This is a genomic window from Providencia sp., assembly GCF_052096715.1.
In the GTDB taxonomy this organism is placed as follows: Bacteria; Pseudomonadota; Gammaproteobacteria; order Enterobacterales; family Enterobacteriaceae; genus Providencia.
Genome location: NZ_JBQDNB010000005.1, coordinates 1 through 57,671, shown reverse-complemented (window position 1 = coordinate 57,671; position 57,671 = coordinate 1). Strand labels below are relative to the sequence as shown.

General features: G+C 39.9%; 48 protein-coding genes and 1 tRNA gene (1 of these 49 running past the window's edge). 29 read left to right on the top strand and 20 right to left on the bottom strand.

Going from position 1 to position 57,671, the window contains the following annotated elements; genetic code table 11:
- Nucleotides 1-1,558 carry the 5' portion of an AsmA family protein gene (locus ACTH6U_RS05930; RefSeq protein ID WP_441831807.1) on the bottom strand. It extends 233 nt beyond the left edge of the window, so only the first 1,558 of its 1,791 coding nucleotides appear in the window; its start codon is at nucleotides 1,556-1,558; the stop codon falls past the left edge of the window.
- A gap of 149 nt (nucleotides 1,559-1,707) precedes the next feature.
- The gene (locus ACTH6U_RS05925; protein WP_441831806.1) at nucleotides 1,708-3,096 is read right to left on the bottom strand and encodes a uracil-xanthine permease family protein; all 1,389 of its coding nucleotides are present in this window, start codon (nucleotides 3,094-3,096) and stop codon (nucleotides 1,708-1,710) included.
- Between the two features lie 234 nt (nucleotides 3,097-3,330).
- On the opposite strand from ACTH6U_RS05925, the gene gltS reads away from it, so the two are divergent.
- Nucleotides 3,331-4,545 carry a sodium/glutamate symporter gene (gene gltS / locus ACTH6U_RS05920; RefSeq protein ID WP_294107136.1) on the top strand — a complete coding sequence of 405 codons (1,215 nt, stop codon included), beginning with the start codon at nucleotides 3,331-3,333 and terminating at the stop codon, nucleotides 4,543-4,545.
- 93 nt (nucleotides 4,546-4,638) lie between these two features.
- Here gltS and recG read toward each other — a convergent pair whose 3' ends face one another.
- From recG to gmk, 5 genes are all read right to left on the bottom strand, one after another.
- Nucleotides 4,639-6,720, bottom strand: coding sequence for an ATP-dependent DNA helicase RecG (gene recG / locus ACTH6U_RS05915; RefSeq protein ID WP_434720294.1), 2,082 nt, complete (start codon nucleotides 6,718-6,720; stop codon nucleotides 4,639-4,641).
- 90 nt (nucleotides 6,721-6,810) lie between these two features.
- The gene (trmH, locus tag ACTH6U_RS05910; RefSeq protein ID WP_294107138.1) at nucleotides 6,811-7,521 is read right to left on the bottom strand and encodes a tRNA (guanosine(18)-2'-O)-methyltransferase TrmH; all 711 of its coding nucleotides are present in this window, start codon (nucleotides 7,519-7,521) and stop codon (nucleotides 6,811-6,813) included.
- Nucleotides 7,522-7,555: 34 nt separating this feature from the next.
- Entirely contained in the window at nucleotides 7,556-9,673 is a 2,118-nt protein-coding gene (spoT, locus tag ACTH6U_RS05905) for a bifunctional GTP diphosphokinase/guanosine-3',5'-bis pyrophosphate 3'-pyrophosphohydrolase (protein ID WP_294107139.1), read from the bottom strand.
- 19 nt (nucleotides 9,674-9,692) lie between these two features.
- Nucleotides 9,693-9,968 carry a DNA-directed RNA polymerase subunit omega gene (rpoZ, locus tag ACTH6U_RS05900; RefSeq protein ID WP_294107140.1) on the bottom strand — a complete coding sequence of 92 codons (276 nt, stop codon included), beginning with the start codon at nucleotides 9,966-9,968 and terminating at the stop codon, nucleotides 9,693-9,695.
- A gap of 55 nt (nucleotides 9,969-10,023) precedes the next feature.
- Nucleotides 10,024-10,647 carry a guanylate kinase gene (gene gmk / locus ACTH6U_RS05895; RefSeq protein WP_441831805.1) on the bottom strand — a complete coding sequence of 208 codons (624 nt, stop codon included), beginning with the start codon at nucleotides 10,645-10,647 and terminating at the stop codon, nucleotides 10,024-10,026.
- 386 nt (nucleotides 10,648-11,033) lie between these two features.
- Between gmk and ligB the strand changes: the two genes are divergently transcribed.
- Nucleotides 11,034-12,668 (top strand): NAD-dependent DNA ligase LigB, encoded by a 1,635-nt coding sequence (ligB, locus tag ACTH6U_RS05890; protein ID WP_441831804.1) that lies wholly within the window; start codon nucleotides 11,034-11,036, stop codon nucleotides 12,666-12,668.
- 53 nt (nucleotides 12,669-12,721) lie between these two features.
- Here ligB and ACTH6U_RS05885 read toward each other — a convergent pair whose 3' ends face one another.
- Nucleotides 12,722-13,336 (bottom strand): trimeric intracellular cation channel family protein, encoded by a 615-nt coding sequence (locus ACTH6U_RS05885; protein ID WP_294107143.1) that lies wholly within the window; start codon nucleotides 13,334-13,336, stop codon nucleotides 12,722-12,724.
- 123 nt (nucleotides 13,337-13,459) lie between these two features.
- Here ACTH6U_RS05885 and ACTH6U_RS05880 point away from each other — a divergent pair, with 123 nt between their 5' ends.
- Nucleotides 13,460-14,785, top strand: coding sequence for a DUF3748 domain-containing protein (locus ACTH6U_RS05880; protein ID WP_441831803.1), 1,326 nt, complete (start codon nucleotides 13,460-13,462; stop codon nucleotides 14,783-14,785).
- Between the two features lie 388 nt (nucleotides 14,786-15,173).
- Here the strand turns inward: ACTH6U_RS05880 and ACTH6U_RS05875 are convergent, their stop codons facing one another.
- Entirely contained in the window at nucleotides 15,174-15,443 is a 270-nt protein-coding gene (locus ACTH6U_RS05875; protein ID WP_434720289.1) for a YceK/YidQ family lipoprotein, read from the bottom strand.
- Between the two features lie 429 nt (nucleotides 15,444-15,872).
- On the opposite strand from ACTH6U_RS05875, the gene ACTH6U_RS05870 reads away from it, so the two are divergent.
- Complete coding sequence (locus tag ACTH6U_RS05870) at nucleotides 15,873-17,531, top strand: putative transporter (RefSeq protein WP_336430737.1); 1,659 nt, start codon at nucleotides 15,873-15,875, stop codon at nucleotides 17,529-17,531.
- A gap of 460 nt (nucleotides 17,532-17,991) precedes the next feature.
- Here the strand turns inward: ACTH6U_RS05870 and ACTH6U_RS05865 are convergent, their stop codons facing one another.
- Together ACTH6U_RS05865 and ACTH6U_RS05860 are read right to left on the bottom strand one after the other, a co-directional pair.
- Nucleotides 17,992-19,248: a valine--pyruvate transaminase gene (locus ACTH6U_RS05865; protein WP_441831802.1), complete on the bottom strand. Its 1,257-nt coding sequence runs from the start codon at nucleotides 19,246-19,248 to the stop codon at nucleotides 17,992-17,994.
- A gap of 204 nt (nucleotides 19,249-19,452) precedes the next feature.
- Nucleotides 19,453-20,016: a DNA-3-methyladenine glycosylase I gene (locus ACTH6U_RS05860; protein ID WP_294107148.1), complete on the bottom strand. Its 564-nt coding sequence runs from the start codon at nucleotides 20,014-20,016 to the stop codon at nucleotides 19,453-19,455.
- Between the two features lie 200 nt (nucleotides 20,017-20,216).
- Between ACTH6U_RS05860 and glyQ the strand changes: the two genes are divergently transcribed.
- The 11 genes from glyQ to ACTH6U_RS05805 all read left to right on the top strand — a co-directional run bounded on the left by glyQ (nucleotide 20,217) and on the right by ACTH6U_RS05805 (nucleotide 34,465).
- Nucleotides 20,217-21,125 (top strand): glycine--tRNA ligase subunit alpha, encoded by a 909-nt coding sequence (glyQ, locus tag ACTH6U_RS05855; protein ID WP_434720287.1) that lies wholly within the window; start codon nucleotides 20,217-20,219, stop codon nucleotides 21,123-21,125.
- A 9-nt stretch (nucleotides 21,126-21,134) separates the two neighbouring features.
- Nucleotides 21,135-23,204 (top strand): glycine--tRNA ligase subunit beta, encoded by a 2,070-nt coding sequence (glyS, locus tag ACTH6U_RS05850; protein WP_294107150.1) that lies wholly within the window; start codon nucleotides 21,135-21,137, stop codon nucleotides 23,202-23,204.
- Between the two features lie 201 nt (nucleotides 23,205-23,405).
- Nucleotides 23,406-23,482, top strand: a tRNA-Pro gene (locus ACTH6U_RS05845).
- A 246-nt stretch (nucleotides 23,483-23,728) separates the two neighbouring features.
- Entirely contained in the window at nucleotides 23,729-25,351 is a 1,623-nt protein-coding gene (locus ACTH6U_RS05840) for a ShlB/FhaC/HecB family hemolysin secretion/activation protein (protein WP_441831801.1), read from the top strand.
- A gap of 592 nt (nucleotides 25,352-25,943) precedes the next feature.
- Entirely contained in the window at nucleotides 25,944-27,554 is a 1,611-nt protein-coding gene (gene dppA / locus ACTH6U_RS05835; protein WP_441831800.1) for a dipeptide ABC transporter periplasmic-binding protein DppA, read from the top strand.
- 208 nt (nucleotides 27,555-27,762) lie between these two features.
- Entirely contained in the window at nucleotides 27,763-28,782 is a 1,020-nt protein-coding gene (gene dppB, locus ACTH6U_RS05830) for a dipeptide ABC transporter permease DppB (protein ID WP_434720283.1), read from the top strand.
- Between the two features lie 11 nt (nucleotides 28,783-28,793).
- Complete coding sequence (gene dppC, locus ACTH6U_RS05825; RefSeq protein WP_336430748.1) at nucleotides 28,794-29,696, top strand: dipeptide ABC transporter permease DppC; 903 nt, start codon at nucleotides 28,794-28,796, stop codon at nucleotides 29,694-29,696.
- 12 nt (nucleotides 29,697-29,708) lie between these two features.
- On the top strand, nucleotides 29,709-30,689 hold the full coding sequence (gene dppD / locus ACTH6U_RS05820) for a dipeptide ABC transporter ATP-binding protein (protein ID WP_336430750.1): 981 nt from the start codon (nucleotides 29,709-29,711) through the stop codon (nucleotides 30,687-30,689).
- A complete protein-coding gene (dppF, locus tag ACTH6U_RS05815; RefSeq protein WP_294107154.1) occupies nucleotides 30,686-31,711 on the top strand; it encodes a dipeptide ABC transporter ATP-binding subunit DppF in 1,026 nt (341 codons plus the stop codon). Before dppD ends, dppF begins: the two co-directional genes overlap by 4 nt.
- A gap of 200 nt (nucleotides 31,712-31,911) precedes the next feature.
- Nucleotides 31,912-32,610, top strand: a complete 699-nt coding sequence (locus tag ACTH6U_RS05810; RefSeq protein WP_294107155.1) for a HAMP domain-containing protein — start codon at nucleotides 31,912-31,914, stop codon at nucleotides 32,608-32,610.
- A 340-nt stretch (nucleotides 32,611-32,950) separates the two neighbouring features.
- The gene (locus tag ACTH6U_RS05805; protein WP_434720280.1) at nucleotides 32,951-34,465 is read left to right on the top strand and encodes an insulinase family protein; all 1,515 of its coding nucleotides are present in this window, start codon (nucleotides 32,951-32,953) and stop codon (nucleotides 34,463-34,465) included.
- Nucleotides 34,466-34,534: 69 nt separating this feature from the next.
- Here ACTH6U_RS05805 and ACTH6U_RS05800 read toward each other — a convergent pair whose 3' ends face one another.
- Nucleotides 34,535-35,530: a serine hydrolase domain-containing protein gene (locus ACTH6U_RS05800; RefSeq protein WP_441831799.1), complete on the bottom strand. Its 996-nt coding sequence runs from the start codon at nucleotides 35,528-35,530 to the stop codon at nucleotides 34,535-34,537.
- A 443-nt stretch (nucleotides 35,531-35,973) separates the two neighbouring features.
- Nucleotides 35,974-36,408, bottom strand: coding sequence for a DUF3757 domain-containing protein (locus tag ACTH6U_RS05795; RefSeq protein ID WP_294107158.1), 435 nt, complete (start codon nucleotides 36,406-36,408; stop codon nucleotides 35,974-35,976).
- 285 nt (nucleotides 36,409-36,693) lie between these two features.
- On the opposite strand from ACTH6U_RS05795, the gene ACTH6U_RS05790 reads away from it, so the two are divergent.
- The gene (locus ACTH6U_RS05790) at nucleotides 36,694-37,758 is read left to right on the top strand and encodes an NAD(P)H-dependent flavin oxidoreductase (RefSeq protein ID WP_441831798.1); all 1,065 of its coding nucleotides are present in this window, start codon (nucleotides 36,694-36,696) and stop codon (nucleotides 37,756-37,758) included.
- 49 nt (nucleotides 37,759-37,807) lie between these two features.
- On the opposite strand, the gene yhjD is transcribed toward ACTH6U_RS05790, so the two are convergent.
- Together yhjD and ACTH6U_RS05780 are read right to left on the bottom strand one after the other, a co-directional pair.
- On the bottom strand, nucleotides 37,808-38,800 hold the full coding sequence (gene yhjD / locus ACTH6U_RS05785) for an inner membrane protein YhjD (RefSeq protein WP_294107160.1): 993 nt from the start codon (nucleotides 38,798-38,800) through the stop codon (nucleotides 37,808-37,810).
- Nucleotides 38,801-38,975: 175 nt separating this feature from the next.
- Entirely contained in the window at nucleotides 38,976-39,380 is a 405-nt protein-coding gene (locus ACTH6U_RS05780; RefSeq protein ID WP_294107161.1) for a DUF1090 domain-containing protein, read from the bottom strand.
- A 232-nt stretch (nucleotides 39,381-39,612) separates the two neighbouring features.
- Between ACTH6U_RS05780 and ACTH6U_RS05775 the strand changes: the two genes are divergently transcribed.
- Together ACTH6U_RS05775 and gorA are read left to right on the top strand one after the other, a co-directional pair.
- Nucleotides 39,613-40,455, top strand: coding sequence for a 23S rRNA (adenine(2030)-N(6))-methyltransferase RlmJ (locus ACTH6U_RS05775; RefSeq protein WP_294107162.1), 843 nt, complete (start codon nucleotides 39,613-39,615; stop codon nucleotides 40,453-40,455).
- Between the two features lie 134 nt (nucleotides 40,456-40,589).
- Nucleotides 40,590-41,942: a glutathione-disulfide reductase gene (gene gorA, locus ACTH6U_RS05770; RefSeq protein WP_294107163.1), complete on the top strand. Its 1,353-nt coding sequence runs from the start codon at nucleotides 40,590-40,592 to the stop codon at nucleotides 41,940-41,942.
- Between the two features lie 110 nt (nucleotides 41,943-42,052).
- On the opposite strand, the gene ACTH6U_RS05765 is transcribed toward gorA, so the two are convergent.
- Both ACTH6U_RS05765 and ACTH6U_RS05760 read right to left on the bottom strand, forming a co-directional pair.
- Complete coding sequence (locus ACTH6U_RS05765; RefSeq protein WP_441831797.1) at nucleotides 42,053-42,652, bottom strand: glutathione S-transferase family protein; 600 nt, start codon at nucleotides 42,650-42,652, stop codon at nucleotides 42,053-42,055.
- Nucleotides 42,653-42,714: 62 nt separating this feature from the next.
- Complete coding sequence (locus ACTH6U_RS05760) at nucleotides 42,715-43,413, bottom strand: helix-turn-helix transcriptional regulator (protein ID WP_336430759.1); 699 nt, start codon at nucleotides 43,411-43,413, stop codon at nucleotides 42,715-42,717.
- A 301-nt stretch (nucleotides 43,414-43,714) separates the two neighbouring features.
- Between ACTH6U_RS05760 and ACTH6U_RS05755 the strand changes: the two genes are divergently transcribed.
- From ACTH6U_RS05755 to ACTH6U_RS05730, 6 genes are read left to right on the top strand one after another with little or no spacing between them, the layout of a single operon-like run.
- Nucleotides 43,715-44,935 carry an ABC transporter substrate-binding protein gene (locus tag ACTH6U_RS05755; protein WP_441831796.1) on the top strand — a complete coding sequence of 407 codons (1,221 nt, stop codon included), beginning with the start codon at nucleotides 43,715-43,717 and terminating at the stop codon, nucleotides 44,933-44,935.
- Between the two features lie 52 nt (nucleotides 44,936-44,987).
- On the top strand, nucleotides 44,988-45,851 hold the full coding sequence (locus ACTH6U_RS05750) for a carbohydrate ABC transporter permease (protein ID WP_294107167.1): 864 nt from the start codon (nucleotides 44,988-44,990) through the stop codon (nucleotides 45,849-45,851).
- A 2-nt stretch (nucleotides 45,852-45,853) separates the two neighbouring features.
- A complete protein-coding gene (locus tag ACTH6U_RS05745; protein WP_294107168.1) occupies nucleotides 45,854-46,666 on the top strand; it encodes a carbohydrate ABC transporter permease in 813 nt (270 codons plus the stop codon).
- Between the two features lie 12 nt (nucleotides 46,667-46,678).
- Nucleotides 46,679-47,752 (top strand): ABC transporter ATP-binding protein, encoded by a 1,074-nt coding sequence (locus tag ACTH6U_RS05740; protein ID WP_441831795.1) that lies wholly within the window; start codon nucleotides 46,679-46,681, stop codon nucleotides 47,750-47,752.
- Nucleotides 47,742-48,518, top strand: a complete 777-nt coding sequence (locus ACTH6U_RS05735; protein ID WP_294107170.1) for an MBL fold metallo-hydrolase — start codon at nucleotides 47,742-47,744, stop codon at nucleotides 48,516-48,518. The genes ACTH6U_RS05740 and ACTH6U_RS05735 overlap by 11 nt, the downstream gene beginning before the upstream one ends.
- A gap of 15 nt (nucleotides 48,519-48,533) precedes the next feature.
- On the top strand, nucleotides 48,534-49,544 hold the full coding sequence (locus ACTH6U_RS05730) for a LacI family DNA-binding transcriptional regulator (RefSeq protein ID WP_294107171.1): 1,011 nt from the start codon (nucleotides 48,534-48,536) through the stop codon (nucleotides 49,542-49,544).
- Nucleotides 49,545-49,600: 56 nt separating this feature from the next.
- Here the strand turns inward: ACTH6U_RS05730 and mobB are convergent, their stop codons facing one another.
- The gene (gene mobB / locus ACTH6U_RS05725) at nucleotides 49,601-50,125 is read right to left on the bottom strand and encodes a molybdopterin-guanine dinucleotide biosynthesis protein MobB (RefSeq protein WP_441831794.1); all 525 of its coding nucleotides are present in this window, start codon (nucleotides 50,123-50,125) and stop codon (nucleotides 49,601-49,603) included.
- Complete coding sequence (gene mobA / locus ACTH6U_RS05720) at nucleotides 50,122-50,715, bottom strand: molybdenum cofactor guanylyltransferase MobA (RefSeq protein WP_336430766.1); 594 nt, start codon at nucleotides 50,713-50,715, stop codon at nucleotides 50,122-50,124. Before mobA ends, mobB begins: the two co-directional genes overlap by 4 nt.
- Nucleotides 50,716-50,930: 215 nt before the next feature.
- On the opposite strand from mobA, the gene ACTH6U_RS05715 reads away from it, so the two are divergent.
- From ACTH6U_RS05715 to ACTH6U_RS05695, 5 genes are all read left to right on the top strand, one after another.
- Nucleotides 50,931-51,200, top strand: a complete 270-nt coding sequence (locus tag ACTH6U_RS05715; protein ID WP_294107174.1) for a YihD family protein — start codon at nucleotides 50,931-50,933, stop codon at nucleotides 51,198-51,200.
- A 3-nt stretch (nucleotides 51,201-51,203) separates the two neighbouring features.
- A complete protein-coding gene (locus ACTH6U_RS05710; protein ID WP_294107175.1) occupies nucleotides 51,204-52,202 on the top strand; it encodes a serine/threonine protein kinase in 999 nt (332 codons plus the stop codon).
- A 32-nt stretch (nucleotides 52,203-52,234) separates the two neighbouring features.
- Nucleotides 52,235-52,858, top strand: coding sequence for a thiol:disulfide interchange protein DsbA (gene dsbA, locus ACTH6U_RS05705; protein WP_294107176.1), 624 nt, complete (start codon nucleotides 52,235-52,237; stop codon nucleotides 52,856-52,858).
- Between the two features lie 404 nt (nucleotides 52,859-53,262).
- The gene (gene polA, locus ACTH6U_RS05700) at nucleotides 53,263-56,061 is read left to right on the top strand and encodes a DNA polymerase I (protein WP_294107177.1); all 2,799 of its coding nucleotides are present in this window, start codon (nucleotides 53,263-53,265) and stop codon (nucleotides 56,059-56,061) included.
- A gap of 490 nt (nucleotides 56,062-56,551) precedes the next feature.
- Nucleotides 56,552-56,599, top strand: a complete 48-nt coding sequence (locus ACTH6U_RS05695; protein WP_438361642.1) for a hypothetical protein — start codon at nucleotides 56,552-56,554, stop codon at nucleotides 56,597-56,599.
- 114 nt (nucleotides 56,600-56,713) lie between these two features.
- Here ACTH6U_RS05695 and yihA read toward each other — a convergent pair whose 3' ends face one another.
- On the bottom strand, nucleotides 56,714-57,325 hold the full coding sequence (gene yihA / locus ACTH6U_RS05690) for a ribosome biogenesis GTP-binding protein YihA/YsxC (protein WP_294107178.1): 612 nt from the start codon (nucleotides 57,323-57,325) through the stop codon (nucleotides 56,714-56,716).
- Between the last annotated feature and the right edge of the window lie 346 nt (nucleotides 57,326-57,671).

The window sequence follows — 57,671 nt, the reverse complement described above, 5'->3', positions numbered from 1 at the left end:
CATCAAAATCACCCAAAGTCTGAGGTGGGAAACCTTGCCATCCCCATTGATTTAAGTCAGCTAAATCAATGTTTGTTCCCGATGCACGCAGCAAAAATGGGATTTTTTTAGGTTCTTGTTTTACTAATAACCCAAGCTTGCTAATACCCTTATCGGTACTCACTGTTAAGCTGGCCGCCGCAGACGATTTTCCACTTTGACGGATTTCCATAAATGGGCGGCGTACCAGAACTTGGTTAATTGTGCCGCTATCTGCATTGAATGTCGCTTTACCGCTCCAAATTCCCCATTGTTTTTGTTTAATCAGATCAACGTTTTCAATGTTGGCACCGAGCGCTGTAAACTCAAATGGAAATTGCGGTTGGATATTCATTAGCAGTGATTGTGATAGTGTAAATTTTTTGATGGATATGCCAGAAAGCCAAGAGGGGGCTGGTTGTGCGAAAAACTCAAGCCAATTCTCTGGTAAGGTATATAAAATACCGGCTAATTTAGCATCAGCGATGGTGAGTATTTTATCATTACGTTGCCAAGTGCCACTTAGGTTAAATATCCCTTTGTTATAGTAGCCTGATAGTTTCTCAATATTGATATTATCAGTATCGATATTAAGCTCACCAATCAATGTATCTAGCTGCTGTTCTTTAATAACCAACTGATCCATATTGAAGCTAATCTTGCTTTTCGGGCTACTCCAGCTTCCTCTAACAAAACTAATTTGATCTATTTCAGTGCTGAGCCCTGCTAGCGCCCAATTTTTACCTTGAATATCGATATTTGTAAGTTCAAGATTTTTAATCTGTAGCGGATTATTACTATTGATAGCATCAAATAGGTTGTCAAAAGTGAGATCATTTTGCCAGCCCACTTTATTCATGACGAGACGATCAATATTGATTGAACCATCGGTGAAGGCTTTTCCTTCACCTGCAATATAGCCATTATTAAGGTAGCCGCTCGCTTGGCTGATTTCGGTGACCTTTTCCTGTAACTTTCCAGTGATTGCTACATTTCTAAACGCTAATTGATTAATGCTCATCTGGCTAGTCGTAAAACGAAAGTCACCGTAACCAAAAGGGTGGTTTATTGTTGGATGCCACGGGGTGATCCCTCCCGTGAAGCCAGATACTTGTATCGTTTTATTTGCTTGTTTTAATTGAAGCTGGCTATTTTCAAATTGCAGGATATCAGCGGATAATGGAATTTTTGTCGAATTTTCAGCACTAATTGCAGCAATTTCCCCTTGGGTAATTACTAAACGTCGAATTGCGGTGCCGTTAAAAATATTACGCCAATTGACATCAATGACGATTTGGCGGGCACTTAATGATAAATCTTTATTTTGCGATTCTAATTTAACATCTTGAAAAATAAATTCGCCCGCATTCGAAAACTCATGGCCCATGATACCGACCTCGATATCATAATCAGTAAATTTACTTAAAAATTGGCTTGCATAGGAGGCACCCCAGCGAGTTTGCAGCCCTATATAGGCGAAGACTATCACCAGTAAAAATAATAGAAGAGCGTATGCAATTAGCTTAGTTAACCATTTCATCATCTATACCTGTGATACTTCAAGTTGTCGGAGCGTTGGCTTTATTGGCTACTTATTACTTAAAGTAGCTATCCGTTAAATGTCGAGCAATTAAGGATAGCATACAGAAGAACCGCCAGAAGATTCAACTCTGGCGGTAGAATGATGGACTATTTTTCGAGGGGAAAGATTAAATTCAGAATAATTGCAGTAAGACCGCCAGCAGCGATACCTGATGAAAACAGTGTTTTTAGCCAGTCAGGCGCAAATTGTAATATCAATGGTTGCTGAGAAACGCCCATTCCAACGGCCAAAGAAAGCGCAATAATCATAATGGCACGGCGGTTAAGTGGCTCACGGGATACAATTCGAACACCCGAAGCGGCAATGGTGCCAAACATCACAATTGTGGCACCGCCTAGAACGGGTTCAGGAATTTGTTGCACAAAACCTGCGACCGCAGGAAACAAACCAAGTAATACCAGCATCGATGCGACAATATAACCGACATAACGACTTGCAACGCCAGTTAGCTGAATGACACCATTATTTTGGCCGAAGCAAGAATTTGGAAAGGTATTGAAAACAGCCGATACCATCGAATTCAAACCATTGGCTAAAACGCCGCCTTTGATACGTTTCATATATAACGGGCCTCTAACTGGCTGCTCAGAAACGTCCGACGTTGCGGTAATATCACCAATAGTTTCTAAAGATGTCACCATAAAAATTAAAATCAGCGGGATAAGCAGATTCCAATCAAATGACAAACCATAATAGAAAGGCTCTGGAATAATGATAATTGATTGTTTGGCCTCAGCAGCTTGAGCCGCCGGCAGCATATCCATCCACCAAGCAACGAGATAACCCACAGCCATCGCAATGACGAGAGATGCAACGCGTAAATAGGGATTCTTTTGTCGATTAAGTAAGATAATGACCGCGAGTACTACACCGGCAAGGATTAGGTAGTCAGGAGAGCCAAAGGTATTGTCGCTGATAGCGCCATAACCGCCGCCAATAGAGGTCAAACCAACTTGAATGAGTGATAAACCGATAATCATCACGACAACGCCTGAAACTAATGGCGTAATGACGCGGCGAGCTAAGTGTAGAAAGCGAGATAAAATAACTTCAGCGAGTGCAGCAACGAGTAGCGTGCCAAATAGAGCTGCCATCATTGATGGAATATCTGCTCCGCCTTGTTTAAGTGCAACACCCCCCATAATCAAAGGTGCAACAAAGTTAAAGCTCGTGCCTTGAATCGAAAGTAAGCCAGAGCCAATAGGCCCCCATGCTCTAATTTGTATTAAAGATGCTATACCCGATGCAAATAACGACATACTGATTATGCGCTGAGTATCGTGAGCTGGTAGTCCTAACGACTGGCAAATTAGCATTGCAGGTGTAATAACGGCAACGAACATTGCAAGAAGATGTTGCCCAGCAGCAAATAGTGCTTGAGGCAGCGGTGGCCTATCTTCAAGCCGATAAATCAATTCACTTTGTGGTTGTGCCGTTGTTTCAACGTTCTGTTTTTCAGACGCTGTTGTGTTCATTATTTTATTTCCTGCCGCCAAAAAACGCATTGTAAATGGACTAGCCCAAAAAGCAATCGTTTGCGTAAAATATTTTTTTTATTTTTTAAATTGATAACATCACATTTTTATATGTTTTAACTTGTGTTTAGTGTAGATTTTTTTTCTAATCCTATCACCTGCTTTGGCGTTTTAAGGAAGAAATTAACGTCTTATTTAGTTTTATATAATATTAACAACAGACGAGGTACGTACATGTATCATCTTGATGTCTACGGTACTCTGGTAGCAGCTACGCTAGTGTTATTGCTTGGACGTAAACTTGTAAAATCGGTTCCCTTTCTTGAGAAGTACACAATTCCTGAACCCGTTGCGGGGGGATTGTTAGTTGCTTTTAGTCTTTTACTTATTAAGCAACTTTTTGATTGGAGCCTTTCTTTTGACTTATCATTGCAAGAACCCATGATGCTAGCATTCTTTGCTACAATTGGTTTGAATGCGAATTTAGCCAGTTTAAAAGCTGGTGGCAAAGCGTTATTTATTTTTATTTTTGTCGTTGTAGGCCTATTGCTAGTGCAAAATACAGTCGGTATCGCACTTGCAAAATTATTGGGTTTAGATCCACTCATGGGGCTGTTAGCCGGATCAGTAACTTTATCAGGTGGGCATGGTACAGGTGCTGCTTGGGGTAAAATCTTCGTTGAAGATTATGGTTTTAAAAGTGCAACTGAAGTTGCTATGGCTTGTGCAACATTTGGTCTAGTTTTAGGTGGCTTAATCGGTGGGCCTGTTGCACGTTTCTTAATTCGCAATATCCCAACGCCAGGCACTGCATCAGATGAGCAAGATGTACCAACGGCATTTGAAAAACCCCAATCTGGTCGTATGATTTCATCAATGGTATTAATTGAAACCATTGCTTTGATCGCTATTTGTTTGTTGGCTGGGAGCTATATTTCAGAGCTTTTAGCAGGAACCGCGTTTGCTTTACCTAAATTTGTCTGCGTGCTTTTTGTCGGTGTCATTTTAAGTAATAGTTTGTCTTTACTGGGTTTTTATCGTGTTTTCGATAGAGCCGTCTCTGTTCTTGGAAACGTCAGCCTTTCATTATTCCTTGCTATGGCATTGATGAGCTTGAAGTTATGGGAATTGGCGTCTTTAGCCATTCCAATGATTATTATCCTTGCGGTACAAGCTTGTGTGATGGCAGGTTACGCGATTTTTGTGACCTTCCGTGTTATGGGCAAAAATTATGATGCTGCCATTTTAGCGGCTGGGCATTGTGGTTTTGGTTTAGGGGCGACTCCGACCGCGATTGCTAATATGCAAGCGGTAACCGATAAGTTTGGACCATCTCATTTGGCATTCTTAGTGGTGCCAATGGTCGGTGCATTCTTTATTGATATTGTGAATGCACTCGTGATCAAACTTTACCTATGGTTACCTATTTTTCCAACGATCGGTGGGTAACATTTTTTAAAAACAATAATATATAGCAGGTATTGCCGTGACATTGTTCACGGCAATTTTCATTTTAAGGCGTTATTTAAGTATGGGGAGTATTTAAGCGTGGCTGTATTGCTCTCGCTCAGGGAGCCATCTCTCGATAATTTGTTGGGCATTGTCAGGGTAATGTTGTTGGATATGTCGAGCAATCCGTTGTACTTCTGGCAACATATATTGGTCACGAAGTAGGTCAGCAACTTTAAAATCTGCATTACCTGTTTGTCTGGTGCCGAGTAATTCACCAGGGCCTCGGATTTCAAGATCTTTTTGGGCAATGACAAAGCCATCATTACTATCACGTAAGACTTGTAAGCGTTGTTTGGCGGTATGTGTCATTGGTGTCTTATAGAGCAATACACAGTGCGAGGCGATAGCCCCACGTCCGACTCGGCCTCTTAATTGATGTAATTGTGCCAGCCCAAGGCGCTCAGGATTATCAATAATCATCAAACTTGCGTTAGGGACGTCAACCCCGACTTCAATAACGGTAGTTGCTACAAGCAGTTGAATTTCATTATTTTTAAAAGCAGCCATAACGCTTTGTTTTTCTGATGATTTCATTCTGCCATGAACTAATCCAACTTTTAGCTCGGGTAACGCTAAAGCCAGTTCTTCACTGGTAACTTGTGCTGCCTGCGCTTCTAATAACTCGGACTCATCAATTAGCGTACAGACCCAATAAGCTTGTCGCCCTTCGTCAATACAGGCTTGTCTGACGCGTTCAATAATATCGTTTCGTCTTGTATCTGGAATAGCGACAGTAGTGACCGGTGTTCGACCCGGAGGAAGTTCATCAATAACGGAGGTGTCTAAGTCTGCATAAGCCGTCATAGCTAACGTGCGTGGGATTGGCGTAGCGGTCATAATCAATTGATGTGGATGAAAGCCTTGTTGTTCACCCTTCTCTCGCAGAGCGAGGCGCTGATGTACTCCAAAGCGGTGTTGTTCATCAATAACAATCAATCCTAATGATTTAAATTTGATTTGTTCTTGAAATATGGCATGTGTACCGACCACCATCGCAACTTCGCCATTGGCAATGGCTTCTTGTTGCTGCTGGCGTGCTTTACCTTTTTGTTTACCAGCAAGCCAACCAACTTGGAGACCCATAGGTTCAAGCCATTGTTTGAAGGTATTGACGTGTTGTTCAGCGAGTATCTCGGTGGGGGCCATTAACGCAACTTGTTGACCATTTTCAATCGCACAAATGGCAGCTAGCGCTGCAACAAGGGTTTTTCCTGATCCAACATCCCCTTGAATTAATCGCATCATGGGGGCATCTTTCATTAAGTCCTGTTCAATTTCAGCGACAACCCGATTTTGGGCATTCGTTGGTGAAAATGGTAACTGTGCTAATAATTGGGACTTTAATTTTCCAGTTGGTGTTAATGATTTGGCATAAAGGCGTTCATTGCCTGCTCGGATCGCTAACATACTCAAATGGTGAGCTAACAATTCTTCGAGTATGAGCCGTTTTTGTGCAGGATGATGGCCTTTTTCAAGTTCACTTAACTCAACATCTGGCGGTGGGTTGTGTAGCAAACGAATCGCATCAGGTAAGCTGATTAAACCACGACTAAGTTCATCCGGTAGAAGTTCTTTAATATTTCCGCTTTCAAGCATCCCGAGTGCTTGATCCATTACTTTTCTCAGTGTTATTTGACGAACACCTTCAGTGGTGGGGTAAACTGGCGTCAAATTTTCCTGAAGGGTAATATTATCGGTATCTTGAGATACTTTATATTCGGGATGAATAATTTCAGGCCCTTGCATGCCTCGGCGGACTTCACCGTAGGCGGTCACGCTGCGCCCTTCAGCTAAATTATTTTTCATTGCAGCAGAAAAATTAAAGAAGCGTAACGTCAAATTTCCAGTTCCATCACTGATGAGACAAGTCATCATTTTTTTACGACCAAATAGTACTTTGGTTTGTAAAACTTCGCCTGTCACTGTTGCCGTCGTACCAGGAAGAAGATCGCGAATTTGATAAAGGCGGGTATGGTCTTCATAGCGAAGAGGAAAATGTAATAGCAGATCTTGAACAGTGTTCAAACCTATCTTACTCATTTTTTCTGACTGGCTGGCACCAACGCCATGTAAGGAGGTCAGTGAAATGGTATCAAGTAGCCCACTATTCATGGTTTCGTCCTTAATCTTATACTCGCAATGCTTCAAGTTACGGCGGAATTCAGTTTTTCCGAGTCATAGGTTTTGGGTAATTAATGAATCTTATTCTTTGTAGTTTGATTTTTTATTTCGTTGTTGCATTTGCGCCCACCATTCATCGTCGGCTTCAATTTGCCCTATATTATTAATGTAAGGGCGAGCAAGTCCTTTACGCTTAGAGACCTCAGCTAAGACAGGATAGCCACCTTCAAACAACCATTCTTGCTGTTCTTCTTCAGATAATAAACTATGTTCTCTTTCATACATTCCTGCGAGCTGACGTTGGCGCTGTGCTTCATATAAAATAAGTGCAGAGGCGACAGAAACATTAAGAGACTGCACCATCCCAGCCATTGGAATAATGATGTGTTGATCTGCGAGAGCTAAGGCTCTAGGCGAAATGCCTTTTTTTTCTTGTCCCATCATAATACAGGTTGGGCGGGTATAATCAATTTCACGAAAATCTACGGCGTGATCGGATAGATTAGTCGCTAAAACCTGCATATTCTGTGATTTTATTGAGAAAATAGCTTCTTCGGTAGATTGGTGAGAGATGACTTTTACCCAGCTATTACTACCAGCGGCGGAAGAGACAGATAGTTTGACGTGTTGATCAGGCCAAATCCCATGGATTTGATGTATACCTACAGCGTCTGCACTGCGAACAATGGCAGAAACGTTATGAGGCTTATGAATTTCTTCAAGGCAAATGGTTAGGTCGGGCTGCCGCATCGCCATCATTTGGCAAATGCGGCGATAGCGGCGTTCATTCATAGTTAATTAGAGTATCTTGTTAATTAATATATCGTTAGTTACGATTTCGACTGACTCGCAGAACATCAGGCATAATACGTATTTTGCGCATAACATTGGCCAATTGGACACGATTTTTCGTGGTCAGACGGATAAAGGCGCAATAGACACGGCCATCTTTTTCTTCGGTATTCATGCTTTGAATGCTTGAGTTCGCATCATTAATAGCTGCGGTCAAGTTAGCAAGTGCACCTTGATGGTTAATCATGTCGACTTTGATTTCTGCAATGAAATCTGTGTCAGTTTCGTTATCCCATTCTACCGCCATAAATTTATCGGGCTCTTTTTGGTAGCCTCTAATATTACGGCATGATTCATGGTGAATAACTAACCCTTTACCGGGGCTGATATGGGCGATGATTGGGTCCCCAGGAATAGGGCGACAACATTTTGCGAATGTAATCAAGACACCATCAGCACCTTTGATCGATAATTTACTACGACTTTCGACGATGATTTGGTCGTCAGGAGTGGTTTGCGGGTTGTTCTGTAAGTTACGCGCAACCACCACACTCATGGCATTACCTAAACCAATTTCAGCCAATAAATCATCGATAGAATGCAGTTTCATGCGAGCCAATTCAGCATCAATATTGGCTTGCGGTACATCACTTAATTTATTTCCAGCACCGAGTGCGTGGTTTAATAACCGACGACCTAAATTAACCGAGTCTTCTCGTTTTAAATTTTTCAGTAATTGACGTATTTTGGCGCGAGCTTTAGAACTGACCACAAAGTTGAGCCAAGCTGCATTCGGTCTTGCGCCCGGCGCGGTGATAATTTCAACCGTTTGACCACTCGTCAGCGATTGAGACAGTGGATAAGGTTGACGGTCAACGCGGGCACCAACACAGGCATGACCAATATCGGTATGTACCGCATAGGCAAAGTCAACGGGTGTTGCGCCAGTGGGTAATTCGACAATACGACCTTCTGGTGTGAACACATAAATTTCATCAGGGAATAAGTCTGATTTCACACTCTCAATAAATTCAAAAGAACTTCCTGCGCTTTGTTGGAGCTCAAGTAAGCTTTGCATCCAGCGTTGGGCTCTAACTTGTGCAGTTGTGCCTTGTTCGCCTTGTTCTTTATAGGCCCAGTGTGCAGCTACCCCCATTTCAGCCATTTGATCCATATCTTCAGTACGGATTTGAACTTCAACAGGTACGCCGTGTGGCCCAATTAATGAGGTATGCAAAGATTGATAGCCATTCGCTTTGGGTATTGCAATATAGTCTTTAATACGTCCTGGACGAGGTTTATACAGGCTGTGCATTTGGCCTAAAACGCGATAGCAAGTATCGACATCTTTAACAATCACTCTAAAGGCATAGATATCCATAATTGAATGGAATCGCTGCTCTTTTTGATGCATTTTACGATAAATAGAGTAAAGATGCTTTTCGCGCCCACTGACTCGGCACGGTACACCAGCCTCTGTTAATCGACCGTCAATTTCAGAGAGGATTTTTTGGATCATCTCTTTACGGTTACCACGAGCCGCTTTGACAACTTCTTTGATAACACGATAGCGGTTTGGATACAGAGCTTCAAAACCGAGCTCTTCTAACTCAGTTTTAATATGGTGTATACCTAGTCGGTGTGCTAGGGGGCTATAAATCTCTAATGTTTCACGCGCAATACGTCGACGCTTATCTGGCCTTAATGAGCCAAGCGTGCGCATATTGTGAGTGCGGTCTGCCAGTTTTATCAAAATAACCCGGATGTCTTTTACCATCGCCATGATCATTTTGCGGAAGTTTTCTGCTTGAGCTTCTTTTTTGTCGCGAAAATTTAATTTATCAAGTTTGGATACGCCTTCGACAAGACCGGCGACAGTAGTTCCAAACAATTGCTCTATATCCTGAAATGTCGCTGGAGTATCTTCAATCACATCATGAAGTAGCGCGGCCATTAATGTCTCATGATCCAAGCGCATTTCAGCTAAAATACAAGCAACAGCAACCGGGTGAGTAATATAAGGCTCACCACTTGAACGGGTTTGTCCTTCATGGGCATCCCGTGCAACGACATAGGCTTTTCTCAGTAATTCAATCTGCTCTTTAGGAAGATATTTTTGAATGACTAGATTAAGGCTTTCAAACAGATACAAGGCAGACCCACCTTAGTGATTAGCGACGACCTTCAGCGATAGCAGATACTGCCTGCATTTCAGCCGCTTCTTGCTCTTGCTGCTCTTGACGCTCACGGACATCTAAAATGTGACCGTTAATTAAACCTTCTTCTATTTCACGTAGCGCGATAACCGTATATTTATCATTTTCTTCAGGAACGAGAGCGTCTTTACCACCAGTTTGTAACTGACGAGCTCTACGTGCTGCGACCAATACGAGGTCAAAACGGTTACCAATTTTCTCTACTGCATCTTGAACAGTTACGCGTGCCATAAGTGTGCTACTCCAAAGAAATAAAAAATGACCTGATATGATACTGAAACTATTCTCAGTCTGCTAGTAATTTGCTGATTAAAGCATCATATCTCTGAATTTGACGCTCTAATTTTAAACGCTCAGTACGTATAATTGATTGTAGATCGCTTAATGCCGTATTGAAATCATCATTAACAATGAGGTAATCATACTCATTATAATGTTCAATTTCACCAACAGCTTGCGACATACGTTTTTCAATGACTTCATCACTATCTTGGCCTCGGCCACGAAGTCGACGATAAAGCTCATCTTTTGACGGAGGGAGTATAAAAATACTACGCGCTGCGGGCATTTTATCTCGAATTTGTTGCGCTCCCTGCCAATCAATATCAAGAAAAACATCAACACCACTTTTGAGTACATCTTCAATGATAGGTTTAGATGTTCCATAGTAGTTTCCAAAAACACAAGCGTGTTCTAAAAACTCATTATTTTCGGCCATCTGTATGAAATCAGCTTCAGAAACAAAAAAGTAGTGCTCACCATGAACTTCTCCTGGGCGCGCTGCTCTTGTTGTATGAGAAACAGAAACTTGAGTGTCATACAATGGTTGCGTCTTCAACAGAGCCTGGATCAGACTTGATTTACCTGCACCGCTAGGGGCGGAAATTATATATAACGTGCCTTGTATCATGATGGTTTCTTGAATAATCGAGGGTTAAACATAAAAGATAGTGATAAACCTCACATAGTATACACGTACTTAACCTAACATGCAGCGTTATCAATAAATCATGGATAGCTGAAAATAAAATTTAATTCATAGCCGAATTGTGAACAGGTTCCAAAAATTAATTTTATTCCCATGAAATTAACATTTGTTTTGCGAAGCGTTTTGCAATTCGTTGTATTTATAGCAGATGGTAACGAAAAAGCACTTCATGATTAAGGCCGAGGATAAATTTTTAGGGCAATAAATGATAACAAGGAATAGTTATGGCTTGTGCCACAAGGAAACGTATTTTAATTGTAATTTATTATATAAGCGTATTAATAATCACATTCGGTAGTGGGATTAAATTGGCTCAAGCCTCAAAAGTTGAATCAAAAGAAATTAATAGTGATTGCCATACGCGAAATATGACTCTATTCGCTAAAGAAAATTATAAATTGGGTGAACAATTACAACAGTGGAATGAAGCGTATCGTTTAGCGGGGAATAGTCCGGTGAACGATGAAATTTATGATCAACTTTTTGATAAGTGGCAGCGTCGGCAACGTTGCCAAAATTTATCAGATGTTCTCTCTGCAGTGAATATCTCGCAACAATCTGATTTGATTAAGCATCCTATTCCTCATACTGGTTTAAAAAAGCTTAATGAAACTGAGATAAATACTTGGATAAGTTCTCGTAACGAGATTTGGTTACAACCGAAAATTGACGGTGTTGCCGTTAGTTTAGTGTATGAAAGAGGGCGACTTGTTTCTGTTATTAGCCGAGGAAATGGTATTGAAGGGCTAAATTGGCGTGAGAAAGCGAATTTTATTCCAGCTATCCCGAAAAAAATTGCTACGCAGGAACCATTATTAGTCTTACAAGGAGAAATTTATTGGAAGCTGGCTAACCATGTACAAGAAAAGTATGGGGGAATGAATGCAAGAAACAAGATTGCAGGTTGGCTAATGCGAAAAATTTCACCTATTCAAATAGAAAATGATATCGATATATTTATATGGGCTTGGCCAGAAGGGCATCCAAAATATGAAATACAACTTGGGCGACTAACTGAATTAGGTTTTGCATCGGCGGAAAAATATAGCCATAAAATTGAGAACATAGCGCAAGTAAAACAATGGCGTGAGCATTACTATCGTAGCCAAATGCCTTTTGCAACAGATGGTATTGTATTAAAAAGCTTTCCCCCACCAAAAATTACTGCATGGCAGCCAAGTCAAAATAGTTGGGCGATCGCATGGAAATATCCATTGCAGAGTGTTGTTTCAGAAATTAAAGACTTGCAGTTTCGTGTCGGACGAACGGGACTTGTTAGTGTAGTTTCAATTATAGAACCTATCGAAATAGACAGTAAAATAGTGCGTAAAGTAAATGTGGGATCTCTAAATACATGGAAGAAGAAGGATTTATTGGTTGGCGATCAGGTGCAAGTTTCTTTAGCGGGTCATGGTGCACCTAAAATTGAGAATGTTGTTTGGCGTTTAAAAAAGCGTCAATATCCTGATACTACCAAACTTGAACAGTTTCATTTTTTAAGTTGTTTGAGGTATTCGCCTGATTGTTTTCAGCAGTTTACTGCAAGGTTAACGTGGCTTGGCAAGCAAATTAAAATTAAAGGGGTGAGTGAGGCAACTTGGCGGTTATGGGTTGAAAATTATGGCATCACGCAGCTTACAACTTGGTTATCTCCTCATTGGCAGCAACAGTTACCAAATACGAGAAAAACAGCTCAATTTATCAATCAATTGCAAGTCGCCATGTCGCAACCATTAGGTCTATGGTTAAAAGGCTTTGGTATTCCATTGAAGCAACAACAAATTATGAAAATAAAAAGTTTAGATATGATTTTTAATTCTACTTTTTTAAAAGATATAAATGTATCTAAGAACCAAAAGAAAAAACTAAACCAGTGGTTAGGAGAGCCTGAGATACAAAAACTATTGCAGATACTGCAAGAAGTAAAACAAACAGGCCATTAATTATATAATGAATTAATGGCTTATAGTGATGGATTATGTATGTTTTTTTAGGTTTAATCTTGATTTTCGTAATTGAAAATAGGTAATCCTAAGCGGTAACGTATTGCGATTAACCTAGCACTCAAACCTGTTACTAATGTAATAATCACCACAATATCTTGTGGGAGAGGGGTGTAAAGTAATCCAATATAAATCCATGCCGCAGCAAATGAAACGCCAGCATAGACTTCTTTTTGGAAAACAAGCGGAATAGTATTACACAGCATATCTCTGAGTACGCCGCCAAATACACCCGTTATTACCGCCGCAATTGCTGCAATAATAGGGCTATAATTCATATCTAGTGCGATTTGAGCACCAAGAATAGAAAAAACAATTAAGCCAATTGCATCAAGGATAAGAAAGAGTCGTCGTAAATGCTTCATCATCGGCGCTATCCACATAGTGACGACAGCAGCGCCTGCTACAGTGAGGATATACTCAGGGTGTTTAACCCAACCCAAAGGATAGTGACCAAGAAGAATGTCACGTACAGAGCCACCGCCAATAGCGGTTGCTGAGGCGATAATAATGACACCGAAGACATCCATTTTGCGACGACCCGCGGCAAGAGCACCGGTCATGGCTTCTGCGGTAATACCTATTATATAGAGAACACTTAATAACATAATGGTTTTATTCAATACTAAAGTTATTGCTAAAGGGTAATATGCCTTGCGTAAATTCTCGACTGAGATTTTCTAGTATCTCGCATGACAGATTAGTTAAAGTAATCCGATAGTCTGTGTTAAATGATGTTAAAGGATAACAGATTGAATAGTCAATTACCTTATAAAGAAACACGTATAACCGATGACAAAAGAAGTCATCAACTTACTAACATTAATGTTTGGACGCCTGATAGTCAGTGGTTAGCGTATGATGTTCGCCCTAGTGGCAGTTCATTTACGGGGTTATCAATAGAAAAAATTCATGTGAAGACAAAGCAGCAAGTCGAAATTTATCGTGCAAAGTATGGTTCACATGTTGGCGTGGTGACGGTCAGTGCTGAGAACCCACCGCGATATGCATTTATTCATGGTCCTGAACACCCTGATGAGCACTGGCAATATGATTTTCATCATAGAAGGGGGGTATATGTTAATGATGGCGAGCTTAATGTGGCTCATGGTATTGATGCTATGTGTATCACGCCTCCCTATATTGTAGGCGCCCTGAGAGGGGGGACTCATGTACATGTGTTTAGCCCTGACGGAAAATGGTTGAGTTTTACCTATAATGACCATGTTATGCATGAGCTTGGCGTGCAGTATGACCAACGCAATGTCGCTGTGGCAGTGCCTGCGGGTAGGGTGAGTGTCGAGCCCAAACGACATGCAAGAGAATACAGCGGCGATTATTTTTGCAGTGTAGTGAGTGTCACAACACAGATGCCTAAACCAGATAGTAATGAAATTAGCCGAGCCTATGAAGAAGGGTGGATAGGGCAGCATGGCTATTTAAACGCTTCTGGGCAGTGGCAGGAAAGGGCTTTAGCGTTTATGGGTGATACCCATGCGAATAATGGTGATGTTATCCCTGAAATTTATATTGTTGACCTTCCTAATGATGCTGAAAATTTTAAAATAGCAGGAGATCAGCCAATTCAAGGAACTGAGTTTAGTTTGCCGTCGCCCCCTAAAAGTGTTTATCAAAGGCGGCTGACTTTTACACATAAAAGAAAATATCCAGGGTTAGCTAAACAGCCGAGGCATTGGCTTAGGTCATCACCAGATGGAAAGTTTATTGCTTGCTTAATGCTTGATGATAATGAAATCGTCCAGTTGTGGTTAGTTTGTACAATCACGGGTGAACTTTTTCAAATTACATATGGGGCATTATCCATACAATCGGCTTTTAATTGGGATAGTAGAGGTGAGTATATTTGTTTTGTTTATGATAATTGTGTTGTGCGTTGTCAGATCAGTACTGGTGAATTACAGGCGTTAACAGCGCGAACAGAGCTAGCACCTGTCGCTGATGCGATAGTATTTTCCCCTAATGACCGTTTAATTGCTTTTATGCGTGACGTGGATGGTTTTAGGCAATTATATATGGTTGAGACTGGGCTTGGGTAATTGGGGCATCATTTTATATTTGTAATTATTATGAATAGAGAGATGAATATGCTTCATTTTTCTATTCGTTATATTTTATCTCGAAAGATTTAATCAAATGACTATAAAATTTTCATAAATTATAAATAAATGCATTGAATGGGTTTATAACGACTAAAGTCGACTATAAACTAAGTGTATTGTTTTATTGAATTTATATCTTAAGAAAAGTAATTTTATTGAGTTAAATTTGATAATGAGTAGATGAAAGCCACCTATAAATGATGGTTATATACTGCGTGAATTATATGAAACATCAATTATTAAAATTTTATTTATTAGTATTAATTAAAACTCAATACAAAATAGTGTATGAAAATATATGAATGAGCTAGATTATATATTTTAGTTATTGTTCTGTAATATTCGTTGTGACATGTTCATGACTTTTTTCTTTTTTATCAAGCTCTTCAATTCGTTTTTTGGGTGAGTCAGCGCTTGAGTTATTATCTGATTTTGCATAATCGAGGGGAATTAAAAGCGTATCCATGACCATTGAAAATGGTAAATCGATAGCTAGCAACGGTTTAACAACCCAGCCGGTTTCTTCATCTTTAATCATTTTAATACTGTTTTTAGAGCCAGGATAATAACCTTCTGTTGGTCCCGCATGTGTCATAATGCTTGAGCATCCACATAATATAAATGGAGTCATAAGAGCGAATAATTTTACAAAAATTAAATTCGGCATATCATTTTTCAGCCTGTATTTAGATTGTGATTTCTAACAGTTGTTTATCATAACGAAAAACAAAAAATTCACAATCACAGTGTTGTACTATTATTTGAACATAGAATATTGCTAATTGTTCATTTGCTGTATTAAATCCAGATAGTTGTGAATAAAGTTAATGAATAGAGGTTAATTAGGTCGTTATTTGTTATCAATTAGAAAGTTCGACAGTATTAACTCATTAATTAGTCTTGAACTGTGCTCTATTGCACATATTACTCTATTCCTATTTGGCATAATCGATTCAGTTGTATGTTTTGTCATCGATTTTATTTTTGTTTTTTGGGTAACTTGTCGTCAAAAGGATAGCGGTCTATGAGTGAATTGGCTCTTACTGTGAGTTTGTTGGCGTTGGCTGCCGCACTGGGTTTATGGATTGGTAACTGGAAGATCCGTAATGTCGGACTGGGGATTGGAGGCGTTTTATTTGGCGGGATCATTGTTGGCCACTTCTCTCAAAGTTATGGTTTGCAGCTTAATAAAGATATGCTGCATTTTATTCAAGAATTTGGCCTGATACTATTTGTTTACACTATTGGTATTCAGGTTGGCCCCGGTTTTTTCTCATCCCTACGCGTATCTGGCTTAAAGCTTAATGGTTTTGCGTTGATGATTGTCGTGTTAGGCGCTGTTGTTACTGCGATTATCTATAAAATTTCAAATATTCCACTTCCGATTATTTTAGGTATTTTCTCTGGAGCTGTAACTAATACGCCATCTTTAGGTGCTGGTCAGCAAATTTTAACTGATTTAGGTTCTGATCCTAACCTCGTAGGCCAAATGGGGATGGGCTATGCCATGGCTTATCCGATGGGTATCTGTGGGATTCTACTGGTGATGTGGCTTGTCCGTGTTATTTTTAGGATTGCAGTCGATAAGGAAGCCTCGACATTTAACAGTGCTAATTTTCAGCAGCGGGATACGTTGCAAACAATGAATATTGCTGTTCGAAATGCAAATTTAGACGGATTGATGATGCAGGACATTCCTCTATTAGGTAGTGAGGAAATTGTTTGTTCAAGATTAAAACGTGGTGAGACATTGATGGTGCCACAGCCTACTTCTGAAATTCATTTAGGTGATTTACTCCATGTTGTTGGGCAAAAAGAAGATTTGAATAAAGTACGTTTGATCTTAGGTGAAGAAGTTGATGCATCATTATCGACCTCTAGTCCTGTGCTGCATTCGGTACGCGTTGTTGTGACTAATGATAAGGTCTTAAGTAAGCGGTTAAAGGATCTTAATCTTAAACAAAAATATGATGTGGTTGTCACTCGCTTAAATCGTACAGGTATTGATCTAGTTGCAAATAATAATTCTATTTTGCAATTTGGGGACATTCTCAATATTGTCGGTCGTCCTGAATCTATCGAAGCGGTTACAGCTTTGCTTGGAAACGCAAAACAAAAACTACAACAAGTCCAAATGTTGCCAGTTTTTATTGGTATTGGGTTGGGGGTTGTTTTAGGATCAATTCCAGTATTTGTACCCGGTTTCCCCGCAGCGTTAAAGCTTGGGCTTGCAGGAGGTCCGCTTGTTATTGCGCTGATCTTAGGACGTATTGGTACTATTGGAAGACTTTATTGGTTTATGCCACCAAGTGCTAACCTTGCTTTGAGAGAGCTCGGTATTGTGATGTTCCTTGCTGTGGTTGGATTAAACTCTGGTGGTGATTTTATTGATACCTTAATAAAAGGTGATGGGTTAACTTGGATTGGCTATGGTTTGCTTATCACATTTATTCCGTTGTTTATTACGGGTGTTGTGGCACGAGTGTTTGGCAAAATGAATTACTTGAGCTTATGTGGTGTACTCGCGGGTTCAATGACAGACCCTCCTGCTCTTGCATTCGCTAATAATATACATCCAACAAGTGGTGCCCCTGCATTGTCTTATGCAACCGTTTATCCTCTAGCGATGTTCTTGCGAATAATCTCCCCTCAATTGCTTGCCATATTATTTTGGACCATATGATAATCTAGAAATAAAAATAAAAGCTCTCTGTTAAAAACAGGGAGCTTATTGTTTTATATAATTTTTTTTTGGTTTTGCTAACTTATATTATTTCAATAATTTAAAATTTTTCGTATTTAAAACATAAATATTGAAAATATATGTGCTTCTGTATTCAATTTCATCAGTGTTATTCGAATAGTATTAGGACATATAGCGCTAAAAAGCACGCTTGTTCAAGCAATGACGATATGAAAATAGTGTTTTAATAGACCTGAATGATATTCGTATTGAAAGAAACATTTGATTTCAATTACGGAGTTCTCGCTAATTTTTGCCCTTTCTTTATGAAAGGGCTTTTTTTGTTTGTTATTCAGGTATTTTGTTTAGAACCTATTGTTTAAGGCCTATTACTTAGTCGCCATTATTTAAAATTTATTACTTAATAGCGATAATAAATAATGGCATTCAAAACAGCAAGTTAGCAGGGAACTGTTTGATATGCCTTTTCAAGTTCTTCTGCCAGTATTTTAATGCCCTGCTCAATTTTTTCGGGTTCAGGTACATAATTCATGCGCATACATTGGTGTGCATGTGGCCAATCTTCTTCGATTCCAGGGAAAAAATAATGCCCTGGCACCATCAAAACGCCACGTTTTTTCAAGCGCTGATAAAGTTCTAGGCAACTAATTGGCAAATCTTTAAACCATAACCACAAGAAGATAGCGCCTTCAGGTTTGTGAATAAGGCATTTATCTTCAGGTATATAACGACGAATAATTTGAATTGCTTCTTCAACGCGTTGTTTATAAAACGGTCCAATTACATTTTTGGAGAGCGCAAATAAGTCATCTCGCTTAAGCATTTCAAGTGCTAATGCGGGGCCGATACCACCGGGTGCGAGGCTGATAATTCCATTTATATTACTCACCGCTTCAATAATTTCTTCGTTAGCAATAATTATTCCGCAACGAGAGCCGGGTAGGCCAAGCTTCGATAAGCTCATGCATAGAATAACGTTTTCATTCCAAAAGGGTGTCGCATCGCTAAAAATAATACCAGGGAAAGGGACACCGTAAGCATTATCAAGCAGTAAAGGAATATTATGCTGTTTAGCGAGTTGATCTAAGTGTTCAACCTCTTCATCTGTGATGACATTACCTGTTGGATTCGTTGGGCGAGAGACGCAAATAACGCCAATATCATCAGTAACTTCTAATGTATTAAAATCGACGCGATATTTAAATTGGCCATTAGGTAAAAATTCAATTTGCGGCTTGTTAGCGACAAAAAGGTCGCCATCTAGCCCTGAGTCAGCGTAGCCAACATATTCAGGGGCTAGAGGAAATAGAACTTTACGGGTGATACCATCTTCAAAGCGACCAGCAAGCAAGTTAAATAGATAGAAAAACGCACTTTGGCTACCGTTGGTTAGTGCGATATTTTTCGCACTGATATTCCAGCCTAGTTTTGCGTTTAGAGTTGCCGCTAGCGCTTTCAACATGGCATCTTTGCCCTGTGGACCATCATAGTTACATAGAGTGTCTGTTAATTGACCATTTTCACACATCTCAGCTAACAAAGTTTGGAAGTATTTATCCATTTCAGGAATGTGAGCAGGATTACCACCACCAAGCATAATAGCGCCAGGAGTTCTTATGCCTTCATTCAAGTCTTTCATCAACAGTGAAATCCCTGAATTTTTAGCGAATTTATTACCAAATTTAGAAAATATCATCTCATTTATTCACATATGTTTATTAGATTGTTAATGGAATTTTAAACATACCCTGCCGGGCACCAGAGTTCAATAGCTCATTTATGTGCCTATATGAAACAAATGACCAACTAATCTTTATGAATTGGTTTTTTGGATTGATATTTTAATTAATAGTAGAGTGTTTCTCTTATTATGAGTATTGGTTCATCCATAAATACTGATTTATTTAAATTGACAACAATTAACCAAATGGTCATTTATCAGACCAGTTGCCTGCATAAATGCGTAACAAGTGATTGATCCTACAAATTTGAACCCCCGTTTTTTGAGTGCTTTAGATAAGTCTTTAGAAAGATCTGTTTCAGCCGGAATTTGAGAAGATTCTGTCCAATTGTTAATGATGGGTTGATGATTAACGAAACTCCAGATAAAAGTTGCGAAGTCTTCACCATTTTCAGCCATGTTTAGATAAGCCTTAGCATTTGCGATGATTGCATTAATTTTTGGTCTGTGTCGAATGATCCGTGGGTCTTGCATAAGGCGTTCAACATCGGCTTCATCCATAGTTGAAATACGTTCAGGATCAAAGTGATAAAATAGCTCACGATAGCCTTGGCGTTTTTTTAAAATTGTGTACCAAGATAACCCCGCTTGTTGGCCTTCTAAGCAGATCATTTCAAATAAATGTTGGTTATCTCTATTGGGCTTTCCCCATTCTTTATCATGATAGGCGATATAATCAGGGTCTTGGTTTACCCATTGGCAGCGAGTGAGTGACGTATCCATTTTTCATCCTTTTTTTTATCTGATATGTTTGCTTCAATATTTAGAATATTTATACTGTATAAATAACCAGTTTAAAAGAGAGAATAGAATTTTTTTTTATTTTTAGAATAAATACAGACAGATTGGGTGCTGTATATCTAGCGGTCAAAGGGTATACTGGCGTACTTCCTATAATTTAACGTATCGCGTGCGGATCTAACATGCAAAAGTTTGATACCAAAACCTTCCAAGGTCTTATCCTGACATTACAGGACTATTGGGCGCGTCAAGGCTGTACCATTGTTCAACCACTGGACATGGAAGTCGGCGCAGGCACTTCTCACCCAATGACATGTTTACGTGCACTAGGCCCTGAGCCTATTGCTGCGGCTTATGTTCAGCCTTCTCGCCGACCTACTGATGGTCGCTATGGTGAAAATCCAAATCGCCTACAGCATTATTATCAATTTCAGGTGATCATCAAGCCATCTCCAGACAACATCCAAGAGCTCTATCTTGGTTCCTTAAAAGAGCTCGGTGTTGACCCAACCGTACATGATATCCGTTTTGTTGAGGATAACTGGGAAAATCCAACGCTAGGTGCTTGGGGGTTGGGTTGGGAAGTGTGGCTAAATGGTATGGAAGTCACTCAATTTACGTATTTCCAACAGGTCGGTGGCCTTGAATGTAAGCCTGTCACGGGCGAAATCACTTATGGTCTTGAGCGTTTGGCGATGTATATCCAAGGCGTTGACAGTGTATATGACCTTGTTTGGTGCGATGGCCCATTGGGTAAAACAACGTATGGTGATATCTATCATCAAAACGAAGTTGAGCAATCCACCTATAACTTTGAATATGCTAATGTAGATTTCTTATTTACATGCTTTGATGAGTATGAAAAAGAAGCACAATATCTGCTGGCCTTGGAGTCGCCTTTGCCACTTCCTGCCTATGAACGCATATTGAAAGCCGCTCATACTTTTAACTTACTGGATGCCCGTAAGGCTATTTCAGTCACAGAACGCCAGCGCTATATTTTACGCATTCGTACCCTTACTAAAGGGGTTGCTGAAGCTTATTATGCTTCTCGCGAAGCGCTTGGATTCCCTATGTGTCATAAGAATTAAGAGGCTGTCATGACTCAACAGACTTTCCTTGTGGAAATCGGCACAGAAGAGTTACCGCCGAAGGCTCTTCGTTCATTAGCCGAATCATTTGCCGTAAATTTTACATCTGAACTTGATAGCGCTGATATTGCCCATGGTTCAGTCAGCTGGTTTGCCGCTCCTCGCCGTTTAGCATTAAAAGTGGCTGATTTAGCATCTTCTCAACCGGATCGCGAAGTTGAAAAACGCGGACCTGCAATTTCGCAGGCTTTTGGGGCTGATGGTCAACCGACTAAAGCTGCTGAAGGCTGGGCGCGTGGTTGTGGAATTACGGTTGATCAAGCAGAACGTTTGACGACAGATAAAGGTGAATGGTTACTTTATCGTGCTCAAATGAAAGGCCAATCAGTCAGTGAATTATTGATTGATATGGTGAGCCGCTCTCTTGCGAAGCTGCCTATTCCAAAATTAATGCGTTGGGGAGATAAAGAAACCCAATTCGTGCGCCCTGTTCATACGGTCACGTTGCTTCTTGGTAGTGATGTCGTTGAAGGCGAAATTCTTGGTATTAAGAGCGGCCGTACAATCCGCGGTCACCGTTTTATGGGTGAAGCTGAATTTACTATTGATAACGCTGAGCAATACCCAACGATACTGCGTGAGCGCGGTAAAGTCATTGCTGACTATGAAGAACGTAAAGCAATTATTAAAGCAGGTGCCGAAAAAGCGGCTGCAGCATTAGGTGGTAAAGCAGATTTAACAAGTAGTCTGCTTGAAGAAGTGGCTTCATTAGTTGAATGGCCTGTTGTATTAACCGCTAAATTTGAAGAGAAATTTTTAGAAGTTCCTTCAGAAGCCTTAGTTTATACAATGAAAGGCGATCAGAAATATTTCCCTGTTTATGATAATGCAGGCAAATTAATGCCTAACTTTATCTTTGTGACTAATATTGAATCTTCTGATCCTCAGCAAATTATTTCGGGGAATGAAAAAGTTGTGCGTCCGCGTTTAGCAGATGCTGAGTTTTTCTTTAAGTCCGATCGTAAACACCGCTTAGAAGATAATTTACCGCGCTTAGAAACTGTTTTATTCCAAAAACAACTAGGTACGCTGCGTGATAAAACTAATCGTTTAGAAGCATTAGCAGGCTGGATTGCAGGCAAAATAGGTGCAGATGTTAATCATGCTACTCGTGCGGGTTTATTAGCTAAATGTGACTTGATGACTAATATGGTTTTTGAGTTTACTGATACTCAAGGTGTTATGGGGATGCATTATGCACGCCATGACGGTGAGTCAGAAGATGTTGCATTAGCGCTAAAAGAACAATACCAACCGCGTTTTGCTGGTGATGAACTGCCTTCTACTGATGTATCTGCGGCTCTTGCGCTCGCTGAAAAAATGGATACGCTTGCCGGTATTTTCGGTATTGGTCAGCACCCTAAAGGGGATAAAGACCCGTTTGCTTTGCGTCGAGCTGCACTGGGTGTTCTGCGTATTATCGTTGAAAAAGATTATCAGCTTGATCTTGTTGAAATGACACAAGAAGCTGCTCGTCTGTATGGCGATAAGCTAACCAATGAAAATGTAGTCAACGATGTTGTTGAGTTTATGCTTGGTCGTTTCCGATCTTGGTACCAAGAGCTTGGCTTTAGTATCGATACTATTCAAGCGGTATTGGCTCGCCGTCCAACACAACCAGCCGATTTTGATGCTCGAGTTAAGGCTGTGTCTCACTTCCGTTCTTTAGATGAAGCACAAGCATTAGCGGCCGCTAACAAGCGTGTATCTAATATTCTTAGCAAATCTGATGAAAAATTAGGTGATAGCGTTTTAGCATCCGTTCTTAAAATGCCAGAAGAAGTTAAGCTTGCGACTCATGTAGTGGTATTACAAGAAAAACTAGCTCCAATGTTTGCTGATAGAAATTATCAAGAAGCATTGTCTGAGTTGGCTTCTTTACGTGATGTTGTTGATGAGTTTTTTGCAAGTGTGATGGTTATGGATGAGGATCAAGCGGTACGTATTAACCGCTTAACATTGCTGAGCCAACTGCGAGAACTATTCTTAAAAGTTGCGGACATCTCTTTATTGCAATAATTAACTATTTGATTCTTTTTTAAGTGCAAATAGGATTATTTAAAATAAGCGCTAAACAATTGTTAGCGCTTATTTTTTTGCCAAAATAGACGAATTTGCTAAGAAACCTTACCGTTTTGATGGTTTTATCAGCAGACGAACTGAATTAGATAAAAATGGGTTGACGAACTCAGCGCTCGGCAGTATTATTCACACCGTTTTCGGCGAGTAGCGCAGCTTGGTAGCGCAACTGGTTTGGGACCAGTGGGTCGGAGGTTCGAATCCTCTCTCGCCGACCAAATTCCTAAGCCCACCTCATTGAGGTGGGTTTTTTCGTTTTAGCCTTTCTAACTTTGTTCTATTCCTCCTTCTCATTTTTCAGAGTAAGTTTCCTTGCACATAATAGCTGTGATCTGTTGAGATAACGGTTTGTGGCGTTAATGTCATTAATCGTATTGCATGGTCTTTTTGCTGTTATAAATTCTTATTTTTCTTTGAGTTTATACCAAAGCAAATTAAAGGATTTTCATTACAAGGACTCGTTAATGAAACCAAAATACAGTGTAGGATTTGCACTTTCTCTTATGTTGTTTCTTGGGCTATTTTTGTCCATAACACCTATAGTCCAAGCTCATAGTGATAGCTATGCATCAAAGCTTCCTTCCTCATTGAATCCATCCGATGTACAGCCCTGCATTACTGTTAGGCAGGTTCATATAGAAGGTGTTGCCCTGTTTAACCTTATAGAGCCAAAGCGTATAAATGAATGGAAACGGTTAATTGAAGGTAAATGTGTGAATGACAGTGCTCTGATAGATTACGCGGAGTTGATCACTTCAGAGCTAGAACAGGCTGGTTATGCTACATCTTATTTATTTTATCCTGAACAGAGCTTTTCATTCGGGGTATTAAAAGCCACGTTAGTGGCAGGGAGAGTTGCAAATATTACTTATCAAGATACCGCTCATGGTGATAGGTCATTATCAAATGCTTTTCCCGTTGCGAATGGTCAAGTATTTAACTTAAGGCTTGTAGAGCAAGGATTGTACAATTTACAAAATACGTCTCTTATTCCTTATAATATTTATTTAGTACCAGACGATAATGAAACTCAGTTAATTGTTGAACGCACTAAAGAAAGGGCATTTAAAGGTTTGTTTTCTATTGAGTCATTGAAATTAGATGGTTCATTGAATAACTCAGTTGGTAACATTTTCATGTTGGCAAATCCATTGTTGTTAAATGATTTTTTTTATACGGATATTAGCCATGATTTTACTAAAGAGACAAATAATAAAGGGATAAATAGTAACGCAATATCAGTTGGATTTTTTTATTCATTACCGTACCAATATTGGTTGTTTTCCACTTATGGTGGTTATCAAGAAAGCCAAAGTAAAGATTCAATCGATGAAACTGTGTTATTGCTGGAGCAACGTAGCCGCATATTATCGTTGGATGCGAAATATATAATACGACGAATGCAGAACTCTCTGACAACATTGAGTTTTGGTTCTCAGGTACAGACATTAGATACTTTTTTATCTCATCAACGTTTAAAGACACAAGGACGTCTGGCAAGTTACGTCATGTTAGGGTTGGAGCATCAAATTGATTTCTCTCAAGGTCATCTTACATTGTCGTTAAATTATAAACAGGGTACGGATTGGTTTGGTGCTAATGCACACCAAATTACGGGGTTAGATAAGCCTCAAATATATCAGCTTTCTATTGCCACTCAACGTTCGGCGTTGTGGTTTAAACAACCTATTTATCATCAACATAAAATGGAAGTTCAATTAAGCCGTTCAAAACTTGATAACTTATTGGAGCAAGGGATTTTGATTGGAAAATTTGGTCTGAGTGGTTTCGGCAATTCAGAGGATGATTTTAATATGGGGGATAACAATTTAACACTAAAGAATGAATTGGGCTGGGTGACACCTTGGAAAGGCACCCAGCTTTATACATCCTTAGATTTGGGTACAACTTCAAATGATAGAGCGGGATTTTGGCATGAGAATTTATTGCTTGGTGTTAGAGCCGGTACTCGGGGATGGCTAGAGTCTGTTGCTTACCATTTCTTTGTCGAATCGCCAGTCTGGAAAACTGAGAGTATGAGAAAAAACCAATTTAGTGGAGGTGTAGAATTGAGTTTTGGCTACTAGTCGATAATATTTTATATATTCTATCGTTGCTAAATTATCATTAAGATTATGCTAAGTAAGCAGGTTCTCATTTATAAACTTTTAGGCTGTAAGATAAATCAATAGAAATGACGTTATTTATGAAGCTATCGACTGGTTAAATTTTTGTTAGCTATTAGCACCAATATCATTTCTATGTGAATAAAAAACAAACTAAATACTAACATAGGAAAATAGTTTCAATATAGTTTCGCTTCAGAATTTTATATTGTAGCTATTTGGATAAAACGCTATTTTCGTTCAGTAATTCAGCACTTAATCACAAATATAAAAATAAATCACCTCACTATAAAATACTAATCATTACACATTTTATGGGTATAACCTCTGCTTATCAACATTAATAGTGATATATTAACCTAAATTATGATGGTAATTGTTTCTAATATGTTGCAAAAAACATGTTGAGGTAGTGTGTGATGCTATTGACGAAGTGGATGACAGTTGATTAATTGCACAATGAATAACAAAAAATACAGATGTTATATCTGTCTCTTGAATGATGGATGTAAACATCAAGCAAAAACAACATGAACACCACAGGAGCATATAGATGACGCGCTCTCTTAAAAAGACAGGTCTATTAACCGTTAGTTTAACGCTTGCTGCGTTGGCGGTTTCTGCATCAGTACAAGCTAAAACATTGGTTTATTGTTCAGAAGGTTCTCCAGAAGGTTTTAATCCACAATTATTTACCTCTGGTACAACTTATGATGCAAGTTCAATTCCACTATATAACCGCTTAGTTGAATTTAAATTAGGAACGACGGAAATTGAACCTGGTTTAGCTGAAAGCTGGGATGTGAGTGATGATGGTAAAGTTTATACTTTCCATCTACGCAAAGGGGTTAAATGGCACTCGAATAAAGAGTTCAAACCAAGTCGTGATTTGAATGCTGATGATATAATCTATACATTCATGCGTCAGAAAGATCCAAATCATCCGTATCATAAAGTTTCAGGCGGAAGCTATGAGTATTTTATGGGTATGGATATGGATAAAATCATTGATAAAGTTGATAAAGTTGATGATAACACGGTTCGTATTACCCTGACACGCCCAGAATCGCCATTCTTAGCAGATATGGCAATGGATTTCGCTTCTATTCTTTCAGCTGAATATGCTGACCAAATGTTGAAAGCCGGAACCCCAGAGAAAGTCGACCTTAACCCAATTGGAACAGGTCCTTTTGAGTTACAACAATATCAAAAAGACTCGCGTATTCTTTATAAAGCAAACAAAGAATATTGGGGAACTAAGCCTAAACTTGATCGTTTAGTATTCTCAATTACACCTGATGCTTCGGTTCGTTACGCAAAATTGCAGAAAAATGAGTGCCAAGTTATGCCATATCCAAATCCGGCAGACTTGGAGCGTATGAGAAAAGATAAAGATATTACTTTGTTGGAACAGCCTGGTTTGAACGTAGGTTATCTCTCTTATAACGTTGAGAAGAAACCGCTGGATAATCAAAAAGTTCGCCAAGCATTGTCTATGGCGGTGAATAAAGACGCCATTATTGATGCGGTTTATCAAGGTGCTGGTCAAAAAGCGAAAAATCTAATTCCACCAACTATGTGGGGTTACAACGACGCAGTTAAGGATTATGAATATAATCCTGAAAAAGCAAAAGCATTACTGGCAGAAGCAGGCTTCCCAGAAGGTTTTGAGATTGATTTATGGGCAATGCCAGTACAACGCCCGTATAACCCAAATGCGCGCAGAATGGCTGAAATGATCCAAGCTGACTGGGCGAAAATTGGTGTTAAATCGAAAGTTGTGAGTTATGAGTGGGGTGAATACCTCAAGCGTGCGAAAGATGGTGAACCACAAACCGTTATGATGGGCTGGACGGGTGATAATGGTGATCCTGATAATTTCTTCGCTACCTTATTTAGTTGCGCCGCTAAGAAACAAGGTTCTAACTATTCGAAATGGTGTAATCAAAGTTTTGAAAACTTGATTCAACCTGCACGTATGACCGCAGACCATGATAAACGTGTTGAACTGTACAAGCAGGCTCAAGTGGTTATGAATGAGCAAGCGCCAGCGCTGATCATCGCGCACTCAACCGTGTTTGAACCAGTGCGTAAAGAAGTGAAAGGCTATGTGGTTGATCCACTGGGTAAACATCACTTTGAAAACGTAGATATCGAGAAATAATCGTTTCTAATCTGTATCTGCCCTTCACTGCGATCTCGTGGCGAAGGGCGTTTTCTTCTTTAATGTTTAGAAAATCTAGAATATTTAGCAAAATCTAAATATTAGAAGAAACAGGAAGGTTCAGTTATTTGTGAGCACTCAGAGCATTTTTTCTGAGTAGCCAAACGGACTAAGAGCCGTCAACGGCATTATTAAAGAGATTCAGGATATGTTGCAATTTATCCTTCGACGCTTGGGGCTCGTGATCCCCACGTTTATCGGTATTACATTATTGACGTTTGCTTTTGTCCACATGATCCCGGGCGATCCTGTGATGATAATGGCAGGTGAAAGGGGGCTATCCCCTGAAAGACACGCCTATCTAATGGCTGAGCTAGGGCTTGATCAACCACTATGGCAGCAATATCTCCATTATATTAATGGGATATTTCATGGCGATTTAGGTATTTCCTTGAAAAGCCGCATTGGTGTTTGGGAAGAATTTTTACCCCGCTTTCTTGCCACTATGGAATTAGCCACCTGCGCAATGATTTTTGCTGTATCGGTAGGGATCCCTGTCGGGGTACTGGCGGCAGTAAAACGTGGTTCTATTTTTGATCATACCGCGATTGGCATTTCCTTAACGGGCTATTCAATGCCGATTTTCTGGTGGGGGATTATGCTTATCATGTTGGTATCGGTACAGCTAGACCTCACGCCAGTGGCGGGAAGGGTTAGTGATACTGTTTTCCTCGATGATTCACATCCACTCACTGGCTTTATGTTAATTGATACCCTAATTTGGGGGGAAGATGGCGACTTCATGGATGCGGTTATGCATCTGATCTTGCCTGCGATTGTGCTTGGGACAATACCGTTAGCCGTCATTGTGCGTATGACTCGTTCAGCTATGTTGGAAGTGTTGGGAGAGGATTATATTCGCACCGCGAGAGCGAAAGGCGTTAGTCGTGCCCGAGTCATTTTAATTCATGCACTACGCAATGCATTATTGCCTGTCGTTACGGTTATTGGATTGCAGGTTGGCGTGATGCTTGCCGGCGCTATCTTAACTGAGACAATTTTTTCATGGCCAGGACTTGGGCGCTGGTTGATAGAAGGATTACAGCGACGTGATTATCCTGTTGTTCAGGGCGGTGTTTTACTTGTCGCGACACTGATTATTCTTGTTAACTTAGTGGTTGATGTACTGTATGGCATCGTCAACCCACGTATTCGTCATAAAAAATAAGGAGCGCTAAAATGTCTCAATCTACCGAGCCTACTGTTGTCAGCGCCCCACAGCCGATGACGCCATTACATGAATTTTGGCATTATTTTAAACGTAACAAAGGTGCCGTTGTTGGGATGTTTTATATCATCCTAATGGTACTGATTGCCATTTTTGCTGGAGTTTTGGCTCCTCATGCACCAGATGAGCAATTCCGTGATTTTTTACTGACTCCTCCGGTTTGGCAAGATGGTGGGAGCTGGCAATTTATTTTAGGTACTGATGATATTGGCCGCGATATGTTGTCACGCTTAATGTATGGTGCGCGATTATCACTCTTAGTGGGCTGTTTAGTTGTGGTTCTCTCATTAATTATGGGAGTTACTTTCGGTGTTATAGCGGGTTATTTTGGCGGCGTTGTTGATGCTATCATCATGCGTATTGTTGATATCATGCTAGCACTGCCGAGTTTATTGCTCGCATTGGTGCTGGTGGCTATTTTTGGTCCCTCAATCGTTAACGCCTCCATTGCACTGACATTTGTCGCATTGCCCCATTATATTCGCTTGACCCGTGCTGCCGTTTTGGTGGAGGTCACCCGCGACTATGTCACGGCTTCCCGTGTAGCAGGAGCAAGCGCTACGCGTCAAATGTTCATCAATATTTTACCTAACTGTCTTGCACCATTAATTGTTCAAGCATCATTAGGTTTTTCAAATGCCATTTTAGATATGGCTGCTTTGGGTTTCTTGGGTATGGGCGCACAGCCACCAACTCCTGAATGGGGAACGATGCTCTCTGATGTATTGCAATTCGCACAGAGCGCTTGGTGGGTAGTGACATTCCCAGGAGTGGCAATTTTATTGACTGTATTAGCGTTTAACCTGATGGGTGATGGTTTACGCGATGCATTTGATCCAAAACTCAAGCAGTGATGAGGTAATCTAATGGCATTGTTAAATGTAGAACAACTCTCAGTACATTTCGGTGATGAAGGTTCAGCGTTTCGCGCCGTTGATCGCATCAGCTATAGCGTTGAAAAAGGACAAGTTGTTGGTATTGTTGGCGAGTCAGGTTCAGGTAAATCGGTTAGCTCTCTTGCGATTATGGGCCTAATTGATTATCCCGGAAAAGTTATGGCGCAGTCGTTGCAGTTTGATGGGCGTGATTTACTCTCTATTCCTGAAAAAGAACGCAGACAAATTGTTGGTGCGGATGTTGCGATGATTTTCCAAGACCCCATGACGAGTTTGAACCCTTGTTTTACGGTGGGTTATCAAATCATGGAGGCGCTGAAGGTCCACCAAGGTGGTAACAAAAGTACACGTAAACAGCGTACTATAGATTTACTTGATATGGTGGGAATTCCTGATCCGCAATCACGTCTTGATGTTTATCCGCATCAATTATCGGGCGGCATGAGCCAACGAGTCATGATTGCAATGGCAATTGCTTGTCGACCAAAATTGTTGATAGCTGATGAACCAACGACTGCGTTAGATGTGACTATTCAGGCTCAAATTATTGAACTCTTGCTTGAACTACAACAGCAAGAAAATATGGCGTTAGTGCTGATTACCCATGACCTCGCATTAGTGTCCGAAGCGGCGCATCATATTATTGTTATGTACGCAGGTCAGGTGGTTGAATCCGCGAAAGCGACTGATATCTTTAAACACCCTCGTCATCCATATACCCAAGCACTTTTACGTGCGTTACCTGAGTTTGCAACGAATAAATCACGACTGGCTTCATTACCAGGCGTCGTTCCCGGTAAATATGATAGGCCATTCGGTTGTTTATTAAATCCTCGTTGCCCTTATGCAACGGATCGTTGTCGCCAAGAAGAGCCGGTGTTACAGACTATCGGTAATCGTCAGGTGAAATGTCATATGCCACTGGATGATCTGGGGAGGCCAACGCTATGAGTGAAAAACAACACACGCCTTTGTTAAAAGCGGTTGATTTAAAAAAATATTATTCAGTCAAAGGGGGCTTGTTTTCAAATGAGAGAACCCTTAAAGCACTGGATGGCGTTTCATTTGAATTAGAAAAAGGTAAAACTTTAGCGGTTGTCGGTGAATCAGGTTGTGGAAAATCAACACTGGGCCGTTTACTGACTATGATTGAAGTTCCGTCTGAAGGTGAGCTCTCTTATCTAGGTCAAAATCTACTGATAAAAGATAAATCTGCGGAAAAGTTACGCCGCCAGAAAATACAAATTGTATTTCAAAATCCTTATGGCTCTTTGAATCCACGGAAAAAAGTGGGCCAAATACTCGAAGAACCTTTGTCGATTAATACAACGTTATCGAAAGAGCAGCGTAAAGATAAAGTTTTATCAATGATGGCGAAAGTCGGGCTTAAGACAGAACATTATAACCGCTATCCACATATGTTTTCGGGAGGACAACGCCAGCGTATTGCAATTGCACGTGGCTTAATGTTAGATCCTGATATTGTGGTCGCAGATGAGCCAGTTTCGGCTTTGGATGTCTCTGTTCGTGCTCAAGTTCTTAATTTAATGATGGATTTGCAACAGGACTTAGGCCTTTCATATGTATTTATCTCACATGATTTATCTGTAGTAGAGCATATTGCAGATGATGTGATGGTGATGTATTTAGGTCGTTGTGTGGAAAAAGGGACCAAAGAGCAGATTTTTAATAATCCGCTGCATCCTTATACTCAAGCACTTTTATCGGCGACACCAAGGCTTAACCCTGATCTAAGACGAGAAAGGATCAAGCTGACTGGTGAATTGCCTAGTCCTTTAAACCCGCCACCAGGATGTGCTTTTGCTGCGCGTTGTCGTAGAGCTTTTGCTCAATGTACTCAATTCCAGCCAACTTTAAAGGAATATAATGGGCAATTGATAGCTTGCTTTGCTGTTGATGAAGATGAAAAAGCTGTCGATATTGATGGAAAACACACAGTAGGTGTGGCCTAGAAAGCACAAACGGCAGAAAATTCGATGTTTCTGCCGTTTGTTTATTCGATTTTTGTGATTGTTAGCCATTAATATGTATCTTATCTGAAATATTCAATCTTTCTTTTTAAATTGCTCCTTTGCTTACAAAATCAAGTATACTGGCTGCCGTATTTCGTTTTCTTTAAAAAGATGCTCTTGATTAGAAAGGTTGCGGCCAAATGAACACCCGAGTCCAACGCTCACTAACGTTAAAAAGTATGATCGTATTCTTTGTGATTACGCTACTTTTTCTCGCACTTTTTTTAGCTATTCAATTTAGCTATTTATTAGAACAACGTAAGCAAGACTACTTGAATCAATTAAGTAATACGGTGGTTCAAATTCAGAAACCGTTAACGGATTCGTTACTGAGTTCCGACTTAAATGAAACGAAAAGATTGCTCATCAGTTTGAAAACGTCAGGTATTATGGGTAAAGCGATGATTACGGTTGATAATGCAACTGTAATGAATTTAAGTTTCGCAACCCCTCGGCCTATTCCTGATTGGGCTGTTACATTTCTCAGTCTTCCTGTTGAAATGACCGTACCATTGTATGCATATGGTAATGTAGCACCTCATGCTAAGCCACAAGGGTATTTGACCTTGCAGGTAGATTCAAACCGAGTATATCGATTTGCGCTTAATACACTTGCGTTAATGACAACAACATATTTATTGTTAGTACTGATTATTGCGATTGCAATGACATGGTGTGTAAGTCGAATGATCATCAGGCCGCTACGAAAAATAGCCATTGAGTTACAGACGGGTAATAACGTAAAAAGCTTGGATGTATCTGATTATCATCAAGATGATGAGCTAGGGTTATTAACAAAAGGCTATAACCGTCAAATAAAAAAACAAAATTCAGACTAAGCCATGAACATGCACTAATCTTTATGGTCTAATATCGTTATATACCCATTTTCTTTTTGTCACATGACGTTAATGATACATATAGTTGTTTTATTATAAACATAGAGGCTAGGGACCAACCAAGCTAGTCGCTGAAAATTATTGAACGCTATTGTGACAGTTGTTATCGTTGAAATGTAACTTGAATCGTCTAGGGTATTGTTAATAATGGTATTGTCGATAATGGTAAAATCTGATGAAGCCAAGCTATCTCATTTAACCTGATAAATTCGCGTTTTTAGTTAATTTATCCACCACAATTTACGGTTAAATGTAAGAGTAAAAACACATAGGGGTCTACATGCAGGGCTTGAACTTTCGGTATATCATCAGCGTTGTATTATTGTCAGTTACTGGTTTCGCCAGTGCTGAGGCATTACAACCTGATCCAGCATGGCAGCAAGGAAAGCTAGAAAATGGCTTTAGCTGGCAATTATTACAAACACCACAGCGCCCAAATGATCGTGTTCAACTTAGGTTAGCAATCAAAACAGGCTCACTGACTGAAAAAGCCAGTGAAAAGGGTTACAGTTATTTGATCCCTAAAATGGCACTGTATCATCAAACAGATGCATTTCCAGCCGCCGTACTACAAGATTTTTGGCGTCAGGCCGCTGATCCTGATATGCCTATTCCGCCAGCGGTTGTTTCATATGATTACACTATTTATAGTTTAAGTTTACCTAATAACAAACCTGAGTTAGTAAAGCAGGCGCTTAGTTGGCTTGCAACTTCAGTGGCTGGGGCAACTTATACTGAAACCTCGTTACATAATGGTCTAAATATTCCTAATCTTCCTGTTGCGACCTTACCTTTGGATGCGAGTGATCCTGTTTGGCGTGCGCGCTTAAAAGGTTCAGCAATGATGGGATATGATCCGGGCCAAAAAGTAAATGATAATATTGATTTAGCAAGTGTGAATTCATTTTACAAGAAATGGTATACACCAGATGTGATGACATTATATGTCGCAGGCCATGTTGATTCACGTATGTTATCAGACAGTATTTCACAGACCTTTTCTTCTCTAGAAGGTCGGCGTTCAGAGCCTGTTTCTGTTGCTGTGCTCTCTGCGGTTAAGCCTCAATCAATAGATATGCTACAAGATAGACAAACTAAAGATACGCTTTCATTGATTTGGGATATTGATTGGTTGCCAATCAATGATTCCTCAGTGCTATTGCGTTATTGGGGTAGTGATCTCGCTCGTGAGGCGGTATACCGCTCATTGCAAAAAACGTTTAACCAAAAATTTAGTCAAGATGAAGTCGTACCGGGGCTAGATTGCAGGGTGCAATACCAAAAAGCCAGTTGTACGCTTACTATAACAGCGCCACCAGAAAAAATGGCTGCGGTTACGGACGTGGTCTTGAATGAATTGGTCACTATCAATCAAAATGGCATCGCACCTGAACTGTTTGATGAGATGATCAAAGAAAAACAAGTTCAGTTATCACAACTGTTTGCCGCTTATGCACGTACTAGCACGGATGTGTTGATCAGCCAGCGTTTAATTTCCCAGCAAAATGGGGTGGTTGATATCGCACCAGAACAGTACCAAAGTCTAAGACAAGTATTTTTGGCATCGCAGAACCTTGAACAGGTCAATATGGATGTTCGACGGTTATTGTCTCAGGAAGCGGCTTTTGTGTTGGCGCAGCCTAAAGAAAAACAGACCATGGATGCAGAACAAATTCGTCAAAAATTTAGCAAAGCATTGTGGCCGCAGTCACAGCCAATTCCCCCTACTGTAGGTGACGTTGTGACTCAAGAACAAGCAATTCAGTTAGCGCCTGCGGCACCAACGACTAAATAATAAATTACTTAATAATCAGTAATAGTAATTGAATGAAAAATAGCCTCTAAAATTTTAGAGGCTATTTTTTTATCTTCTAGTCAGTAACGACTCAATTGTTTTAATCAGCACATCTCGAGATTCTCTGTTATCAACGAATCCAGCAGCACTGATTTTGGCTTCTGGCGCATAGTAAGCAACGGACCCCCAAAAACCGAGGTGTGAATAAAGGGTAATGCCATTAACGACACTAGCCATGATCCCTAAACGATATTCCTCTGCTCCTTGATGATTACCAATACTTAACATGGTCTCTAGTGTCTCAGATGAGGTGAAAATAGCCCCATTGAATAATGCTTCAAAAAAGAGTGCCATTTGCTTTGACGACATGATTAAACCACCACCACCATAAGCATCCATTGATGCATGAATATCTGTACCATCCAGTTTACCAAGATATTGCCGTGCACGAGGTTCCTGGTGGGTTGGCTGCTCTAAATATTCCCAATAGGCGCTGTCGAGTCCAATTTTATCGAAACTCAATAATTCTCTAACGGCTAAGCCGAGCGATTGCCCAGTGACCCTTTCAATAATATCTCCAAGTAAGATATAGCCAGTATCAGAATAAATAAACGATTCTGATGGTGCGATAAAAGGCACCTGTTTATTGGCATATAACTCGATTTGTTCTAAACGGCTCCATTCATGATCAGGATGTTTGAGAACCTTAGAGAGATAATCCGCATCTGCGTGGTCAAGTAAGCCACTGCTGTGATTCAATAAATGTCGAATGGTAATGCGATCAGTATCATAAGGAGGGCTGAGAAGTTCATTATATCTAGGGGTGATGTAATGAGAGATCGCACCGTCGATGGAGAGTTTTTGCATTTCGGCTAGCCTTAGAATGGCTGCCGCGGTGAATGTTTTGGTATTGCTTGCAATTCTCAGAGGGGTATCTACGGTTAAAAGCGCGCCATCAAGGTCGCTTCCTCGCGCACAAAAAGTTTCTATGCTGTTTTTTGTTTGGTTGTGAGAGTATAGGGCGACGCCACAAGATAAACTTTCAAGAGATAGCATTGTTATCATTTTATTTATTCCAAATTTTTCATACTTTGTCGTTATAGTGATCGCTTCATATTCACTTATAATATACTTGAATAATTAGTTAATCATATAGTCAAAAAGGCTCTTCTTCTTTATGAAAGTTATTTGAAAAATTAAAATTTCATATCAACTACTTGGGTAATAGAAACCTAATGATAAGGGGGTTATGTGGTTGGCTATAATTTTAAGTTTGTTATTTATCATTATATTCAGATTCAATTTTTACGTTGATTAAAATTATTATATCTTTCGGTGTTAATTTAATAAGTTACAAAAATGAATTGAAATGATATATAACTGAATGAGTTTTAGCTATATATCATTTCGAATGTAATGATAATGGATTTTTAGATTATCTATTAATTTTTTCAGTTTTTCTGAAATATATTTTTAGTTGGTTTTAACTATTTTTTAGTTTTCAATGTTTATTGGCTGATTTTAAATATGCAATTTTCAGGTGATGTATTCTCACATACATTATAGATTAGCCCAAAATTGCCACTCTCTTTTGTCCAACCGTTTCCTTCGGTTTTTATTGTGAACTCTTTTTCATTTTTAGGGGTGAATCGCATATCTAGGGTTTTATTTGTATTAATATTATAAGTACAGTATTGGAACTTTAAAGGTGTTGATTCACTTTCCTGAATAGCAATGCTCATTTTAAATGATTGTACTGGGTTTTTTTCACCAATAATTCCTTGTAAAACACCTGACCATTTACCATTTTCCCCATCGGCACTGAAAACACCACTGCCAGTTTCATTAATTTCATGAAGTTTTGGGCAATGTTCTGTGGCTTGAGCTACCGAAATAAAACCTATAGATGTCATTATTGCTAAAATTGAAATTATTTTTTTCATATTAAATTCTCCTTTTTAAATGAGCTTGTTTTATACATAAAAAAATATATCAATACAAGTGTAGATGAAATGAATGAATTTTAACTTCAGATTTATTTTTAATATGATAATTTGTGTTTTAATGTTTGCGGCGTTGTTTTTAATTAATTTTTTTTAATATATTTAAATTTTCAGATATAGTCATGATAATTTAGTTATTATTACGCAATCGTTGTGCTAGTCTTGTTATTCGACTACTAATTGTACTTTGTCGCCGTAGGACATAATATAAAGGTAATAAATAAAATGAAAAAAACAAATATATTTTTATCTCACTTAGGTTTACGGTACCCAATTATTCAGGCACCTATGGCAGGGGTATCCACAGCAAAGTTAGCCGCAGCAGTCTGTGAAGCTGGTGGGTTAGGTTCGCTTGGATTAGGAGCAAGTTCTGTTGAACAAGCACGGCAACTGATTGCTGAAACCCAAACACTGACAAATAAACCGTTCAATGTGAATTTATTTTGTCACCATCACCCGCAACGCAATCATGAAAATGAACAGGCTTGGATTGACTATCTGCGCCCCCAATTTTCTGAATTTAAGATAACGCCTCCAAAGAAACTTAATGAAGTTTATCAGACATTCATTGATAACATTGAAATGCTTGAATTATTACTTGAAATGAAACCTGCGGTAGTGAGTTTTCATTTCAATATACCATCAGCGGAAGTTATTCGTCAGTTTAAACAACAGGGTATTTATACCATGGCAACGGCGACTAATTTACAAGAGGCGCGGTTGATTGAATCAAGTGGAATTGAGGCAATTATTGCACAAGGTATTGAGGCTGGGGGTCATCGGGGAATGTTTGATGTTCAAGTGAAGGATGAAAGCCTGACAACTAATACGCTTGTTTCTTTACTCCACCGACATACAACGTTACCGATTATTGCGGCGGGCGGTATCATGGATGGTGATGATATCAAACTTGCATTGCAAAATGGTGCAATGGCAGCTCAGCTTGGTACGGCATTTATTTTATGTCCTGAATCTGCGGCAAATGCACATTATCGCGCTAAACTTAAAAGCCAAACAACTGACAATACCGTATTAACTACAGCGATCTCTGGTCGTCCCGCAAGGGGTGTTATCAATCAGTTTATTCGGATTGGACATGAATATGGTGCTAATAAATTACCTGATTATCCCATTGCTTACGATGTAGGCAAGCAACTCAACGCAGCAGCAATGCAATTAGGTAGTGATGAATTTGCTGCTCATTGGGCAGGGCAGAGCGTTGCAAGAGCGAGAGAAATGTCAGCAAAGGAATTAGTGGAAACATTGGTGCAGGAAATGGGGCGAATATAGCTAGAGGTGATTTTTTTGGGGATAACCAATAAATTATCCCCAATTAAAATTATGGCGTGAGAATGTCGTCTTGTGAATCTTTAGACTCGTCAGTGGCTATCCAGGCGGCGCAAAATAGTGTCAGTCTTGCAAAGAAGTAGAAGAACGCCATTAAACCAATGACAGAACCGAAAGCCGCGCCAGAAGGCGACGATGCTAAACTCGGTAAAATCCACGTCATAACTGATTTGATAATTTCAAAGCCAATAGCGGCGAGCAAGGTGCCTTTGAGTAATGAATTACGGCGATGCTGCATGCGTGGTAGTATCCAAAAAATCCATAGGAACAATAGAAAATTAGCAGCAATAGAAATTGTTAAGCCGATTAATGTCCAAACAGGTTTCAGCCATTCGATACCGCCTAACCCAATGATATTGACAATGGTTGCTTGTGCGGAGCCTGCAACGGAGGTCAATGTGATTGTCACAACTAAGGCGATGAGTAGGCCGATTAATGCAAAGAAATCACGAATATAGCGGAAAATAAAGTTTTCTTGTTCATCTTCATTACGTTCCCAAACGGGGCGTGACTGCGCCAAAATAGCCAAACGTAAGTTATTTACCCAATTTACCCCAGAGTAAACCGCTAATACTAAACCGGTTAATCCAACAGTTGTTCGTTGGCGGATTGCGGTATCAATCGTTCTTTCTAAAGTATTAGCAAGGGTTGGATCAGTAATATTGGCAGAAATACCTCGAATGAGTTTTTCAAGTAATTCAGGATTGCTAGCTAAAACGAAACCCGCGGCTGCAAAGGAGAACATTAAAACGGGAATGAGCGAAAGAAAGGAGAAATAAGTAATGGCGGCACCAAACTGATTACCCATACGATCAGTAAAACGTTGTGCGGTACGGATCAGATGTGCAATGAAGGGGATAGCACAGACAAAATTAACAACCCGCATAGAGAAAGTCAGCGCTTTTTTACTGCCATCAATACTTTTATTGAGCGTTTTTTTCAGTTTGTTGGTGTCTTTTTGTTGTTCATCCTGCATATTCGACATTCATTCCCCTTTTTACTGTCGATTAAAATTTACTAACTGTTACCTAATGATAATCTAACTATAGCCTAAAATTAGCCATAACTTTACCTTAATGCCTATATTCAGATGAAAAATAGGCATATTTAAGGTGATAATAACTCATTAATTAATCAGAAAAAATAGTTGCTACTCAAGGCTAAAGTGCATCTTTATGCGCTTTAAGTTCAGCTTGTGCTTCTTTCAGTTCATCTTGAGCTTCAGTGAGTTTAGCTTCACGTTTTGCAATTTTTTTACGGTCATCCCCTTTTTGTTTTTCTTCAAGCAATTCAGCTTCACGCTCTTTTACTTTTTCTGTTTTTTCTGCCACGTCTTTTTGGCTATCACGGTACAGGGATTCAGGTGTACAATAGCTATTCACGTTATCAAGAGCTCGCTCTAACCCATTCACGCGATTGTGATTACCGTGAGTTTTTGCATATTCTAATTGCTGTTCGATTTTTTGCTTTTTAATGTCACAGCCATTTTGTGGCTGGGCTGCGAATGTAGATGTACTGGCTAAACAAAAAATTGAAGCGGCACTCATGATGATAAGTTTTTTCATTATTCACCTCGGGTTATCTTGAAATTTGTATTTAGGATAGCGTTTTATCGTATTTAGATCATGTGAATTTTGTAATTATCCTATCGATGACAATACTACCTAAATTTAGCTATAATGACGCTAAAGTATTAATCCGGTCTATTTTTCACTCAAAGACTATCTTTAAAGAATCCATTTAATAGTGGTTAGTTTCTAGCGCTACTGTTGAATTTCCTCAGGAAATAAACGTTACATGTTAAGTTATCGTCATAGCTTTCACGCAGGCAACCATGCAGATGTACTAAAACACACAGTACAAAGCTTGATCATCGAATCTCTGAAAGAGAAAGAAAAACCATTTCTGTATTTGGATACGCACGCAGGGGCGGGTCGTTATCAGTTAACTAGTGAACATGCAGAAAAAACAGGTGAGTATCTACAAGGAATTGCACGTATTTGGGCGCAACCAGATCTACCCGAGGAATTGCTGCCTTATATGAGAATTGTTCGTCATTTAAATGAGAATGGAAAGCTGCGTTATTATCCGGGTTCCCCATTACTGGCGAAACACCTACTACGTGAAGAAGATCAATTGATACTGACGGAGTTACATTCAAGTGATTATCCGTTATTGCGTGCCGAGTTTTCACGCGATGATCGTGCTACCGTTTCTCGTGGTGATGGTTATCAGCAATTAAAATCTAAATTACCGCCATATAGCCGCCGTGGCTTTATGTTGATGGATCCGCCTTATGAAATGAAATCTGATTATGAGGCTGTCGTTAAAGGGGTAGTTGAAGGCTATAAACGCTTTGCAACCGGTACCTATGCAATTTGGTATCCTGTTGTATTACGTCAACAAATTAAGCGTATGATTAATCAATTAGAAGCGACGGGTATTCGTAGAATTCTACAAATTGAACTGGCTGTGCGTCCTGATAGTGATCAACGAGGTATGACGGCATCAGGTATGATTGTCATTAATCCACCGTGGAAGCTTGAGCAGCAGATGAAAAATGTGTTGCCGTGGTTGCATAAAACCTTAGTGCCAGAAGGAATAGGGCATACTTTGGTTGATTGGATAGTACCTGAATAACTAACTCGATAGGTCAAGGCTATTGTATTAACAGGCAATACCTATCTTAAATGGCTATTTTTATCGCGACAACAAATAGCATAATAAGAGAAGATTAACCAATTAATCATTCTAAAAATGGGAATAACCAAGTTATGAGCAAACATTACGATTATATTGCAATTGGTGGTGGTAGTGGCGGTATTGCTTCTATGAACCGTGCAGCTATGTATGGTCAAAAGTGTGCCCTAATCGAGGCGAAAGCATTAGGTGGAACCTGTGTTAACGTAGGCTGTGTACCTAAAAAAGTCATGTGGCATGCAGCTCAAATTTCAGAAGCGATTCGCGCTTATGGTCCCGACTATGGTTTCGATACAACCATTAACCGATTTGATTGGAAAACACTGATTGAAAGCCGTACAGCTTATATTGATCGTATTCACCAGTCTTATGACCGTGTGCTTGGAAACAATAAAGTCGACGTGATCAGTGGTTTCGCTCGTTTTGTCGATGCACATACCGTTGAAGTTAATGGTGAAACTTATACTGCTGATCATATTTTGATTGCCACAGGTGGTCGCCCCGTTGTGCCGACAATCCCTGGTGCAGAATATGGCATCACATCAGATGGTTTCTTTGAACTAGAAGATTTACCAAAACGTGTTGCTGTGGTCGGTGCGGGCTATATCGCCGTTGAACTCGCGGGTGTACTAAATGGTTTAGGCAGTGAAGCGCATTTATTTGTACGTAAACACGCGCCGCTGCGTTCATTCGACCCGTTGATTGTTGAAACACTGGTTGAAGTGATGAATACAGAAGGGCCAAAACTTCACACTGAATCAGTACCAAAAGAAGTGGTGAAGAATGCAGATGGTTCGTTAACCTTAAAATTGGAAAATGGCCAAGAGCAAACGGTTGATGTATTGATTTGGGCTATTGGTCGTGAGCCAATGACGGATAATCTGAATATTGAAGCCGCAGGTGTTGAGCTGAATGCAAAAGGCTACATTAAGGTCGATAAGTATCAAAATACCAATGTTGCAGGTGTTTATGCGGTTGGTGACAATACGGGTGCAGTTGAGCTAACGCCTGTTGCAGTTGCTGCTGGACGTCGACTATCTGAACGTTTGTTTAATAATAAACCTGATGAGCATTTAGATTACAGTAATATTCCAACAGTGGTTTTCTCTCATCCACCTATTGGCACTGTGGGATTAACTGAACCTGAAGCGATTGAAAAATACGGTACTGATAAAGTCAAATCTTATAAATCATCATTTACGGCCATGTATACTGCGGTGACTTCTCATCGCCAACCTTGCCGAATGAAACTAATTTGTGTTGGGGAAGACGAAAAAATCGTTGGTATCCACGGTATTGGTTTTGGTATGGATGAAATCTTACAAGGTTTTGCGGTTGCTCTGAAAATGGGTGCGACGAAAAAAGATTTCGATGATACTGTGGCTATTCACCCAACAGGTGCGGAAGAGTTTGTTACAATGCGCTAAGTGTGAGTGACAAATTTTAGTTTCAAAGATAAAGGCTAGGTCATTGATGATCTAGCCTTTTTAGTATCCTAAACGTATAAACACATTTAGGATGCGAAAGCTAAGGTATTTTACTTATCTAGTAACGCCGCTATTTCAGGATTCACGGATAAGCTCTTAAGGTAAGCCTTCATCGCGGGTGTAGCTTCAACGATGTTATAACGGGTTAGGAACATCACGAAAGCGCCAACATAGACATCGACTGCGGTCATCGTTTCACCGCAAATAAACGGCTTCGCGTTGATCAAGCATGTTTCTAAACAAGCAAATGAACGCTCAAAAGAACCAAATCCTGATGATTTTTGTTGTTCTTCATTCAACTCAATGCCTAAGTTTTTGACAGTGAAAGCTGACTCTATCGGCCCCGCTGTGAATAGGAACCAACGGTAATAAGCAGCACGTCTTGGGTCATTCAATGCGGATGCAAATCCTTTTTCAACGAATTTATCTGCAAGATACATACAAATGGCCGCAGTTTCTGTCACGATAGCATCGCCATCCACTAGGGCAGGTACTTTTGCCATCGGATTAATGGCAAGATATTCCGCTGTATGCATCTCTTCGCCATAAGCTAATTCGATGCGTTTGTAAGGCACGGCTAATATTTTTAATAAAAGTTCGACTGTGTTACCACGTGACATTGAATTTGTGAAAAGAACGAGTTCGCTCATGATGATTCCCTTAGATGATTTCCATAGATGAAGTTGAGTGCTTACTATAAGGGAGAGGGATGTCAGAAACTGTCAGGAGTGATACAGAGAATTTCTTTTTGCCATTGTGCTAATAAATAGCCTTTAGGATAAGGAAGTTTATCGGCCAAAGTTGCGTAAGATTGAATTCTATCAAGTCGAAAATGTCGATAACTTTGGCGTAATTCACACCAAGCCGCTAGTACTTGGGTATCTTTCATATAACCAATTGCAATGGGCCAAATAATACGCTCACTTTGTTCCGTTTTCACATCCAGATAGGTGATTTTTGCTTTTAGTTCTTTACGTAAGCTAAGACGCAAATCTTTAGCGATAACATTATCAACGCTAGAAAAGTGGGTCGTTGGAGCAAATAAGGTATTTTGACTTAGGATTTTTTGTGATTTATTTACCACTATAGAATTGATTTTATCAATTGCACGCAAAGCAGACTTTTTAAGTTCGTCATCAGCATTACTTTTAACCCAACGTAAACCCAGAACTAATGCTTCAAGCTCATTTTCATCAAACATTAACGGTGGAAGCAATAAACCTGCTTTTAATTGATAGCCTATTCCCGCTTCACCCGTAATTTCAGCGCCTTGGTCTCTTAAAGACTCAATATCTCGATAAATCGATCGCACACTAATTTGGAATTGCGATGCGAGCGCTTCCGCGGTGATGGGATAACGATTTTCTTTTAAAATTTGTAATAAAGTCAGTAAGCGTTGGGTACGAGTCATTAAAGTCTCTACTTAAAATAGAATGAGCTAAATCAGGTTAAGGAATAATAGCCGCAATTTCCACTATGATTATTAAATTTCTAATTATTGAGCATGTTAGCAATTCATACTTTGATAGCAATAGAGACATTAATAGTTATTCTTATAAAACCTTCATATCTCCGTCATGCCATTGTCATATTTTAAAAGTAGCCTGCGATTGCTAGGTTTGAACGCGCGTGCAGGCTATTTCATAAAAGTCGCATTTAAAACAATCACAAGAAAAATATTGCAAAAATACAATAGAGGTTAGGGGAAGAAAATGGTTAAACGCACATTATTGGTATCTGCCTTGATAGCATCAACATTTGGCGCAAGCGCCTCAGAGTTAGTGATTGCGGGACGTGACAGCAGTTACGGTGATGCCATGCAGTTTGTCGTTGATGAATATAAAAAGGCTAATCCTGAAGCCAATGTCACTTTAGTCAAACGTCCAAGCAAAGGCTTATATGAAAGCGTTGTGCTTTCAATGAGAGAAAAAACAGGAAGCTATGATGTTATCTTGATGGATGATACTTGGGCGCCTGAATTTCTTGCCAATAAATGGTTAACGCCATTGAATAAAAATTTCGATAGCCAAGATTTTATTCAAACTACGTTCGATATTGGCCGTTATCCAGATGTGAAAGGTGCGGCTTATGCGGCGCCAATGGTAGGTAACGTCGCCATGTTCGCTTGGAATAAAGATTTATTCGAACAGTATAAGTTGAAGCAGCCCCAGAGTTGGTCTGATGTACTGAACGCAGCCAAAACGATTAATTCAAGTGGAAATACTAATGGCGTTGTTTATCGTGGCGTCAAAGGAAATCCGATTGTTACTGGTTTTCTACCTATTTTATGGGGCTATGGCGGTGAGGTTGTAGATCAACATGGCAAACCTACTTTAAATACCCCTCAAGCCAAACAAGCCTTAGAAACATTTATTGCAATGAAACAGTATGCGCCAAAAGGCGTCGATGTTTATAACGCAGATGAAGTCCGTGATTCTTTGCAAAAAGGGACCGCAGCGATGGCCATTGAAGTATGGCCAGCTTGGGTGCCTGATCTTGATAATCCTAAAATATCAAAAGTGGTCGGCAAAATGGAAATGATGGCGCCCCCAGCTGAAGTGGGTAAGTCATCGCCAATGTTAGGGATTTGGCAGCTGGCTATTCCTGCGGATGCGAAAAATAAACTTCAAGCCGAGCAATTTTTATCCTTCGCAAGTAGCGCTCAAATGCAAAAGGCTTTGGCACTTAATTTTGGTATTCCACCAACACGCAACAGTGTCTATGCCGATCCACAAGTTGTAAGCCAATATCGTTGGTATCCACAGCAAGCGGAAGCGCTTCGTATGGGTAAGGCGCGCCCTCGTATCCAAAATTGGGCAGAGGTTGAAAGTATTTTGGGGGATTTCTTGCAGATGGCGATGATGGGGCAAATGACACCGGAACAAGCTTTGCAACAAGCACAAAAACGGATTGAACGTGCAACTAAGAAATAGTTGTTTTTGAGTAAATGGCGCTACATTGTGGCGCCTTTATGGATGGCTCTGTATGTTATTTGAAAACCGCAAACATTTGTTTTTATTATTGTTACCGGCATTGACCATTCTGGGTTTATTAACGCTATATCCAGTAATTTCTGTGATTTACAACGCCTTTGGGCAGATAGATTACATTAATGATAGCTACCATTTTATTGGGCTCGATAATTTCAATGAACTCTTTGATGATTTCTTCTTTTTAGCCGCGATAAAAAATACGTTTGTATTTACGTTAGTTGCCTCAATTGCTCAAGTATTGTTGGGATTGTGGTTAGCACTACTCTTTAATCGTCAGTTTTTAGGGCGCAAGTTCGCATTACCTATCGTTATCTATCCCATGATGCTCTCGACCCTTGTGTGTTCGTCGATTTGGCGTTCTTGGTATAACTATGATTTTGGATTTTTGAATAGTCTGTTAGTTTCCGTCGGTTTGCCTGCTCAAGAATGGCTGTTTAATCCAGACCTAGCCTTATACGCCATTGCATTGGTGGATACTTGGCAATGGACTCCTATGGCCTTTTTGATCATTTTAGCGGGATTGCAATCTATTCCTAAGGATATTGGAGAAGCGGCGATGGTGGATGGTGCAAAAGGGGGAAAAGCCTTTTTTTATATCACGTTGCCACTGATCAAAAAACAATTGATGTTAGCGCTTTTATTAAGATCGATAGACACCTTTAAATTATTCGACAAAGTGTATGTGATGACAGGAGGCGGGCCGGGAAATTCGACTGAGACTCTCTCAATGTTTGTTTATAAATACGGTTTTCGCTTTTTCGATTTAGGCATGGCAAGTGCTGCGGCTTTGGTGATGTTGGCAATTTCATTATTAATGACGCTAATTTATGCCAAAAATGTGATGAAGGGACGTTAATCATGAAAGTGAAAATTCACACAATAACTGTTTGGTTTGCCGTTTTTTTAGTGATGCTACCGATTATTTGGATGTTCGGTACTGCCTTTAAATCACCGACAGAAATACTGGGTTCAGGGGCAAACTTATTGCCACAACAGTTAAGTTTTTCATCGTTTGAACGATTATTAGATGGCAACGTACTAATTTTGGTTGGAAATACCTTATTGATTTCTATTGGTGCCACTGTTGTTTCCGTTATTTTGGCTTTTTTTTCAGCTTATGGACTGGTGCGTTATCGTTTCCCAGCAAAATTGGATAGCGTATTTTTGCTCGCTGTTTTGATAGTTAAAATGATGCCGCCGATTGTGATTGCTATTCCGTTATATTCTTTTATGAATGACGTGGGTTTACTAAATACTCGAATCGGTTTAATTCTTGCTTATCAGGTGTATACATTGCCTTTTTGTATTTGGATGTTGCTGGGTTTTGTTCGTGATATTCCACTCGAAATTGAAGAAGCTGGTGCAATGGATGGCGCTCATTTATTGAATCGGTTGGCCTATATTGTATTTCCACTTTGTGCGCCTGGATTAGTTGCTACCGCCATTTTTTCAATGATTTTAGGTTGGAATGAATTTCTATTCTCTTTGTTATTTCTTCATACACCGGACAAATTCACTATCCCACTTTTTATCTCTAACTTTATGACGGAAGACGGCACTGCATGGGGAGAGTTAATGGCTATCGGGATTATCTCTTCATTGCCTATGTTGATATTAGCGGGTTACTTGCAACGCTATTTATTACGTGGTTTTTCAATGGGATTGAAATAATAGGTATTTATCATGCAAAAGAACAAACAAAAATTAGAACTTGTTAATGTGGGCAAATGCTATGGCGCACAAACGGTTATTCACCAAGTTGATTTGAGTATAGATGAGGGTGAATTTGTGGTTTTTGTCGGACCATCGGGCTGTGGAAAATCTTCATTATTAAGAATGATTGCCGGATTAGAATCGATTTCTCAAGGTGATATTCGCCTGAATGGGCGCAGTTTAAATGGGGTTCACCCCTCATTACGCCAAGTTGCGATGGTATTCCAATCTTATGCGTTATATCCGCATATGAATATTGAAAAGAATATGGCATTCCCACTTAAAATGGCGGGTGTCAGTAAAGGCGATATTGCCATAAAAGTGAAGCAAACTGCGGAAAGTTTGCAGCTAACATTGCTACTTGGTCGCTTACCTTCTGAGTTATCGGGTGGGCAGCGTCAACGTGTTGCCATTGGCCGTGCATTGGTGCGCGATCCTGAATTATTCTTATTTGATGAGCCTCTCTCTAACCTTGATGCTAAGTTACGGGGAGAAATGCGAATTTATTTAAAAGAACTTCATCAGAATCTAAATGCCACTATGATTTATGTGACTCATGATCAAGTCGAAGCAATGACGTTAGCGGATCGTATTGTGGTACTCAATCAAGGCCGAATTGAGCAAATTGGCTCTCCTGAAGCATTATATCACCAACCTGCGAATAAATTTGTTGCCTCGTTTATTGGTTCTCCGGTGATGAATTTTATGTCCCAGCACGATATTTTGACGCTTAGTCCTCAAATTTTATTACCTCTACAAACACAGACAATTGGGATACGACCAAATCAAGTTATGGTTGACAGTCATTGTCCTGATGTTGTTATGCCTATATCAGTAGTGGAGCCTCTAGGTCATGCACGTTTATATTACGGTAAGCTACAAGGTAAAAAATTTGTGGTTGAAAGTCATGAAAATTATCGTGTTGGAGAGGGTTTACCCATTAATTTAGCGCACTCTGTTATGCATTTTTTTGATGAGCAAGATGCGCGTATTGAACTTTCATTATCAGGAGAAGCATTATCAGGAAAAGCGTATGTTGCCTAATTTTCAATTAACGGTGATCGGTAATGGGGATGCTTATGATAGCCAAAGGACTAATGCCAGTATTTTGGTACAAGAAAATGGTTATCAGTTATTGGTAGATTGCGGTCCTACAGTGCCGAGTCAGCTATTTAGCCAAATTCAGGTTGATGATTTGGACGTTATCTATATAACACATTGCCACCCCGATCATTGTTTAGGACTGACTTCATTACTGAATTGGATGGATTCTTATCGCCGTAAGCGTCCACTCATTATTATTGCTCAACAAGCGCAATGGGTAATTCTTGAACCATTAATTGCATTTTCACATTGGCCACAGGCAAGATTAGGCTTTGATATTATTCGACAAGATAGTGAGCAATTACAGAAAATTGGTCCATGGCAGGCCATGACAGCAATGACTCAGCATTCGGTGAGAAATCTCAGTTTACATTTAATTTCTCAATCTGGGGATCGTCTATTTTATTCGGGAGATGGACAAATTTCATCTGAAGGTGAGCAACTTGCTTTGCAAAGTGATTGGGTTTTTATTGAGTGTGAAACATTGGAATCTCACTATAGTCATGGTTCTTGGCATAGTATTCAACATTTACTCCAAAAAAATCAGTTATCAAAGTCGGACTGTCAGTGGCGGTTATATCATATAGATCCTAACTATCGTCAAGAGTTGAGTCAGCTTATTAGGCCCTATGATTTTATCCAACTTGCTGAACGCGGCGAGCAGTTAATAGCACCAATTCGATCTTTAAAAATCAAGTCAATTTAGGCGAATGGTAAGGTTATGATTTCAAGTAAAAAGGTAACTTCATCCGATGTTGCTGTTTATGCAGGTGTATCGCGCTCTGCGGTTTCTCGCGCGTTTACGGAAGGCGCGAGTATTAATCCACAAAAACAGCAAAAAATTTTAGATGCAGCGAAACAATTGGGTTATCAACCAAATCTCTTTGCGAGAACGCTAAGTACACCAACACAAAAACAACGTTCAAACCTTGTTGCTATTTTGATTAGCGATTTATCTAATCCTTATGAATCATATTTATTTGAAGCGTTATCAACGGCATTGCAAAGTCGGGGCAAACAGCCGATGTTGCTCAATGTGAAGCAAGCTGAAGACTTAGATAGTGCTATTTTGCAGTTATCTGGCTATCAAGTGGATGCTGTGGTCGCGGTTGTTGGTTCATTACCAGTAGAACATTTTAAGCAGTGTTTAAAATTATCCCTACCTTTAGTGACATTAGGGCGAACGGATGCGCAGGGAATTATCCCATCCATACAAACAGATAATATAAGTGCAGGAAAAATAGCGGCTGATTACCTACTTTCGTTAGGGTTAACAAAATTCGGTTTTATTGCTGGGCGAATTGATGGGCAAGCTTCAAATGAGCGTTTTACTGGATTTAAACGGCAATTATTGGATGCGGGAGTTGCAACACCACTCCGTTTAGAAGCCGGTCGCTATGGCTATCAGGCGGGGTTTGATATTGCTCAACAGCAAAGTACGCAGCTACGCGAGCTAGACGGTGTATTTTGTGCGTCAGATTCTTTAGCCATGGGTTTAATGGATTATTGTCGTCAAATTGACAATTTATACGTCCCACAAAAACTGAGAGTTGTTGGGTGTGATGATATTCCGATGGCGGCATGGCAAGGTTATCAGCTAACGACTATTGCCCAACCTGTAATTGACATCGCCGAGCAAGTTCTTAACTTGTTAGAGATAATATGGTGTCGTACTGAGCCTGTACCAAATATAATTAAATTAATGCCACAATTAAAAATACGTAAAAGCTAATCAACCGCTTATTTAATGAAACTGATTATAAGCGATTGATAGAAAATGTAAAAAACTTAGGGTTTTTGGCTTTTTTGCCACCAAGAAACAATGTAATCCGCGATTTGCTCTGGATTGTTGATATCTAATTGAGGTACATGAGTGTCAATAATTTCATTACTGGCGACGGCAACAACATATTGGTCAATCAACCCATTGAGTGGCTTGCCTACCTCCGATCGGAATAAGGCAATTTTATCGATCGTTTCGTGTTTGAATCCTTCGACTAAAATAAGATCTAATGAATCTGGATCAAATCGATTGGCTAAATAACGTAGATCCATTTCATTGTTATCAGGGGTTTCAGTCATGAGTGCCCAGCGCTGTTGACTGGCAACCAAGGTCTGATTTGCGCCTGCTTTGCGTAATTCGTAACTATCTTTACCCGGTTTATCCACTTCCATATCGTGATGAGTGTGTTTGATTAAACCGACACGAACATGACGTTGTTTCAATAACGGAATAATTTGCTTTAATAAGGTGGTTTTACCGGTGCCACTATAGGCCGTAATACCGAGAAGAGGTAGTGTGTTCTGGTTCATAATTGTTTTTGTTGTAACTCCCAATGACGGCTATCTTCCGGTGTATTTAAATTAGCAAACGATCCGGTTTCAGAAGAAAATAGGATCTTTTTAGCCTCCACCTCTTGCATAAACAGCATTAATTTACGATCGCCTCTAGCGAGATAGCTATCCAGTTGTTTTTGTAACGAGCGGTGAAGTAACGCAAATGTAGGATGCTCGCGTTCATTATCGCATGCATAACAAGCTAAATTATCTTCTTTTTCAGCAAACATTTTGGCAGCTAAATCAGTCGGAAAATCGGGCACGTCGCAAGGAACAAACAGTAACCAGTCTGTTTTCGCTTGATGTAGCGCGGCTTGCATACCTGCTAAAGGACCTGAAAAATCATTATTAATATCTGAAAAAACCGTTAACTGACTTTGGCGGTAGCATTCTTGATTACGGTTTGCATTAATAATTATTTGTTCAACTTGTGATTCTAATCGATTAATTATGTGTTGATACAAAGGCTTACCAAGTAAAGGGATTAGACCTTTATCTTGTCCCCCCATACGGGTGCCTCGCCCACCAGCGAGTATGACGCCAGTTATTGACTCACTAAATGACATATTCAATATCCTTGAATATCTTCAATAAAATGTTTCAACATACGAGAAAACATTTTTAGTTATAGTAATTGCTAAAATTTATTCTATTTTCCTATAAAATCAATGAATATTCACATGAATTAAAGCTAAACTTTACTTAGATTGACAACAGTTCGCTTTTTCTCTTGTATGATTATTGATAACTTGTACCCAATATTCGTGATAAAGGAATAAACATGAAATGCCATCGCTTAAATGAAGTGATTGAGCTTCTGCAACCCGTTTGGAAAGATAATTCGGATCTTAACTTAGTTGAATTATTGCAGAAACTTGCGGATGAAGCAGGTTTTAAAGGCGATTTATCTGATCTTACCGATGATGTATTAATTTATCATCTAAAAATGCGTGGAACAGATAGCAACGAAGCGATCCCTGGTCTGAAAAAAGATTATGAAGATGATTTTAAAACTGCGCTGTTACGAGCTCGCGGCATTATTAAAGATTAAGTCATGAAAGAGACAGTAGAGCACTCAAATTTCCATTTTCGTGGAATATCGCCAGACTTGATCTTAGATGCGCTAATGGAAGTCGGGATTTACCCAGAGTCAGGGCTAACAGAACTCAATAGCTATGAAAATAGGGTTTACCAGTTTCAGGACGAAAATCGACAACGATTTGTGGTGAAATTTTATCGCCCAGAACGTTGGAATCGTTCTCAAATTCAAGAGGAACATGATTTTACGCTTGAATTACGGGATGAGGATTTATCGGTTGCGGCGCCTCTCGAATTTGCAGGACAAACCGTTTTAGAATTTGGTGGATTTATGTTTGCTGTTTTTCCGAGTATCGGAGGACGCCAATATGAAACGGATAATTTATATCAGTTAGAAAGTGTTGGGCATCTGTTAGGCCGAGTTCATCAAATCGGTAAAAAAAGAAACTTTGCATTTCGACCTACCATGGGTGTTGATGAATATCTTTCCCAACCTCGGGATATTATTGTTGCTAGCCCGCTGATTACAGCTCGCTGGAAGGATAAATTTATCGAATCGCTAGATGCGCTGATTGCACAAGTAAAACTGCAATGGCCAAACTCGCATTCATTTATGCGCTTACAGGGTGATTGTCATCCGGGTAATATTTTATGGCGTGATGAAGCTTGGCTGGTGGATTTTGATGATGCACGTAATGGTCCCGCAGTTCAGGACTTATGGATGTTGTTAAATGGCTCACGCCAAGATCAAATTATGCAGTTAGATACGTTATTAGAAACTTATAATGAGTTTTGTGATTTTGATGTCAAAGAACTAAAGCTTATTGAACCGCTAAGAGCCATGCGCATGGTGCATTATCTCGGATGGATCATTCGTCGTTGGCAAGATCCTGCCTTTCCAAGAGCGTTTTCATGGCTACAAGCTGATGATTTTTGGCAAAAGCAATCAAACGAATTTGTTCAGCAAATTGCGCGATTGCAAGAAGCCCCTTTGCAGTTGACCCCTCAATTTTAATTAAAAAGTTTTATTTTTGGAGAGCGTAGTATATGAAAAAAATTATGTTGGCTTTGATTGGTATTGCCATGTCTTTTGGTGTATCTGCTGCAAATTACACGGAAGGTAAAGAATACACAGATGTAAAAGCATCAGTGCAAAATTTACCTCAAGTTCTTGAGTTTTTCTCTTTCTATTGCCCACATTGCTACCAGTTTGAAAGCGTTTATAAAGTGCCACAAACTGTTGCAAAAAATTTACCTGAAGGCGTGAAAATGGAACGTTATCACGTTGATTTTCTAGGTCCTCTAGGTGCAGAGCTGACTCAAGCATGGGCAGTCGCTATTGTTTTAAAAGCTGAAGATAAAGTGACTCCAATTCTGTTTGAAGGTATTCAAAAAACACAATCAATCAACAGTCCTGCGGATATTCGTAATGCATTTATTAAAGCGGGTATTTCTGGTGAAGAGTATGACGCAGCACTCAATAGCTTTGTGGTTAAATCTGTTGTTGCTAAGCAACAAAATGCAGCACAAGATTTAAAATTGCGCGGCGTGCCTGCAATTTTTGTTGATGGCAAATACCAAGTTCGTAATAACGGTATTGCTGTAGATGACGCGGCTAATTATGGCAAAGAGTTTTCAAGCGTTGTGAACTTCTTAGTGAATAAAAAATAGTGCAAAAATAGTGTGGTAAGTTAAATTTAGATGGCGGTGCTTATACCGCCATCGTTTCATTATTCTGCTATTCAATATCAATATCCACAATAACGCTGATCCCATTTATATGCGCTAAATCAATTAATCTTTATCTAAGTCATTGATTTTATTTTCTTGTTTAACTTGTTGTAAACTCTTTAGTTGTTGAATTTAATCAATAACATAAATTTACCCACATACTTATCCACAGATTAATACACATCTAAAAAGGTGACGCAGAGTGATTAATGGGGCAACTAGTCGTTTCGATAGTTTACTTTTATTCGCTAATTCGCGTTTCTTTTTGACTCTCTGAGTGTATCTGAAGCCACATTGTGGCATCCTATTGTCATTCGTTCCCGATAAAAAGATGATGACAGACTATGGCTCAGATTGCAGAAAATCCCCTTATTTTGGTAGATGGCTCCTCTTACCTATACCGTGCTTATCATGCATTTCCACCACTAACAAATAGTGCTGGCGAGCCTACCGGCGCAATGTATGGCGTGCTCAATATGCTTCGTAGCCTAATCATGCAATATAAACCAAGCCATGTTGCGGTTGTCTTTGATGCGAAGGGAAAAACATTTCGTGATGAGTTGTTTGAAAGTTATAAATCACACCGTCCTCCAATGCCCGATGATTTACGTGAGCAAATCGCACCACTTCATGAAATGGTGGAAGCGATGGGATTGCCGCTATTAGTTGTTTCTGGGGTTGAAGCGGATGATGTGATCGGTACTTTAGCGCGTGAAGCTAGTCGAAAAGGTATGTCTGTTCTGATAAGTACAGGCGATAAAGATATGGCGCAGTTAGTAGAGCCTAACATCACGCTTATCAATACGATGAATAACACCATCCTAGGGCCTGATGAGGTCAAAGAGAAATATGGTGTACCACCAGAGCTAATTATTGATTTCCTTGCGCTAATGGGGGATTCATCAGATAACATTCCTGGCGTTCCCGGTGTGGGTGAGAAAACAGCGCTCGCACTCCTTCAAGGGATCGGCAATTTAGAATCTATTTATAACGATCTTGATGCTATTGCGCCTTTGGGTTTCAGAGGATCGAAGACGTTAGCGCCAAAAATGGCTGAAAATCGTGAATTAGCTTTTTTATCTTACCAATTGGCAACTATCAAAACAGATGTTGAGCTGGATAAATGTTGTGAAGAATTACAAGTCACCCCGCCTGATGTAGACAAACTTCACCAATTATTTGGTCGCTATGAATTCAAACGCTGGTTAGTAGATGTAGAAAATGGCACTTGGATGGATGGCAAAGGGGGAGGAGGGAAACCGCCTGCTCGCAGTCCGGCTGATATTAAAACTACCACAACGCCGACGCCGGTTATGCCAACGCTCAGTGCAGAAAATTATCAAACTATTCTTGAAAAAGCCGATTTTGACCGTTGGATTGAAAAATTAAGTTCCGCGTCATTATTTGCTTTTGATACCGAAACTGACAGCCTTGATACCCAAGAGGCGCGCCTTGTGGGGATGTCTTTTGCAATTGAAGTGGGACATGCAGCCTATTTACCGTTAAGTCATGACTATCTTGATGCACCAGTGCAATTGCCACTTGAAGATGTGCTTGCGGCAATGAAGCCACTTCTTGAGAGTGAAACTATTCTTAAAGTGGGCCAGAATCTAAAATATGACGCTGAAGTGTTGGAAAACTATGGTATTGAGCTCAAAGGAATAGCTTTTGATACCATGTTGGAATCTTATGTGCTTAATAGTGTGGCTGGCATGGGACGTCATGATATGGACAGCCTTGCAGATCGTCATCTTAATCACAAAACGGTGAGTTTTGAAGAAATAGCCGGTAAAGGTAAAAAACAACTGACATTTAATCAGATTGCATTAGAGGAAGCGGCAAATTATGCGGCGGAAGATGCTGATGTGACATTACTTTTGCATCAAGCGCTGTATCCTCAATTAGAAGCAGAGCCGAAGCTTTCTCATATATTTCACAATATCGAAATGCCGCTTGTGCCTGTATTAGTCAGAATGGAACGTAAAGGTGTTTTGATTGATGCTAACGTATTAGCGGCACAATCGAAGGTGATCACCGCACGTTTAGCGGAATTAGAAAAAGAGGCATTCGAATTAGCTGGGGAAGAGTTCAACCTTGCATCACCAAAGCAACTACAAGTTATTTTGTTTGAAAAGCTGCAATTACCAGTAGTTAAAAAAACGCCAAGCGGTGCCGCTTCAACTAATGAAGAGGTACTTGAAGAGTTAGCGGTCAACCATGCATTACCTAAATTGTTACTTGAGCATCGCAGCTTAGCGAAGCTGAAATCAACGTATACAGATAAGCTGCCATTGATGATAAACCCAAGAACGCAGCGTGTTCACACTTCTTATCATCAAGCGGTAACGGCCACGGGACGTTTATCTTCTCGTGATCCTAACTTGCAAAATATCCCCGTTAGAACCGAAGAAGGTCGTCGTATTCGCCAAGCATTTATAGCTCGTAAAGGTTATAAAGTGATGGCGGCGGACTATTCGCAAATCGAATTACGGATTATGGCGCATTTATCTCAAGATAAAGGGTTGTTAACGGCATTTGCAGAGGGTAAAGATATCCATAAGGCGACTGCTGCTGAGGTATTTGGTGTTCCTCTTGACGAGGTTACCAGTGACCAACGTCGTAGTGCAAAAGCGATTAACTTTGGCCTGATTTACGGCATGAGTGCTTTTGGCCTTGCTCGCCAACTCGGTATTGCTCGTGGTGAAGCGCAGCGCTATATGGATCTCTACTTTGAACGTTACCCAGGCGTATTGCGTTATATGGAAAACACCCGCTTGCAAGCTTCAGAGCAAGGCTACGTTGAAACACTTGAAGGCCGTAGACTCTATTTGGCAGATATTAAATCAAGTAACGGTATGCGCCGTAAGGCCGCAGAGCGCGAAGCGATTAATGCTCCGATGCAAGGGACTGCTGCGGATATCATCAAAAAAGCGATGATTGCGGTTGATACCTGGTTGCAAACAGAGAAACCTGATGTAGATATGCTAATGCAAGTTCACGATGAATTGGTATTTGAGGTGAAAGAATCTGAACTTGAGCAAGTACAAGCGAAGGTGAAGGCATTAATGGAAGCAAGTATGACGCTTGATGTCCCGTTAAGAGTGGATGTGGGTGTGGGTGATAATTGGGACGAGGCGCACTAGTTCTTATTTACTCGTCATACTTCGAGCTGTAGCCGCGTTGGCTGCACTCGGCTACTCGGGTCACATACTTGTGTATGCTCCCCGAGGTATCCTTGTTTGCCGCCTTGATACAACTCGAATTATTTAGAGTAAATGGAAGTTATGTTTACAATTATTCAATTATTCAATTATTCAATTATTCAATTATTCAATTATTCAATTTCTAATTCTCATCTCAGTGAATGTAATTATTTTTTCTCCACTGTATTTTCCTCTCTTATTCTTCTTAATGTTTAGATAAAAACACTTGATTTTCCAATGAATATCAAAATATCACATTACATATTTATGCGACGTGAATCTCATAAATATGTAATAAAAATACATTTTTTTGATGTTTTTTCGTTTAAATTCTTGCTGAATCGTAATCAGCATTGAAAAAAAATTACAAAAAGGCTTTTTTTCGAGCTGAAAATAAAGTAGAGTAATTGACGTAGGGTACAGAGGTAAGATGTTCTATCTTTCAGACCTTTTACTTCACGTAATCGGATTTAGCTGAATATTAGCTGCTCCAGTCAAAGTTTTTGACTGGAGCATTTTTTTATCTAAAATTCAGTAGGTTCGCTAATTTGACCGTTGCACGCCAAATTGACGCACAAGGTAGGTGTCAGTATTAAACGGGGGTGCTATACCAGCTATCAAGTTTGATACGAAGTTTATCGATACCAATTTTTTTCAACGCAGAAAAATATTCGATTTCAATATCGCCACCTAATGGCGCTAATGCTTGACGAACATCGATCAATTGTTTTTTTCTTGCGCCAGAAGCCAGTTTATCCGCTTTAGTTAATAATACTAAAACAGGCACTTCCATCGTGACAGACCATTGAATCATTTGCATATCAAGGTCTTTAAGTGGATGACGGATATCCATCAATACAACTAATCCTTTAATACACTCTCTTTTTTGAAGATATTCACCCAGTGCATGCTGCCATTTGCGTTTCATTTCTTCAGGAACTTCGGCATAGCCATAGCCTGGAAGGTCAACAAGGCGAATACCTTCCTCAACCTCAAAAAGGTTGATTAGCTGAGTTCTTCCTGGCGTTTTACTGGTACGAGCCAAGCCTTTTTGTTGTGTTAGCGCATTTAAAGCGCTCGATTTTCCCGCATTTGAGCGGCCTGCAAAGGCAACTTCAATACCCGTATCTTTCGGAAGATGGCGAATATCGGGTGCGCTGATGACAAATTTTGCCATGTGGTAGTTATGGTTTTTAATGACCATGTGTCATTCTCCCTGAGTTAGCCTCAAAAGGCTGGAGGATTATAGCGCAAACTATCTCTTCGTCATACTTCGAACTGTCTCCCCCGTCATACTTCGAACTGTAGGGGTGTTGGCATCATTCAGCTATTCGAGTCACATACTATTGTATGCTCCTCGATATATCTTCATTCGCCGCCTAACTACAACCCGAACTACAGTCCGAATTATTTAGGGGGAATGTTGATATTTGCTCAGAACTTATAGGGAGATGTTGGTATCATTCAGCTATTCGAGTCACGTACTGTTGTGTGTTTGTAGTGGCATAGTTAATTTGGTCACCAAGTCAGAGGTGATATCATCACCTCAT

What these genes read in the sequence shown, in the direction of transcription:
- ACTH6U_RS05925 (WP_441831806.1), bottom strand. Translation starts at nt 3,096, where the DNA reads ATGAACACAACAGCGTCTGAAAAACAGAACGTTGAAACAACGGCACAA.
- gltS (WP_294107136.1), top strand. Translation starts at nt 3,331, where the DNA reads ATGTATCATCTTGATGTCTACGGTACTCTGGTAGCAGCTACGCTAGTG.
- recG (WP_434720294.1), bottom strand. Translation starts at nt 6,720, where the DNA reads ATGAATAGTGGGCTACTTGATACCATTTCACTGACCTCCTTACATGGC.
- trmH (WP_294107138.1), bottom strand. Translation starts at nt 7,521, where the DNA reads ATGAATGAACGCCGCTATCGCCGCATTTGCCAAATGATGGCGATGCGG.
- rpoZ (WP_294107140.1), bottom strand. Translation starts at nt 9,968, where the DNA reads ATGGCACGCGTAACTGTTCAAGATGCAGTAGAGAAAATTGGTAACCGT.
- gmk (WP_441831805.1), bottom strand. Translation starts at nt 10,647, where the DNA reads ATGATACAAGGCACGTTATATATAATTTCCGCCCCTAGCGGTGCAGGT.
- ACTH6U_RS05885 (WP_294107143.1), bottom strand. Translation starts at nt 13,336, where the DNA reads ATGTTATTAAGTGTTCTCTATATAATAGGTATTACCGCAGAAGCCATG.
- ACTH6U_RS05880 (WP_441831803.1), top strand. Translation starts at nt 13,460, where the DNA reads ATGATGTTAAAGGATAACAGATTGAATAGTCAATTACCTTATAAAGAA.
- ACTH6U_RS05875 (WP_434720289.1), bottom strand. Translation starts at nt 15,443, where the DNA reads ATGACACATGCGGGACCAACAGAAGGTTATTATCCTGGCTCTAAAAAC.
- ACTH6U_RS05870 (WP_336430737.1), top strand. Translation starts at nt 15,873, where the DNA reads ATGAGTGAATTGGCTCTTACTGTGAGTTTGTTGGCGTTGGCTGCCGCA.
- ACTH6U_RS05865 (WP_441831802.1), bottom strand. Translation starts at nt 19,248, where the DNA reads ATGATATTTTCTAAATTTGGTAATAAATTCGCTAAAAATTCAGGGATT.
- ACTH6U_RS05860 (WP_294107148.1), bottom strand. Translation starts at nt 20,016, where the DNA reads ATGGATACGTCACTCACTCGCTGCCAATGGGTAAACCAAGACCCTGAT.
- glyQ (WP_434720287.1), top strand. Translation starts at nt 20,217, where the DNA reads ATGCAAAAGTTTGATACCAAAACCTTCCAAGGTCTTATCCTGACATTA.
- glyS (WP_294107150.1), top strand. Translation starts at nt 21,135, where the DNA reads ATGACTCAACAGACTTTCCTTGTGGAAATCGGCACAGAAGAGTTACCG.
- ACTH6U_RS05840 (WP_441831801.1), top strand. Translation starts at nt 23,729, where the DNA reads ATGAAACCAAAATACAGTGTAGGATTTGCACTTTCTCTTATGTTGTTT.
- dppA (WP_441831800.1), top strand. Translation starts at nt 25,944, where the DNA reads ATGACGCGCTCTCTTAAAAAGACAGGTCTATTAACCGTTAGTTTAACG.
- dppB (WP_434720283.1), top strand. Translation starts at nt 27,763, where the DNA reads ATGTTGCAATTTATCCTTCGACGCTTGGGGCTCGTGATCCCCACGTTT.
- dppC (WP_336430748.1), top strand. Translation starts at nt 28,794, where the DNA reads ATGTCTCAATCTACCGAGCCTACTGTTGTCAGCGCCCCACAGCCGATG.
- dppD (WP_336430750.1), top strand. Translation starts at nt 29,709, where the DNA reads ATGGCATTGTTAAATGTAGAACAACTCTCAGTACATTTCGGTGATGAA.
- dppF (WP_294107154.1), top strand. Translation starts at nt 30,686, where the DNA reads ATGAGTGAAAAACAACACACGCCTTTGTTAAAAGCGGTTGATTTAAAA.
- ACTH6U_RS05810 (WP_294107155.1), top strand. Translation starts at nt 31,912, where the DNA reads ATGAACACCCGAGTCCAACGCTCACTAACGTTAAAAAGTATGATCGTA.
- ACTH6U_RS05805 (WP_434720280.1), top strand. Translation starts at nt 32,951, where the DNA reads ATGCAGGGCTTGAACTTTCGGTATATCATCAGCGTTGTATTATTGTCA.
- ACTH6U_RS05800 (WP_441831799.1), bottom strand. Translation starts at nt 35,530, where the DNA reads ATGATAACAATGCTATCTCTTGAAAGTTTATCTTGTGGCGTCGCCCTA.
- ACTH6U_RS05795 (WP_294107158.1), bottom strand. Translation starts at nt 36,408, where the DNA reads ATGAAAAAAATAATTTCAATTTTAGCAATAATGACATCTATAGGTTTT.
- ACTH6U_RS05790 (WP_441831798.1), top strand. Translation starts at nt 36,694, where the DNA reads ATGAAAAAAACAAATATATTTTTATCTCACTTAGGTTTACGGTACCCA.
- yhjD (WP_294107160.1), bottom strand. Translation starts at nt 38,800, where the DNA reads ATGTCGAATATGCAGGATGAACAACAAAAAGACACCAACAAACTGAAA.
- ACTH6U_RS05780 (WP_294107161.1), bottom strand. Translation starts at nt 39,380, where the DNA reads ATGAAAAAACTTATCATCATGAGTGCCGCTTCAATTTTTTGTTTAGCC.
- ACTH6U_RS05775 (WP_294107162.1), top strand. Translation starts at nt 39,613, where the DNA reads ATGTTAAGTTATCGTCATAGCTTTCACGCAGGCAACCATGCAGATGTA.
- gorA (WP_294107163.1), top strand. Translation starts at nt 40,590, where the DNA reads ATGAGCAAACATTACGATTATATTGCAATTGGTGGTGGTAGTGGCGGT.
- ACTH6U_RS05765 (WP_441831797.1), bottom strand. Translation starts at nt 42,652, where the DNA reads ATGAGCGAACTCGTTCTTTTCACAAATTCAATGTCACGTGGTAACACA.
- ACTH6U_RS05760 (WP_336430759.1), bottom strand. Translation starts at nt 43,413, where the DNA reads ATGACTCGTACCCAACGCTTACTGACTTTATTACAAATTTTAAAAGAA.
- ACTH6U_RS05755 (WP_441831796.1), top strand. Translation starts at nt 43,715, where the DNA reads ATGGTTAAACGCACATTATTGGTATCTGCCTTGATAGCATCAACATTT.
- ACTH6U_RS05750 (WP_294107167.1), top strand. Translation starts at nt 44,988, where the DNA reads ATGTTATTTGAAAACCGCAAACATTTGTTTTTATTATTGTTACCGGCA.
- ACTH6U_RS05745 (WP_294107168.1), top strand. Translation starts at nt 45,854, where the DNA reads ATGAAAGTGAAAATTCACACAATAACTGTTTGGTTTGCCGTTTTTTTA.
- ACTH6U_RS05740 (WP_441831795.1), top strand. Translation starts at nt 46,679, where the DNA reads ATGCAAAAGAACAAACAAAAATTAGAACTTGTTAATGTGGGCAAATGC.
- ACTH6U_RS05735 (WP_294107170.1), top strand. Translation starts at nt 47,742, where the DNA reads ATGTTGCCTAATTTTCAATTAACGGTGATCGGTAATGGGGATGCTTAT.
- ACTH6U_RS05730 (WP_294107171.1), top strand. Translation starts at nt 48,534, where the DNA reads ATGATTTCAAGTAAAAAGGTAACTTCATCCGATGTTGCTGTTTATGCA.
- mobB (WP_441831794.1), bottom strand. Translation starts at nt 50,125, where the DNA reads ATGAACCAGAACACACTACCTCTTCTCGGTATTACGGCCTATAGTGGC.
- mobA (WP_336430766.1), bottom strand. Translation starts at nt 50,715, where the DNA reads ATGTCATTTAGTGAGTCAATAACTGGCGTCATACTCGCTGGTGGGCGA.
- ACTH6U_RS05715 (WP_294107174.1), top strand. Translation starts at nt 50,931, where the DNA reads ATGAAATGCCATCGCTTAAATGAAGTGATTGAGCTTCTGCAACCCGTT.
- ACTH6U_RS05710 (WP_294107175.1), top strand. Translation starts at nt 51,204, where the DNA reads ATGAAAGAGACAGTAGAGCACTCAAATTTCCATTTTCGTGGAATATCG.
- dsbA (WP_294107176.1), top strand. Translation starts at nt 52,235, where the DNA reads ATGAAAAAAATTATGTTGGCTTTGATTGGTATTGCCATGTCTTTTGGT.
- polA (WP_294107177.1), top strand. Translation starts at nt 53,263, where the DNA reads ATGGCTCAGATTGCAGAAAATCCCCTTATTTTGGTAGATGGCTCCTCT.
- yihA (WP_294107178.1), bottom strand. Translation starts at nt 57,325, where the DNA reads ATGGTCATTAAAAACCATAACTACCACATGGCAAAATTTGTCATCAGC.